Raw genomic sequence first — 57671 nt, forward strand, 5'->3', positions numbered from 1 at the left:
CTGGCAACACAACTGACAATCCAGCTATCCCATATCCACTATTACTTCCTGGACCATTATCCGTTCCCCCACCTTTTAAAAAATCTAATTGATATTTACCTTCAATTTTCTGTGCACTTCTAACAAACTCTTTTAATAAAACTTTATTACCTAAAGCTAATTTATCAGCTATAACGAAACATGGTCCCTCTCCATAATTTCTTCCTAACTCTTTACCTCCTAAAGTATTTTTTGCTGTAGCTACATCCAAATTTATTATAATATCTGGTTGTAATTTATTTATAGATGTTTTTCCTCCTCTAGTTCCTATCTCTTCTTGAACTGTTCCTATAAAATATAAATCACAATTTAATTCAATATTTTTAAATTTTTTTAATAACTCTATTCCTAAAATACACCCTACTCTATCATCCCACGATTTTGCTATTATATTTTTAGAATCTAAATATTGAGTTTGTGTTATAAAAGTTATTGAATCACCTATTTCAATTCCTAATTTTTTTACTTCATCTTCACTCTGGCACCCTATATCTACATATAAATTTCCTATTTTTGTTTCCTTAGAAGATGTATCACTAGATAAAACACCCTTTATTTTAGATCCTAAATACGTTTTTATTTCAACTATATTATTTTGAGCTATTACTGGATCTGTTCCTCCTAGTTGGTAAACTCTAATATGTCCATCTTTTGTTATTCTTTCTACTAAAAAGCCAACCTCATCCATATGAGCTACAACAGCTACTTTTATCTTTTTATTTTTTGATAAATGACAAATTATACTTCCTAAATTATCGTAGTCAAATGAACTACATATATCATTTAATTCCTCTCTTATAATATTTCTAACTTCATCTTCAGAGCCAGCAGGTCCATGAGCTTCAGTGATTTTTTTTATAAATTCAAAGTTCTTTAACATAATCCAATCTCCTTAAATTCTTTTGATATTGTTGTTAATAATTCATAACTATCATTTGTTACTAACACAGTGTCTTCTATTCGAGCTCCTCCTAATTCAGGAATATATATTCCTGGTTCAATTGTCAAAACCATTCCAGCTTTTAAAATATTATTCTCACACTCATTTAAAAGTGGCTTCTCATGTCCTTCTACTCCTATTCCATGCCCTAAACCGTGAACAAAATATTCTCCGAATCCTGCACTTTTTATATATTCTCTTACTACTCTATCAATCTCTTTTGTATTAATCCCAGGCTTTACCATTGAAACACCTAGTTGTTGAGCCTCTTTTACAACATCATAAATTTCTTTTAACTTAAAATTTACTTCTCCAATACTATATGTCCTTGTTATATCTGAATGATACCCATTGTATATACAGCCAAAATCTATTGTTAATAATTCTCCTAATTCTATTTTTTTATCTATTGGCCTTCCATGTGGTAAAGCTCCCCTTTCTCCAGAAACAACAATAATAAAATCAATTTTTTCAGCTCCTAATTTTTTTGCATTTCTCTCTATATTATCAGCTAAATCTTTTTCACTCATGTTAATTTCAAATTCATCTAATGCTCTTTCAATTGATTTTTGTGCAATATCACAAGATTTTTTTATAATTTCTATTTCATCGTATCTTTTTATAGCTCTTTGATTTTCAACTAAATTTTTACTCTCTACTAATTTAAAAGGTAATTTTTGAAGTTCTTTATAAAGTGAGTACACTACTGTATTTTCTTCAAAAATTAACTCTTCTACACCATTATTTTCACAGATTTCTCTTAAACATTGTACAAAATTTTTATCTTTCAAAACTACAATAGAAAACTCTTTACACTGCTCTTGAGCTTGTTTTTTATACTTACCTTCTATTAAAATATATTTTTTTTTAGAAGTTATCAATAGGTATCCACCACTTCCTGTAAAATTTGATAGATAAAATTTATTTTCTTTTTTTACAACTAATAATCCTTGATTTTCTCTTAACATTTTCTCCTCCAAATATAGTTAAAGAAGCTGAATAAAATCAGCTTCTTTAACTTAGAAATCTAGCTCTAAATCTTCTAAAATATCGTTATCCTCTTGTGTAAATATTTCATGAATTTTTTTGCTTTCTGCTTCAGATTTTAACTCCTCTTTTTCTAAAACTTTAAAGAATGGATAATAAACTAAAAATGACAATATTAATTGAACTATTTGGACAAATGGAGCTTTCCAATCAAATCCAGTTAAAAATCCTTCAAAGAATAATGGTAAATATGGTGGATCAAAAAATGGTTTAGCTAAAAATCCGTATTTCATAAGAGCTAATGGCATTAAACTTATTAAAGAACTTCCAAATACAAATGGTATAAATAGTATTGGATTTAATATTACTGGTCCTCCAAATAAAATTGGTTCGTTTATTCCAAATAGACCCGGTATTAATGAAACTTGTGCCACTTTTTTATATCTTTTTGTTTTTCCAAATAACATAGCTAAAACAAGTCCCATTGTAACACCAGAACCTGTAAAGTTTACAAAGGCTGAAAATACTCCCCCTGTTGCAAAATGTGGTAGTGGTAATCCTGCTTCTTTTGCCGCTATGTTTTCTGCTAAATATTGAACAAAAATTGGTGATAAAACTGGGGACAATACTGCTGAGTGAATTCCAAAAAACCAAAACATTAAACGAAGCATTATTACAAACCATACTACAAATAAGTTATCCATACTTCCTATTGCTGGAGCTAAAACTTTCATTATAACTTCTGGTAAAAGCATCCCTCCTGAAAGAGATGATACTAAATATCTTAAGCTTATGAAAAATATCGCTATAAAAGCTGTCGGTGTTATTAATTCAAATGATCTAGATACAAAATCAGGCACACCTTCTGGCATTTTAATAACTAATTTATGATCAGTAAAATATTTATAAATTTCAACAGTTATTAATGCAATAAATATAGCTGTAAATAGCCCCTTTGAATCAAAATATTTTATATCTAAACTACCATCTTTATTTAAATTAGTTACAGTTACCAAAAAAGAAAATAGCGATAGTGTAACTGCTCCAACAGTATATATTTTATACCTTTCACTTAAAAAATATGATATAGCTATAACTGCATAAACACCAACAAAACCTAACGAAAACTTTATTAACAAATCAATTAGATAAACATTATTTGCAAACCAATCTTGAACCATTTGAGAACTAGCAAATATATTTTTTAAAGTTTTCAGTGGATACGCCATCGATCCTAATAATAAAATCGGCGTTAAAACAACCATTCCTTTTTTTACTGCTGTTAAATGTGGTTGCTTATCAATCTTTTCTGCTATTGGAACTAATATTTTTTTTATAATACTTTCAAATTTTTCAAATAATCCCATCATTCTCCCCCTATTTTATCCGTGATATCTTTTATGAGCTACTAAAGCTTGTTTTAAAACTGTTGCTCCATCCATTGCACCATAAATTTCTGCACTTAATAAAACTGATGGTTTATTATTCTCTTTTGCAACCTCTTGAACATAATCAAATTTATGCCCTAACTGAGGTCCTACAAGAACAATATCAAAGTTTCCTATTTTTTCTGGAAGTCTATCCACTGGAATCGCCTCCATTGGTTCAAAGTCTTCATTCTTTAATTTCTCACTTTTAGCTACAACTTTTTTTATAGCCCCCATCATCATCGTAGTTGAAAATCCTCCTGCACAAACTAATAAAATCTTCATATACCCTCCATTTTGTTTTTTTTTTGTTTTATATATACGTTATTCTATCAATTTAATTATTTTTTTCAACAAAAGTTTATTTCAATTTTTTTGGAAATAAACTTTCATATACGAAATAAGATTAATATGTTAAGATTTTAAAAAATTTTGGGAGGTTATTTATATGTCAAATGAAGAAATGTTAGAAGAATTGGAAATGGTAGTTTTTGGAATAGTTGGACATGCTGGAGAAGCTAAAGGATACGCTTATAAAGCTCTATCTTTCTCTGAAGATGGAAATTTCCAAGAAGCCGAAGAGATGCTTAAAAAATGTGATGAAGCAGTTTTAAAAGCACATCATATTCAAACTGATCTTATTCAAAAAGAAGCTGGTGGAAATAGAATGACTATCACAATGCTTTTTGTTCATGCTCAAGATCATCTTATGACTGCTCTTTCAGAAAGAGAATTAATTAAAAAAATGATTAAACAAAATAAAAGAATTCTTGAATTAGAAAATAAAATAAAAAATATATAAAAAGAAAAAGGAGATAATTTTCATTAAAATGAATTTTTTTCTCCTTTTATTATATAATTAGTTTTAATATTATATTTTATAGTGTGTGTAGTTCTTTATCAATTAAGTCACCTACTTGCTAATAACAGCATTTGAAAAAATTATTACTCTAAATAACTTTCAATATATAGCTTTATCTTTTGCTTTGTTCTACAAATTGCGTTATCTATTCTTTTTACTTTTTCATTTAATCTTTTAGATGTTTCCAAATATGTATATCCTTGGCACATATATGGAAACACCTTTTTTTCAAGTGAAGTTAAATTTACATCTAAATATTTTTTTAGCCCTTCTAGAAACTCTTTTCCTAAAATCATCTCCTCAGGAGAGTAGTAAGTAGATGACTTAAAGTAATAATCTATATCAATCTCTTCATCTACTGAACTATTATTTAGTGATAAATTTTTACTTGAATTATAGCTTTTAATAGCTGTGATTATCTGTCTTTTTATACATACACTTGCAAAATGTGAAAAAGATACCTCTCTTTTTTCATCATACCCTTTTATAGCTTTCATTAAACCTATATATCCCTCTTGAAGTAAGTCGTTAGAGTCCCCACCTTTTAAATAAAACATTTTATTGTACTTTAATATGCTTTTTTTATACTCCAAAAAAATTTTCTCTAACTCCTCTTCATCCCCATTTCTTGCTAAAATTACTCTTTCACCATCCATATAGTTTCCCCCTTGTATTAAAAAAAAAGAGTGAAACTTGATGTTCACTCTAAAATTAGCTTATCCTATTGTTACGTCTTTTGCTAGAGATCCTTTATCTGCTACCTCAGCTCTAAAAGATACTTTTTGCCCCTCTTCTAAAACTCTGAACCCCTCAGCGTTTATTGCTGAAAAATGAACGAAATGATCCTCCCCATTCTCACAAGTTATAAATCCAAACCCCTTCTCTTTATTAAACCATTTAACTGTTCCTTTTAACATGTTTCCCTCCTAATTTTGATAATGTTAGTTATATTATATAATGTAATTTTAATTATATCTATTAGAAGCTTTTTTTATTTTTTTTAAAATTTCTTCAAGAGATAAATAAGAAGCTATTGCAACAAAAAAATGAGAACATAATTAAACTCCTTAAGAGTCACTTTTGTAAGAGAGGTTTTTGTAATTCAAAAAAATATACCCTATAAAGACAAATACAATCCCAAAATAAAATATAAGATTTTGAGACTTTTCATATAGTTGCTTTGTATTTTTAACATTAGAAATTCCATTAGCAAGAGCTATCTGTTTAATATTTAGCATAGTTAAAGTTGGAATTCCTAAACTTTCATAATACTTTTCTAACTTAGTAGAAACCAAATTTCCACCAATATTTATAAAATACTTTGGATTTGGATATTTTTCATAGTAAGCTATTCTTTTTCCTATGTTGTCGTTTAAATCTTTAAAATCTAATTTTGGAATATCTATCTCATTTAATCTTTCTACTAAGTGCCCTTTCACATCTTCATCAAAATTTAATCCTTTGTCTGCATCTCCACCTAACGTATAAAGTTCTATACTATTTTTTATCATATTTTTAGATTTTAAAAAATTTATCATTTCTAAAAATGTAAACTCTTCGTTATTAGCTCCATACATTGATGAACCTATGGAGTTTATTATAACTCCCCTTAAATTGAGAGTATCTAAGGCTGATATTAAAGACAGATTAAGACCTGGAAATGAGCTCGACATATTTACATATACAACATCATCTTTTTTCAATCCTTTATTTTTCAATTCTTTCACAAAATAAGCTGCAAACTCTGGATTTGTAGATATTCTCTTACTATCTAAGTCTCCTAATGTTGTAGTTATTCCTGTGAACTCCTCTCCTATCAAACCACTTTCTAAAATATCTAATTTCCTATCAATATTAATTGCTCTGTTTATCTTTTCACTGTATATCTCTCTAGAAAGTTTTACCATTAAATTTTTAGCTTCTAACATCTCATCAAAACCTTCATGCTTATCTCCAAACTCCATATCCCCTAAGATTAGACATATTCCAACTAAAATTGCTAATAAATATAATGAATATTTTTTCATATAAAACTCCCACTTATTATAATAATACTTTTTATAACTCCTGTTAATATAAGAAGTGCTGGCAAAGTCTTTTTTACTCCATTTCTATCTAAATCTTGAGCTAAAATTGCAGGTATAAGAAGCCCTATTACCTCTCCTCCAATTAAAATCTCAAAATCTAACTCCCCTATAAATCTTTTAAATAAAAAAGTTATTATAATATATATTGCAAATCTACGTCTTCCATAGATTATGAGATATTTTTCTAAAAACCTTACAACTATTAATACAAAAAATGCAACTAATATTGTTACAACTATTCTTTTGTAGTCATTTGAAAAAAGTGCAAAATAACCAGGAACTATAAGTCCACCAGGAGATAGTTCACTTACTTCATAAAATAAAATACTTAATAATACCCCAATTACAACTATAGTTTCATTCATCTATACCCCTACTTTCAATCTCTTTTAATAACTCTTTTCCTTTCCCACATATATTCCCCACTGCAAAAATAACTGAATCTTCAGCTAAAATATCGAATTGCTCTATGTTTTTCAAAACTTCAACTTTATTCATATTTTTATTAAGTTTTTTATAAAAAATATTTATGCTCTCACCTGAGATAAATATTTTTTCAAATTTTTTCTCATGCTTTTCAACAAAATTTACAAATTGCTCTAATCGACTTAATCTATCTCTTCTATTATTAACCATAAGGTATTTTTTTCTAGTCCATAACTCTTCACTCTCAAAATTTTTTATAATCTTTTCACTAGAATCAGGATCATTGGCTGCTAAAAGATTTATAAAACTTATTTTTTTACCTTGAGAGTTTAGAAATTTTATCTCTTTTAAAACTCCAGAGTCTTTTTTATATTTTTTCATTCTTTTTAATGCTACTTCTCTATCTACACCTAAACATTCACAGACTTTCAAAGCTACTGCTACATTTTCTATAAAGTCTATCTCTTTATACTCATCTTTTAATTCATCCATAAACAAAACTTTAGTTACTTTTAATTCAGCTTTCTCTTTAATTATACCTAAATTTTTCTCCTCTCCAGTTACTAGAACTCCATTTTTAGGCATCATATTACAAAGTGAGTTCGTAATTTTTTCTAAGCTCTCACCCATCTCATCTAAATGATCATATCTTACATTAGTTATCACACCTATGTCTGCTTTTACAATTTTTTCCTCTGATATCTTTTGCAACTCTGGCTTCACAGCCATACATTCTAAAACTAATATATCCGCTTCACACTTTGCAGCTTTTTTTATAGTTTTTATCTGCTCTCTTATATTTGCTTTTCCAATTCTTTTTATATTTTTTTCTTGATTATCAATATCTATATATTTTGGTTCTGTTCCAGTAACCTTAGTAAATACTCTTTTCTTTCCATCTCTTAATCCTGCATCAATAAGTCTAGAAACTGTTGATTTACCTCTTATTCCATTTACATGAATAACTATCTTTATTTTTTTTCTAGCTTTTTCTAAAGATATCTTCTCATAAATTAATTTTATAAAAAATATTCCTATGAAAGTAAAAACAACAGTTTCCATAACTCACCTCTTAATTATTCGTCACTTTATTCAAGTAGTTTCCTATTCCATTCTCTCTTATATCTAAAATTGTGGGAACGTTTTCTATTATAATCTCTTTTTCAGGTTCATTTTCTCCCATCACTTTTATAAGTTCTACAACACTTCCAACATGTCTTGATACTCTTTCGTCAAGAGGATGCCCTTTCTCATCAAATGGTACAAACAAACGACCTAATTTTTGAGCTTTTACATATGTTGGATCAACACCAGTTACAACTAAAGCTTCATTAGTTTTTCCTCTCAATCTACCTTGAGCGGGGTTAGCTGTTTCCATTAAAATTGCATATGTATCTGTAAAATCTCCTAACTCTCTATGAGTTAATCCTCTTAAACTAACAGGAGATGGCTCCAATCCTATTGCCACATCTTCAAACTCTAGATTCATTACTGTATTTGATGCAATTCCCATCGCTCTATCATGAGCAACTATTGCATTTATAACTGGATACTCTGGTGAGGCTTCATGTAAATCTATTGTCATATCTATCTTTTCATTTTTTATCAGTTGAACTATTGCATAAGCAGCTTTTTCTGTAGACGTTCCATCAGGTCTTCCAGGATAAGCTCTATTTATATTTCTAGTTTCATTTCCTGATAACTGCTGTCCAGAACTTGCGTGTATATACACATCTGGATCTGGCCATTGATCTAGTGGATTAGTTGCACGTGAACCATATCTAAACCATCTATCCCCATCTTTAGTTTTAATTGTAAACCTTTGAGGCGATCCCTCTTGAGGGTCATTATGTGTATATCCACTATTATTAGTTCTTGGAATTACATAAACAGTCCCCTTATCTACTTTAGCATTTTCTATAAACAATACTGCACTTAAAAGTCCTGACGGTTCATTTCCATGTGTTCCACCTAAAATAAGTGTAGATCCCCCCTCCTCTTTACCTCTTAAAACATAGATTTCAGTATCCATATTAGTTCCCTTTATATCTGGAAAATACTCACTTAACATCTTTACTTGTGTAACTCCCTCTCCTTTTACAATAGGCTCAGGCTCTCTCATTTTTTTAAACTCTTTCCCTGCTATAAAAGCTATCAATAAAGAACAAGCTAAAAGTATAGCTCCTGTAGTTTTATTTCCTTTCATACAACAATCTCCTCTTTATTTTATCATTAATAATCTCAATATTAAAGGAATTATAACTAACGCCGCATTTAACTGATTAAAAAATCTTTTCTCTTCAAAAAGATTTAATACAACCATAATTAATATATATAGCGTTATTCCTAAATAAATAAACATCATTTTTATCACTCTCCTCTAATATATTATCGAAGCTATCTCTTTAGAGAAAACTATAAACAGGATAGAGTAAACTATAATTACCAAAGCTGGAACAATTGTTTTTTTTAAAACTAATGAATAGTCTTTTAATCCAACTACCTGAGCAGCAAATATTCCCGCTAGAGCTGTTGGTGGCATTAAATCTCCTAATCCAGCTATAAAAGAGATTGATGATGCTGTTATTATCTGATTTTGTGCTAAAAATACCATTAGGAATGGTACTCCTAAAACTGATGCAGCTCCAAAAGATGATACAGCTCCAAATAATGGAATTGTTATTGCCATAGCCACATAGATCATTGCTGGTGGTAAACTTAAACTGTTTACAACTATAAATCCTCTAACTCCAGTAAGAGTCATTACTTGAATAAACATTCCAACTCCCATCAGAATTCCTAAAACTGGCAATGTTTCTTTTATTGCTTCTTTTGAAACAGCTATAAAGTTAACTTTTTTACCACAAAATAAACCAACTAAAGCACTTATTAAAAATATTAAAGGCATTCCTAAATTAAATATAGTTGGCATAACTTTTCCTAAAACCATTAAAACAACACCTAAGATTATTGGTAAATAAAGTTTCCAACCATATCTCTCAATATCTTCTAGATTTATTTTAGATTTTATCTCATCATAATTTATTTTTTTTACATATTTTAATCCCAAATAAAGCACTGTAAAAATAGCTACTGGAATTGTTAGTAAAAGAAGAGGAATTGTAAATCCAACATAAGGCATATCTATTCCTCCACCAATTATCATTGCTGGTACATTTACAGGAGGTGCAATCATTCCTAGTATTCCACCTATTGCAATAATTGTTGCAGTTTCAACAATTGGTATTCCCACTAACATAAGTATTGGAGCTACTATGCTTCCTGCTGTTAATACTGCTGCCGTTGAAGATCCTGTTATCATTCCTGGAAACATACTAACAATCATTAAAAAAATTAGTAGAACCCACGGTGTTGAATGGAACTTTTTTAATATCGATGCACTTAAAGCATTCAACGTTCCAATCTCTTGAATAGTTTTCATAAAAATCATAGCTGTTGCTATTACAAGAATAGTATCAATATATCCAAACATCCCTTCAACTAAGTGTCTCACAGGGATTCCATTACCACTCATTAAAGTTCCTGTTACAGCTGACAAAACCATAGCTATACTCACAGGTAACTTCAGTTTAAAACATGAAAATGTAAAAACTATTATCATTCCTAAAAATATTATCAATTCTTGCGACACTTTTTCCTCCTTTGAATAAGAGCTGCTAAAAATTTTTAGCAGCTCTTCTATCTACTTATTAAAAAATCTCTTTTAGAGGCTCTACTGCTCCACTTATTTTAGGAACAAGAACTAAAGGTATTTTCTTTTCTTCAGCTACTTTTGTAAATAGTTGATCTTTATTTCCATCTTCAACTACAATTAAATAATCACACTCTCCAACAGTTGCGTTTACAAATTTATCAGATAACTCTCCTCTTCTTTGCTCTCCACCAACATGTAATCCGACTATTTTTATTCCTTTGTCTTTAGCAGCCTTTAGTAGTTGCTCAGTTCTAGCTAACTCATCTTCTACTTTTATTCCAGCTGCTCCAAGTCCTTTTGAGCTTCCTCCAATTGCTATTACAACTGTCTTATCTGCTCCCAACTTATCCCCAGTGATATTTTTATCTAAAGTTGCTTCAACTCCAGCTTTTTTTAATAACACACTTACCATTTGTACATCAGCACTTTGCCCTACTGAAGTTAATAACACAGGTTTTTCAAATTTTTCTCCAAAAGCTAGTACTCCTAAAATAAAAAATAACATTGTTGTAAAAAATTTTTTCATATATATCCTCCTCTTTTAAATACCTACAGCTTTTCCATCTCTTCTTGGATCTGCTCCACCTCTTAAAGTTCCATCTTCATTCATTGTAACTCCTTGAACACAAGGATATTCTAACCAATCTCCTTCGGCTACAACTGTATGACCCATATCTTTTAATTTTTTAACTGTTGCTTCTGGAATTCTTGTTTCATAAACTAATTTTTCATAATCATCATGTATTCTTGGTGCATCAATTGCATCTTGAATATCCATATTATGGTCTACAACTTTACTAATAACTTGAGCTACTCCAGTTATTATTCTTGTTGCTCCAGGAGCTCCTAAACTCATTACAGGTTTACCATCTTTTAGTACAATTGTTGGTGACATTGAACTAAGTGGCTTTTTACCTGGTACAACTGAATTGGCTTTACCTTCTCCAGTCACAAAATCATCCATTTCATTATTTAATAATACTCCTGTTCCTTTTGCAACTACACCAGAAGCAAAAACTTCGTTAACGGTTTTCGTAACTGATACAATATTTCCCTCTTTATCAACTATCGAATAGTGTGTTGTATCATCCGATTCATCGTATTTCCATGCATCTCCTTCAACATACTCTTTTGATTTTTTCATATCTATATTATTAGCTAACTCTTTTGCATATTCTTTTGATAAAACTCCATTCATTGGAACTTTTACAAAATCTGTGTCTCCCATGTACTTAGCTCTATCTGCAAAAGCCATTTTTATAGCTTCTGAAAATAAATGATAATATTCTGGAGAATTAATATCCAATTTACCAATATCATAATTTTCTAATATATTCAATATTTGTATAATATGAGCTCCTCCAGAACTAGGTGGAGCAGATGTTACTATCTCATACCCTCTGTATGTTCCTTTAGCAGGCTCTCTCTCAACTATATTATAATCTTTTAAATCTTCTAATGTTAAAACACCACCAGCATTTTGTGCAGATTCAACAATTGCTTGTGCTATCTCTCCTGTATAAAATGCACTATCTCCTTCTTTAGAAATTTTTTCTAATGTTTTAGCTAACTCTTCATTTTTAATTGTATCACCAACTTCATAAGGCAATCCATCTTTTAAATATATTTTAGCTGTTTCAGAATTATTATCAATCACATCGTATTTTTCTTTAATATCTCTATTCATAACTGCAGAAACTTTATATCCATTTTTAGCCATATCAATTGCTGGTTTCATAACTTCTTCTCTTGACATCGTCCCATACTTTTCTAAAGCATATAAAAGTCCTTTAACTTCTCCAGGCGTTCCTATTGATTTTCCACCAACTTCTTTCTCATTTCCAACCACTTTACCATCTTCGCCAATCACCCACATACTTGGTGTTGCATTTTTCGGTGCAATTTCTCTAAAATCTATAAATTTTGTCTCTCCTGTTTTAGCAAGACGGATCATCATGAATCCTCCTCCACCTATGCCCGATGATTGAGGTTCACATACACCTAATGCAAATCCCACAGCTACTGCAGCATCTATAGCATTACCTCCTTTTTTTATTATCTCTGCTCCAATCTTACTTGTTTCGTATTTTCCTGTAGAAACAACTCCCTCTTTTCCTGTAGCATCTCTACCCGTTCTAATTATCTCCCCATTTTCATCATACGGTTTAAATTCTTGTGCTACTTTTACATTTCCTGAAGTATTTGCTTTAATATTCACTTCATTAAATGAAAAAATTGCTAAAACTAGAGCTCCAAATAAATATCTTTTTTTCATACTCTCCCTCCGATTATCTTTTCGTTACTTATTTAATACTATATATAAAACAAATTGTAAATAAAACACCCATTTTTCTCTTTTTTCTCTTTATTCTCACAAAAAAATAAACCCTCTTTGCTGTCAAATACAACAATTTGGGTTTTAATCTCTATTTTAGTTTATACTCCTTTTTAGGTCTTCCAATCTTTCCATAAATATTATTTAAAATAACCTTCTCCTCATCTAAAAGGTAGTTCATATATCTATTTACTGTTTTTGTAGCAACTCCCGTTAAATTGGATATTTCATCCACATCTATATACTCCTTTTTATTACTTAAGCACCCCAAAACTATATTAAGAGTATTTTTATCTATTCCTTTAGGGAGAACCTCTTCATCTTTTAAACGCTTTTTATTATTCAAATGAACATTCACTCTTGAAAAAAGATCAAGCATTTTTATTGGTTTAATAGCAAAATCGTTCGCACCTGCTTCAAAAAAACTTTCTGCTACAATCTCCTTTCCTTCCACTGTTAAAGCGATTATTGATACGTCTTTATCCAATGCTCTTATCAATTTTACACCAACGGCTCCATTAATATATGGCATATTATAATCTATTAAAATTATATCAAACTTTCTATTTTTTAATATCTCTAAAGATTTTTCCACGCTATTAGCAGTTTCTACACTCCATCCCTTATATATAAAAAATTCAGATATTGCAAAACATATCTCCTCTGAATCATCTATAATTAACATATTATTTCCCATATTCATCCCCCTTTAGAATGATATAAATTTTTGTTCCATTTTTTATTTTTTTTACAAAATATATTTTCCCTTCCATATCTTTTATAGTTTTTACAACAAAAGAAAGCCCTTTACCTGAGGAGTTTTTTGTGGATACTCCCTCTTTTACTAACTCATTTATATTATCAATATCAATTCCATCACCACAATCATCAATTTGGATAATTAATCTCTTTTTATAATCTTTAACCATTATATTTACAACTGATGAATTTGCTTCCCAAGAATTAACAATAAGATTTATTATTACCCTCGATAGTAAAATTCTATTTCCTTTTAGCTTATAATCTTTTTTTAAATAATTTTTATAGGTTATTCCCTCGATATTTTTATGAACTGATAAAAAAGAAAAAATAAATCTCATCATCTCTTCAATTACTATTGGCTTCTCAGATTTTACAGATAATATTTCACTAATCATAACATTAGTTTTTTCTATTGAATCTTCCATCTTTTTTAGGTAAAGTTTTTTTCTCTCATCCTCCTCTTGAAGAGTAAGAGTTTCTAATAGAGCTCCCACTGAAAAAATTGGTGTTTTCAAATCATGAACCAATAGTTGAACCTCTTTTAAGTGTCTATTTTCCATCTCTGATCTAGATCTTGCGATTCTTTCCTCTTGTCCTTTAAAAAAATGCAGTAATAAAATTGAAAACAGAGTGAAAAAACTAAAAAAACTAATACAAATTAACGTTACAATTAAATCTGCTTCCATAAAAATTATAGCTTTATTTAAATCTGATGTAATCTCTCCAACACCTAAAAAATTAAAAAATCTACTTACATCTAACCATTGTAATCCCACAATAAAAGATAAAAAAACTAGATATTTTTCTACATACGTTATATTTTTCAAATCAAATTTTATATAATAACAAAACCATAATACCCCTAAAATACTTGTTTTCCCAACAGGAAGTTGAATATCATAAAAAATTTTAATTAAGCTGTAAGCAATTGGAATTATTGGCAGTATCAATAACACCTTTTCAAAATTCCTTTTTCTACCATTTTTTATTATCTCTATTGAATCAAAAAGTAAAAAAATCGCTATATACATTGGTATTGATCTTAATGTATTCATAATAACTAACTTTAACATCCCAATTAAAAGATGTTCTTTATCCCATAACTCCAATGCTTTAGTTATAGAATCATAAATTTTAAAATTTTGATGTGTTAAAAAAATTGGTAATATCATTCCCAAAAAAAGTATTATTAAAACTAATTTGATTTTTTTCTCTTCTAATTTAATCTCCACATACCCACCCCACTTAGTATGCCTTATTATATCATTTTTTTTATTAATAGAACATTTTAATTTAATTAAGTAAAAAAATAAATTTAAAATTAGCTAAAGAAAGTGATGATAGAAAAAATTCAAGTTGATATCCTCAGAGATAAAGAGGAGCAGTTTGAACCAACAGTTATTCTCAACCACTCTACAGATATTTCTTCTCAAAAAAAACCTCCAAGTTAAATAATTTAATATTACCTCAACTTGAAGGTTTACACGAATATTTAATTAAACCCAAAAACCCATTTAAATGAAAAAATTAGAAAATTCATTTTCCGAAATAGGTTTTCCTATAAAGTAACCTTGAACTAAATCTACATTTATTTTTTTTAAAAATTCTAATTCTTCGGAAGTTTCTACTCCTTCAGCTGTTATAATACTATTATTAGTTTTTAAAAAACTAATAATATTTGTATATGTATTTTTTTCTTTTTTTTGATTTATATTTTTTAATAAATTTTTATCAATTTTAACATCATTAATTTGTGCTTTAATAAAATTTTCTCTATTTGAACTTCCAATCGGAAAGTCATCCATTACCACTTTAATCCCTAATTCATTAAGAAATAAAATTGTAGTATTCAAATCATCGTAATCAAAAGTTCCTCTTTCAACTAATTCAATTATTAAATTTTTAGTTCCTTTTAATAGAGATAATTTACTTAAAAACTCATTTTTTAACATTGTTTTAAAGGATATATTTACCGCTAACTTTACATTGGATTTTTTTAAATATTTTTCTACCTTTTTGAGTACTAAAAAATCCAAAAGATGTATTTTATCCATCATCTCTAGTTGTTCTATAATCTCTATAGTAGAAATATTATTTAAAGCAAATCTAGATAAAACTTCGTAGCTTACTATTTTATTTTTTTCTAATGAATAAACTGGTTGAAAAACTATTGATAATATTTTTTCTAGTTCCTCTTCAGAAATTTCACTAAATACTTTTTCTTCAATATTTTTCATACTTCTCTGTTCCCCCCATTTTTATCTTTTAATTTTGAATAGTTATTGTATATGAATTAATAATTGAAGTGTTTTTTCATATTGTCCCGGAGGTGTATTTTTTATACTTTCACCATCTATTACTCCAATAAGCTTTATATTTCTTTTTCTAGAGTCATTACTGTCAATATTTTCCTCACCGAGTATAAATTCTCTAACTAGTAAATTATTAAAATCATCCAGATAAAGAGAACCGCTCTTTGGAATACCTTTATCTATATCTAAAGAATATGTTGCTCTAATATTTCCGTCGTTATAATATAGCTCTATATCAGCTTCACCTATAACATCTTTAGGATTCCCCATCTTATAAATCTTTCCAAAATTTAAGATTCCACTTGATGCCACAAAAAAGTTTGGTGTTTTTACATTAAATTTATACTTTTCAAGAATCTCATTGTTACTATTTTTATAAATCAGATTGAAACTATCCCTTTGATTATTCTCTCTCCAATAGAAAGGATTTATAAGAATATCTCCATTTTTATATTTTGTTATATCTATTTGTGTTCCATTTGTTAAAATTTTTCGCAATACATCAATTAATTTAAATTCACCTTCATGTGTTTCAAGATAAATATTTTCGACACTTTGAGTTGGCTTATAAGGGAAATCTCCATTAATTAAATTTAAATCTAAAACCTCTTTAGGATACACAATTTCACCCTCTTTTAATAAAATACCCATTCCACCAAAAGAGTTATATCTAGAACTTATGACTAAATCAACCTCTCCCTCTTTAAAAGAATCTTTGTCTTCACTATTAGTTTTCAAAGCTATATTATACTTTCGTCTAGTATCACCAGATGCTTCAATATGCTTAAGAGAGATATTAAAAGTCTCTTGCCCTATAATGTCTTTTAAAGATAATAAAGCATTCAAATTATTGTCGTAACTTATATTTAAAGTAGCTTCAGCTCCATTTTTAGTCATCCTTATCTCAATAGGAGTTGTTATATTTCCAGAAGCATCTGTTTTATACTCAGTTGCATTAAGAAGAACAGTTTCATCTGATGAAACTATTTTAATTGTATTTTCAAAATTAAGTCCATATAAAACCCCAGGTTCATAAATTGTAGTTTCAATACCATTTGGGGTGGTTATAGAATCTTTTTTTAAAACTATTTTTGTATCATTTATATATGTTTTTAAAAAGTTTAAAGCTAAATTCTTTGTAAAACTATCTTTTTCAATAATTATATCTTTATAATTGAAATATCGAACTCTATCATTAGCTGACACTTCTGAATTATTAGTAGGAAGATAAACATTCCCGTTGTTAGCAATAAAGCTACTTTTTTGTGAGTGAATCAAAGCTATTTTATTATCAACATCAGTATTAGCTTTTAAAATAATTCTATTTCCACTTATTTCTCTAGCTTTTTCTAGCATAACTTTAGAAAGAGTTAGTTTAATTTCTGATTCTATTTTTTCTTGTAAATCACCCCATTTGTAAGAACCTACTATTATTATTTTGTTCCCTTTATCACTTTTTTGATAACTGTGAGTATTACTAGAATTTGTATATTCACTTATAAAAGTTCTAAAAGAGATTTCTAAAGTTGGATTCTTTTCAAAAGAATATTTAGTAAAAACGATTTCTCTTTTATTTGTATTACTAACTGATTCTCCTTGAACCTCCCACCCTAAATTCTTTCTTTTTCCTAAAGCTATTGCTGGAAATACATGCATATTACTTCCCTGATTAGGTACACTTCCATTTTGCTGTAAACTAACTTTTCCCATGCTCAAATCTAATCCTATATTCTCTATATTAACATTATCGTTGATTATAATCTCTTTTAAATTTGATTTAGCATTAAAATAAGGAAAATGTAAATCTGCTCCTATATTTGTTCCAATTATTTCTAATTTTTCAATTATATTTTCTGTTAATTTAGGTGTTGTTATTGTAACAAGGGGATTTCTTCCATTATAAGAGTAAGAATATGTTTTACCAGCTTCTATAGTTCCTGAAGTTACATTAAATACTAAACTTCCAATTTCATTGGAATTTTGTAGTGAGAATTTATCTCCAACAAAACTTAAATTTCCCTCAATAGTTGAAGTACTAGAAAATAATGTAATTTTTTGGTTAGGTATAGTTATTTTAACTCCTATATTGTCGTTTGTTGATTTTGTAATCTCTTTATCATAGTTCTTTAATTGAAAATCTATAAGAGGAACTCTTTGAGTTCCAGTTTCTATTGATCTTATTAATTTTTTATCTGCAGATGCAGGATTAGGTTGAGCTAAATAAGCAAATATATTAAATGGTTCTATATTAACATTATATTTATCTCTATGTGTTACTCTTCCAGATGAATTTTTATGCTCTAAAATAAGGGTTTCTTCATATTGAGTTGTTTTATTTAAATCCCAAGTTTCTAGACCAATTGCAACTAAACTATTTTTTCCTTTTTTTAATACATAAGAGTACTTATCGTCATTTGATATTCTAATTTCATCTTTTAAAGTTCCATCACTATCTGTTGTAATCGTTTTAATAAAATTAGTTACTCCATCTCTTAAAACTTTTATATCAATCTTATGATATTCATTTATTTTTGAATAACCTTGCCACTCTTGAGTTACTCCACTTATATTAAGAGACTCAGGGTGTTCTAGCGTATAAGGCATATTATTTGGTAATTTTAAACCATTGCTATTAATATCAAAAGTTCCTTTTAAATTTAAATCACTTTTAGGAACTGGATTTTTAAATGTTACAGTAGTCGCATTCTCTTTTATATCATTATTTTTTAAAACATAAACTTTTGGAAAATCTATCTCTTCAAGAATATTTAAGGAGTTAATTTTAAATCCATTTATGTCTCTTTCTCCTTTTATAGCATATATTTTATTAATTTCATCATCTGTTGAAGAGTATGGAATTAACACTTTGTTTTCAGAGAAACGTTGTGAATAAACCCAAAATTTTTCTAAAATTTCCTGAGAAAAATCTATTTTAAAATCTATTTCAACTTTGTTTTTATCTCCTTCTAGCTCTTTATCGTTGTATCCTCCCACTGCTATGTTTCTATTACTCAATTCTCCCTTATTATAAATAAAGAATTTTTTAATATTTTGATATGGTGTTTCTCTTAAGCTTGTTGAAACCTTTATATTTTCTCCTATGTCAAAGCTAGACCAAGGTCTTTTGTCTATAGGATTAAATGGTAAAGTAGTATTCATTTGCCATTTTTCCTTTGAATTTAATGCAATCACAGGAAATACTGTTGAATCCTTTGTTTGCTGAATTATACTTACCTTATTATTAGGATATTCAACTATAAAACTTTCATTTTCTTTTCTAATTATAATGTCATTAATATCTTTATTTATTTTAAAATTATTATTATCTTCACTTGTAAAATAATTTATCTCTAACTTAAAAGATTTTCTTTTATCTTTTGCAAAACGTGTATTAACATTATTTATACCACCATAATTATAATGATTTATATTTAGAATGTATCTACCTTTTTCTGATCCTGATTTGATTTTTATTCTTGGAAATCTATCTACATATTGAATTTCTAGTAACAATTTATTTCCTGATAATAAATCTACTAATTCTATATCAAATGGAATACTATTTCCTGTATTTTCTAAAGTTCTATATATTGAATCATTTAAAGTAAATGTAGATTTATACCATAACGATTTAAAAAATTTATTACTGTCTGATTTTATAATAAAATCAGAAGAAGATTCCATATTTTCTCTAAATTGGATGCTCTTATTTAACATATTATCATTTAAATCTAATAAAATATTTTCATTTTCTAAAGACGGTTTTTTTATAACTATATTTGGATATTTTTCTCCAACAATAGGTATATCTATTGAATTCATATTAGGAGCCTTATATGTTCCATTTGTTTCTGAACCTATTACAAAACTAACTTGTTCTAAATCTTTTGGACTTAATATTATTTCTGATTCTACTCCTTGCCTAAATTCATTTAGTATCTCTTTAAAATTATTATCAACTATTAATCTTCCTTTTAGATCAGCTAATATACTTTTTTCATTTTCTTTTATTTTTCCAATAAATGTTGGTAATTTTTCACTTTCATCTTGTCTTTGAACGATATTTAAATTCTCATTTTTATTTTCAAAAAACATTTGTACTTTAACTGGTACTTGATATTGAGATTCAAATCTTGCTTCTACTTTTTTTCTAGGTGATAGAGGTATTGATGAATAAAATTCCCATCCATTATCTCCACTCTGGTTTCCCAAAGCTAAACTAGGAAAGCTACTATTATTATTAATTTTCATTTCTAAACTTCCAAAATTAACATTATTTATTGGATTTGTTTCTAGACTCTCACTATCCTCAATTTCATAACTCTTTAAATTTGAAATTCTACTAATTTTTGTACTTGCTGGATAGATATTCAAAATGTGTTCTTTCACTTTATTTCTTTGTGTATGAGTTATATAAATTCTATTCACTTTATCTGAAATTATTTTAGGATAAAAAATCCCAATATTTTTACCATTACAAAAGAAGAATAAACTAAATGCATCATAAATATTATTATTAATTTGAATATCTAATCTTCTATATGCACCGTAAATTGAATCTGAGTCTTGATGACCCATATCATAAATATTGCTTATATTTACTCCATCTATTTTAATAGTACTGTGTATGTTTGAACAATTATCTTGTTTAAAACTTGTTATAAAACCTTCACTAAAATTGTGTTTCTTTACAATTATAGCTGGATTGTCATTAGAATTTAATATAGCTCCATTTTCATCGAAGATAATATTATTATTTGTAGCTCCTGTTAAATATAAACTTACCTCTTTTTCTTCTTTTTCATATAAATCTCCAATATTTAATATATGTTCTTTTATATCTCCTGCATTATTTGTATGAGTTATATAAAATCTATATCTATTTCCAGTTTCTGGGAGCTGGCTCATATACAGATGCAGTACTGCTTCTTCTGGATTTGGATTGCAATAATACCTTAATACTATAATAGCTCCATCGATAGTTTTTATAGTAGCATCTAAATATAAACCATTATCAGTTCTTAAGTCATAATTTACAGTTTCTATACTTGGACTACTTATTTTTAAAATATTTTTATCGTGAGAATGATTACCGTCACAATAATATCTAAAACCTTCTATAAAGCCATCTTGAAAATTATGTTTTTTTACTTCTGCTTCTCCTTCAATTATATTTCCATTTTTATCAAATCCTAACCATGTTTGATATCCATTTATATATGAAATTGTAACTTCTTTTTTTTCAACAATATTTTTCATATCATATTCTTGAATATTCAATATTTGTTCTTTAAATAATTTATTATTTGAATCTTTATGCTCTAATCTTATTTTATATTTTGATTTGGGTATTAATTTTCCTCCTACATTAAACTCAAAATGTCCATCAGGAGAAAAAACTAAGCATATATCCATTTCATTATCAAACTTTAAAACTCCTTTTAGTATTCCTTCTTGATAAGTAAGTTCAACTGATTTACCTGTATTTTCTTCTGTAGCAAGAATCCTTGGGACTTGTAAATTAGACACAAAAGGCATTGTTTTTATAAAATTACCTGTTATCTTTTCAACAGTTAAATTGTTACTATCTCCAAAAGTTATATTTCCATTTAAATCAAACTTATACCAATCATAAATATAATTATTTTTATACTTTAATGTTACTTCAGCTTTTTCAATAAACTCATTATTTATATTTAAAATGTCCTCCATAATAACATTTCCATTTGAACTATTTGAATCTCTATGAATTAATTTATATCTATAGCTTTTTGTATTATCAAGAGTTTTCATATTTAAACGTAATTCTCCTGCATTTCTTAAAAAAGTAATTTTTACATCAGGCATATCCAAAATTGCAAAATCGTCTATTGATGTTCTTCCTGCTGAAACTGCTATTCCTATAGGATTTCCAGCCACATCTATCTGTTGGGCTGTTATATATGTTTCTCCTCCTTTTCCAGTTACAAATTCTCCATTTAAACTTTGGAGTGTAATACCCAGTACAGATCTATTAGGTAATCCTTTAGTGTCAAAATCTGACTGTACATTATCATAGCCTTTTAAATACGTCACTGTTGCTTCTCTTCTTTTTATTGGTTGTAAACTTTGGCTATTAATTATTAGAGTATGTTCTTTTGTTTGGTTTCCAGATGTATGAGTTATTCTAAAAGTATAGCTTCTTGATCCAGTAGAATTTATTTGTTGTAACCTTAACTTAAGAGAGCCATCTGCATTATACATAAATGCAAAACCTTCATGGTTAGGATCATGAAAATAAATTTGCATATCTTTTGGCTGATTTAAAAATTTTTTATCACTAATAGTAGTAAGAGCATTCCCATTAGTATTAATGTAAGATATTGTTATGGTTGTCTCTTCAGAAAAAGAGTTTATAAATCCTCCATTTTTTATAATTTCAACTTCATTTTGAGGAATTTCTGAATTTATTAAGCCTCCTTCTAAATTAAAAGCTAGCGTTTTACCCTCATATGTTTTTATCTCATTTTTTAAATTAATTGTCACAGTTTTAGTTTCTATTACAGCTTTTTCATCTGCTAGAAATGCTCTCTCAATATTAGCATTGTAAACTTTTATAACTTGATTATTTTCTTGAATAGATATATAAAGTTTTTGAGGTTCATTTTCATATGGGATTTTTAAAACTTTCTTTCCTTCATATTCCGTTACCTCATAATTCATAATTTGTGAAGCACTTCTATTTCTACCTTTACTTCTTCCATTTACTTCACTACTACCTTGAACATCTTCACTTACTATTAAATTATACTTTTTTTCTAAATCCTCAGCATTTTTAACTCCTCTAAGAGCTTGCTCTCTTTTTTTGGAGAAATCTACATAGATATTTTTATTTTTTCTATCTATATACACCTCTTCTAAAGGTTCACTATTTATTTTTGTAACCTCTATATTTAATTCTGCTGGCTTTGTTCTCCTAGGAAGTGACTCGATTCTTTCTAATTCTGGTGCTATTTTTTCTGGTAAATCTGGTGTATTTCCCCTTACAATAAGTGAAGAGAATAAAAAAGAAAAAAATACAATAAAAAAGAGCTTGTGAAAGCTCCTTAACTTTTTGTTCATAGATCTCCCCCTATAGTTTCATTTATCATTTCATCTGGAAATATTGGTAAAATTTGTGGTTTATTCTCCCCTTCAGGAATTGGTGTTGGCTCTACTGGTTTTGTATTTATATTTACTAGTGAATAAACTCCCATAATTATGGGTAGTTGCCCAACATACTCTCCCTCTATAACCTCAATACTTTCACCCCTATCTAGCTCACGTCTATCTAAAATAGCATAAAACTTAACTAACTCTCTCTCATTTTCCAGTAGTATTTCATTTTGTTTTCTATCCATTCCCACTCTTTCAACTTTTATCCATTTCTTTCTATTTGTCATATTAACAAAATTTGGAAATTTAAAGGTAATTCTCTTTCCTAAATCTTTTTCTTTGTCAGTTGTATAAATCTCCACATGAGATACAGCTACAACTTGGTTAGGACCAACCTCTGTATGATTTATATCTCGAAACCTAAGAGGTTCAACTATTTTTACTTTTATCTCACTAAAACTTATTGAAAAGATAGTCATAAAAACTATCAGAACTATATTTTTTCTCATGACTACCTCCTCTCATTTAATTCAACAGTTATATAGACCTTTTTCTTATGCACACCCTCTCTAGATATATTTTTACCATCTATAAATAGATAGTTATCAGTAACTAACTTTTTATTTATATATTTTGGAGAGTATATAAATGTGTCTAAAGTACCATCCCCATCTATATCTATCTCTGTTTCACTATAATTTAAAATATAAAAATTTTGCTTATCAGGCTCTTTATTCATCTCTAGTTCAAATGGGATTGTTACCTGCTCATCGTCTATAATAAGTGCTTTTATATCTACATCTGTTATAATCTCTAGAGGTACAACTGCTTTAACTTTCGTATCTAAATGTATTGTATACGAATCTTCTAACTTCCATTTTACTTCTTCTCCAGTTCCGTCTGTTGTAGACTCTTCACTAGGTAAAGCTGGAATAAGAGGTATAGCTGGTAAAAGATTTGGCTGGCTCTCATAATCCTCTGGTAGAAGAGGCAAGGTAGTTGGCATATGAACTAACTCACTTGCTAACATACTACAACTTAGAAGGGCTAGTATTAGAGCTAATAACTTTTTCATACTTTCCTCCCTCACTTAAGAATATCTGCTTAAGTGTTAATCTATCTCTATCTAAGTGGATAATAAACCGATTCTCTCTATCATCATAGTACCCCAACACTACGTTTTCAGCGATTTTTTTTGCTTTATTATCCACACCTATATATTCAATTTGTAACATATACTTTCTAGCATATAATCCACTAACTTCAAATGTTCCGTCATTTTCAGGATTTAAATACTCTATTAATTTTCCTTTCTCATCTAAAACTTTAATAAGTATATTTTCAAATAGCCCTTCTTTTTCTTGATCTTTTAGATTTAAACTTTTATCCACTTGAATCTCACCAACTATAGTAACCATTGGTTTTATAGGAATGTGAGCAGTTACTGTTCCAACTTGTTGACCTAGTATTTTTATCTTTGTATCTCCAATTGTATATGATGGTTTTCTAATAGTTGGTTTCATATCATAAACTATTTTATTTGGAACTCCAAAGAACATAGCCTCTCCATTTTCATCTGTATCTATCTCTTGGTCTCCAATTTTTACAGCTACATAGTCCACTCTTTCTTCATCAGTATCCATAACTCCATTGTCATTTTTATCTAGAAAAGTTACAACTTTAACTCTAGTGCTATCAATACTTTCTAATGGTTTTTTAATATTTTTCAAATCCATAACTCTATTTATACCAGCAGAGTATCTTTGAGCACCAGTTTCATCAAAGTTAACTTCACCTCTAAGCCAGTTATCATAATCTAAAGTAAATCTAAATGTAAACTTCTCTTTATATGAATCTGAATATCCAAACTCAAATGAGTAATCAAGTATGCTAAAGATATTTTTATTTGTTAATCTTAAAGTTGTTTCTAAATCCTTTCCATCCTCTAGCCAGTAGTTTGTAAGTTGTACGTTATATTTTTTTAATCCATTGTAATACATATTAACTTCATAACTATCCTCTTGGTTTAAAGATTTGTTGTAATCTAGAGAAAGTAAAAAATCTTTCCAACCTTTGCTAATATTTAACCCAACACTTTCATCATTACGATTATTTTGCTCAATATTATATTTTGTCTTACTCCATTCATAGTTAATTTGGAAAATTCCTGTTGGATTATATGTTATAGAGTAACTTTCATCTGATTTCTCATCAAAATACTTTCCATAGTGTGCTCTATCAACTATAAATCTAAAATCTTTTATATCAATTTGGAATGTTCCATCATATGAATATCTATCTTTGTTACTAACTCCCTCGTCATTAACTACACTTGTATTTAGTGCTCGCTCTGTTCCAAGTACCAAAGTATAAGGGAATCTATAGATATAGTTACTGTATACAACCTCTCCTCTAATATGTTCTAAATACTCAATTCGATTATCTCCAACATCCTCAGGTTCATGTACATATCCTAATCCTAAAGTTAGGTTTTGAGTGATACCATGATATAGATTAGCATTTATTGAATATCTATCATATTGATCCACTTCACGAAAAGAGATATCATACTCTGTCTCTCCTTTGTTTTGTTGGAAGTAATTTGCAGCAGTATCTATGTCTATTGTGTATATTCTTCCATCTGGTTGATAAACTCTTAAAGTATAACGTCTGTTCTCTTGAATCTCTGAGTTATCAAACTCCACTGTTCCATCAACAGCATCTTTAACTTCAATTGGAAATCCTAAGTATAACAGTTCTACTCTACTTCCAATAGGTACAGTTTCTTGAATTACATAATTTTTACCTTTAATGTAATATCCACGCTCTTTTCTAAAGCTTGCTGCCCACTCTCTAACTCCTCCGCTACCATTATTTTCAAGTTTTAAAGAGTGATTTTTATAGACATCAGGATAGTATAAGCTTGTATTTCCTAAATTATTATTTCTCACATCATAAGCTGTTGTGAACTCTCCGTAAAGCAGTGGTCCTTGATATTCTAAATTTCCTGTCCAATCAGTTTCCGTTTTTCTATCACTAGAATCTTTTCCAGCTTTATTTAAAACTCCTTGAAAATCAAAACGCATATATCCCACATCAAATAGAGTACGCTCACTTGTAAACATAAGCTCTCCAGCATTTTTAGCATCAATTAATCCATCTTTAACATTTGCTAAATATGCCTCTATCTCTGCTGACGTTTCAAAGCTAAGTCTCATTGAAACACTAGATTTCTCTTGATCTATATGGAGTTCTCTTAAAAATAACTCTTTAATTTTTTCACTCTCTACAAAGAAATCACTTTGCTCAACTACAACATAGGAATCACTAGGTTTTAGTTCAACCTCTTTAACATCTGTTCCTAAAGTTGCTTTTAAAATCTCACTTTGTATTGTATAGTCTTTAAATCCTATTGCATTAAATAGACTTATAACAGGAAGGTATATTTTATTGTCTTGAATTATAATGGGATATACATCACTAACTTTTGCACCGTTAACTTTTAAACTGAAAAAGTCTTCTCTTTCTTGAACTCCTTGAAGTTCATTAGAAAAAATTTCATACTCTTCCTCTGTTATCATATTCAAACGTTTTAATTCATTTAGTTCTTCTAAAGTAAATTCTGCTGAATATGTTAGTAACGAAAAACATATAAATGCTAGTAAATATATGTTTAATCTTAATTTCAAGACTACACCCCCCTTTTTTTAGCTATTTTATTTTTTCTTCATACAAGACTTTTTTGCTTAGAGAATCTTTAATTATCAATGTATTATATTTGGAAAAATTTTTTATTAAATCTTTATCATGTTTTACTAATTTTTGATTTAGTTTTAATGCTTTAATTTTTTCATTTTTTAGTAGCCTTAGATTACCAATATAAGCTGGATTTTTCCCCTTATTTTCAGCTAAATAGAAATCTAATGTTCCTCTTCTTTCTCCAACATTAGCAATCAATCCATAAAAATTAAGATTATTTTCTTTTAGAGTAACCGAAAAATCTTTTAAAAATATTTTAGGATTTAAATCTCCAACATATCCTGCTAAATCCATTTTTAGATGTGTTAAAATTTGAACTGTAGAATTTTCTTTTGAATTTAGTTTAGGCAGTGCTATCTCTTTTACACCAACTGTAACTAAGTATTCACCTTTCGGTGCACCTTTTGGTGCTTTTATAAAAATTTTAAATTTTCCACTACGCCCTGGTTTTAAAGTAACTGTTGTAGGAAATATCTCTATCCAGTTTTTCATAGATTTTTCTATTCCTTCATCAGTTAGATAAAGTTGATATTTTAAGGTGTTTTGAGTTGGATTATATAAAGTGTACTCCTGAACCTCTCCTTTACCATCTATTTTTTTATCAAAAGTAACAGGATTTATATTTACATATCCAAAGATATTTACTACTAAAAGGAAAAAAAGAATAAAAATGTTTTTCATAAAACTGCCCCCATGTTTTAATTTAGTGTATAATTCTCTTAAAAAAAGAGAGAATAGAGCTTCTCTCTAAGTTTAAAGGAATTATTATTTTCCTGATCCTGCTGCTTCATAAGTTACTGTTAATGTTGGCATAGCATCTGTAGAAACTTTATTGTCATAAGCTCCTGATCCTGCTGTTGTTGGAACTGAACCTGCTGCTATTGTAGATGTTATTGTTCCTAGATGCTCTCCTCCTGAAAGTGGTGCTTTATATTCGTAAGAATCTACTCCAATATTAGGAGCATTCGTATCTCCAGTCCCATTTACAAGTCTTAAATTAGAAGTTATTTGATTTGCAGGAATTGCTGCTGATCCAACTTTTGTTAAAGTTGTAGTTGTCTTATTTAATGCGATAGTTACATTACCATTATTTTTTGTATCAACTGCTCCATCCGTACCAGTCACTTTAACTTTGAAATTTTTAGCTATTACTGAATCTCCTTTGTCACTTCCTCCAACAATTTTATGATCTAATAAAAGTTCATCTAATATTGTTCCTGCCTCATCTGTTATAACTAGTGCATTAGCTGGCTTTACAACCTCTGCTATTACTCTTACTGGTACTGATGCTCCATTTTCTTTATCTCCTGGGTTTGCTGCAAACGCCGCCATTGATAATGCTATGATTCCGAATAAAACTTTTTTCATTTTGTTTCCTCCCATATGTATTTTTTTTATTTATGTTCCCTAATATATATCAAGTTTTTTGATATTAAAGTTTTTTCTTAGTTATCTCTTCATATGTTGATGAATCTCTAAGTCTAATTCCAGATATATCACTCTTTTTCATTTTTTTCATAGTTAGAACTACATCCTGTGTTGCTTCAACTCCTATTCTTCCTTTTTCCAATGTTTCATATCCATCGTTATTACCAATGATATCTATGTTATACCAAATACCTCTTTTAGAAGTATTATTTTTAACATTAAAAGAGATTACTGTTTCCTTCTCTTTATTTTCACTTATTTTTAAGTTACTTATTTCTAATTTTGGTTTTAAATCCCCCACATAGGCTACAATTTCCAAATTAACATTTAATGCCATACGTGCTGCTGCTGCAACATTTTTTCCATCATCTTTTGCTAATTCTGGTACAGGAACTGATTTAAAGTTTAAAAATGTTGAGTATTCTCCCTCTGAAGTTCCTTTAGGTGCTTTTATATAAACTTTTAAAGTGCTCTCACTTCTTGGTTTAATTGTTATTATTTTAGGACTAAACTCAATCCATTTATCCATATGTCCTTTATACTCACCTGTTCCAGGTAGTGGTACTATTTTAAATCTTTGTGTTTTTGTGCTGTTGTTATACATTGTAAATTCTTGGTAGCCTCCCCCACCATCTATACGTTTTTCAAAAAATGTTGGTGTAATATGAAATGGAAATGTTATAGAAAAAATTAGTAAAAACATTAAAATAATTTGATAAATTTTCCTCATTTGTCCCCCCTAGACTATTTTGTAATTTAAAAAACATTGTATTTTCCCATCCTTTTTTTAGTAAAAAAAGACGATTTTTAGACTAAAATTTATGGAAATAAAAAAGCACTTAGCTTTTGTATTTATAATTACAAAAGTTAAGTGCAACTGGCTGCCATTTTAAAGGCCCTATAGCTTTGCGTCCTTCAGTTTCCTAAAGTTTGCCGTATTGAAATGCTATTATATATTATTTTTTTTATTTTTTCAATTAGAAATTTTTTTATTTTTTTTTAAAAAAACTTCTATAATACCAATAAAGTTTTTTATTTCAAACCATTTCAACTTTTATTAGTACACAATATTGTAGTCAAATTAATATACAAAACCTAACTTATTTTTCCTTTTTTTTGAAAAAAAGAAACAAATAAAAAAATTAATAATATTTTTGAAATTGCTAAATATATTGGACGATATCTCGCGCGTCCTGCAATAGCTGAATATAGGATTACTGATATTACGGACTCCTCTGTTACATTTTGGTATCAAAAACCTGACTCTCCAAAGAAAATATTTCTAACTCTTCCCATGACTCAATTTATTGGAAGATTATTAGCACATATTCCACCTAAAAACTTTAAAATGATTAGAAGATTTGGGCTATATTCTAGAAGATATAAAAATAAAAAACCCAAGAAAATTAAGCTTTTTAAAGGCAAAATTTCTTGGGCTGAACGTATTTTTAAAACCTTTAAGACGAATCCATTAATTTGCCCTAAATGTAACTCTAATCTTGTTCTTTTAGAAATATTCCATATTAAATATGGTGTAATATTTCCTAAAACTGGTTTTTCTTAATACGTTAACTCAAATAACTATTCACCCGCACAACACCTGCGGTATTTTGTGGTATTCACAACTTTGAGCTTTCGCATTATTATACTATTTTTTTTGTCTTATCTCAAATTTTTCAGTATTTTTTTGCCTAAATTTTTTCTATAATTTCCTTATATAATAAAAAAGCATTCTTTTAATTTAATAAAAGAATGCTTTCTATATTCAATTATTTATTTACTCTATTAACTCTCAGAGCATTAAATTTATTTTTGTAACTCTCTTTTTATCATTATTTCTAATAATTTTGAATAATCAAACTCATAAGTTTTGCAAATTTCTTTTCCTAAATATTCGTATAACGAAAGAAGTTCTTTTACATCTGTTCCATCAATTTCAGTTACGATTTCTTCATCGTCCAACATAATACTTAATTTCATTCCCCTTAGCTTATTAAATTAACTATTACAAATAATCTACTAAATTAAATATTAAATTATTTTTTTATTTCTAATAAATTATATATTATTTTTTATTTTTTTTCAATCATAATTGCTAAAGGAACTATTCCCTATTCTAAACTACAATCTATCGTCTCTAACACTAACAAGTTTCTAACTAACTACTAAACAAATAAGAAAATATTATTCTAAAAAGGATATATATAAAAAGAAAGTAAAAATAAATAGAAATACTAAATGAGGTGAATCTTATGATAAGAGCTTTTAAATTAATGTTTTGGTTTTTATTTATCCCTTTGCTTAAAATGATACCAACAGACACCAAAGAATTTTTAAAAAATCCTAAAAATAAAGATATAATTTATCCTGATGAAACTCTTTATTCAGCTTACAATAATTCATTTAATTCTTTTTTAATAACTAACACTAGAATAGTTAGTGTTTTTAAATTAAGAAATAGAATAAATATATTTTCAGTTCCACTTTTCCAACTAGGAACTTTATGTACTTACAGCTTTAAACCTCTTAATTTAAAAATGATATGTATAACCTCTTCTCCTGGGTATAACTTTTACTGGTTTTTCAAATATGGTGTGAATATGGAAAATCTTTCTAATGAAATCTCAAAAGTTGTTGCAGATGTTCAAATTAGTGGCGGGTCTAAATTACAAAAAATATTTTAAATACTGAAAAAATTAAAGGGCATGTTTGTAATAAAAACTACAAACATGCCCTCATTTAATCAAATACTATCTCTTTGAAATTTTATTTTTTACAACCTCATAAATATAGAACAATATAGGAATTAATATCAATGTTAATAGTGTAGAAAATATAAGTCCAAAAATAACTGCTATAGCCATTCCCTTATACATTTCACTACCTTGCCCAATTCCTAAAGATAAAGGAACCATTCCAAATACTGTTGTCATTGTTGTCATAAAAATTGGTCTTAGTCTCGTTCTTCCAGCCTCTAATATAGCTTCTTTTAAAGGTAACTCTCTTTCTAAAAGAATCTTTATATAATCTATTAAAACTATTGCGTTATTTACAACTATTCCTGCTAGCATAATGATTCCAACAAAAACCATTGTATTGGTCTTTTGCCCAGTTAATAAAAGTCCACTATAGACACCTATAACTGAAAGAGGAACTGTTCCCATAACAATAACTGGTAAAATATATGATTCAAATTGTGCTGCAAGTATAAAATAAACTAAGAACATCGCTACTACAAAGGCTGCCTTTAACTGCTCATTTACTTCAGCCATATTTCTTCCACTTCCACCAAAAGAATATGTTATCGTTTTAGGTAAACCTGCTTCGTCTAAAATCTCTTTTATATACTTTTGACCTGTCACTAAATCGAGCCCATTCGTAGTATTAGCATCAATGGTTACCATTGTAATCTTATCCTCTTTATCTATTCCGTAAGCTCCCTCTCCTATTTCAAAAGTAGCTATATCTTTAAGTTTTACAACTCCACCATCTTTTGATTTTATTCTTAGCTCTTGAACCTTTTCAGGTGAGTTTCTAAACTCTTCACCAAGTCTTAAACTTACGTCTACCTCTTCATTTGCTGTTTTTATCTTTATTGGAGCTCCACCTAATATTTGGTAACTTACTGAAAGCGTTAAATCATTAACTTTAACTCCATAGTATTCCATTTTTTTTCTATCTAAAAGTATTCTCACTTCTGGATTTCCATTGACCATAGAGTTATTTATATCTGTAAATCCTGGATTTGCTGCCATTTTTTCTGAAATTACTTTTGAAACATAACCTAATTGATTTAGATCATCAGATTTTAAAATTAAAGTTATATCTCTTCCTGTTCCTCTTCCAAAAGCCATTCTAGGAACTAAGTTTAACTTTACATCTGGAATATGTGATATCTTTTTTCTCGTTTCATTCATAATCTCTTGAACTTTTTTATCTCTATCACTTTTAGGACCAATATCTATCATAACAGAAACAGCTTCTTTACTAACTGAAGATATAAATTTTTTCGTTTGTGGATCTTTCCCAACAATAGCTTCTAACTCTTTTGTAATTCTATTTGATTTTTCAATCTCCATACCACTTGGCATTTCAGCTATAATAGTATAAACTCCATCGTCAGTTGTTGGCATAAATTCTCCACCAATTTTTTTAGACCCATATCCTACAATAACTACAAATAGAACAACCATAGCTCCTAAAACTATACCTTTATATTTTAGTGATAGTATTAAAACTTTAGAGTAATACTTCTTTATAGTTTTTAAAATTTTTCCTTCTTCATGAACTGTAGTTTTAGATTTTAAAATTCTACTACATATCATAGGAACAAATGTTATTGCTATTATTAAAGATGCTAATAAAGAGAACGTTATTGAAAAAGCCATATCTTTATACATCTCTTTTGCTCTTCCCTCTCTTATAACTATGGGAATAAACACAGCGATTGTTGTTGCTGTTGAAGCTATTATTGGAATAATAACTTCTGAAGCTCCATTTTCCGATGCTTCCATCCTATCTTGTCCTAACTCAGTTAAGTGCCTAAAGATGTTATCTAAAACAACTATTGAGTTATCCACTAGCATTCCCACTCCTAAAGATAATCCCATTAAAGATATTATATTTAATGTCATTCCTTTAGCTCCAAAGAATCCAAATGTTGCAATTATTGAAACTGGTATAGCCACTGTTACAACTAGAGTTGCTCTCCAATCTCTTAAGAAAATAAATAGAATTATTCCAGCTAGAACAAGCCCTGTTATAGCGTTACTTTTTACTGTATTTATAGATGTAGTTATATCCACAGCAGAATCTCTATTTATAGTAAACGATGCCCCTTTAGGTAAAAGAGGCTCCATCTTTTTTAACTCCTCTTTTGCTATCTTAGAGATTTCAACTGTGTTTCCAACATCACTCTTTTCTATATTTATTATAATATTATCAATTCCATCAGTTCTACCATAACTATCTCTATCTTTTATACTTAACTCTACCTTAGCAACATCTGTTAGGTATAACGTTTCACCATTGGCATTTTCTAAAACAATCTCTTTTATGTCCTCTAAAGTTTTAGCCTCTCCTGAAACTTTTACTAAATACTCTTTATCTCCCTCTCTTATATATCCAGATGGAAAGTTTAAACTTGAACTTTTTAAAGTACTATATAAATCTGTTACTGAAAAATTATAAGCCTCTAACTTCTCTGGGTCAATTGTTACTTTAATCTCTTTTTCAAGTCCACCAAAGATACTAACACTTCCTACACCCTCAATTCTCTCAAGTCTTGGGATAACAACATTATCTGCAAAACTTTTTAAGTTTATTAAATCCTCTCCCCTTAGTCCAATAAGCATTACCCTATCTCCAGAAGATGAAGTTTTTCTTATAACTGGTTCATCTATATCATCTGGTAGGTTATTTCTTATTCTACTAACAGCTGTCACTAAATCGTTTACTTTATTATCTATAATAACACCATATTCAAACTCAACTGTCAGTGCTGATTTTCCCATAGTTGATTTAGTCGTTATTCTTTTAATTCCTTCTACACTTGTTAAACCTTTTTCCACTTCTTTTGTAACTAGCTTCTCCATATCATCTGGAGAGGCACCTTTCCAACTTACTCTAATTGCAGCCATTGGCATATTATAATTAGGCATAAGTTGTGTTTTTAAATTAACTAACGTCAATATCCCTAGTATAACCATTGATATTATTATCATCATGGTAACAACTGGACGTTTTATTGAAAACTGTACTATATTCATGTGTTCCCCCTAATCTATAATGTTTACCTTATCTCTATCCTCTAATAAAAATTGTCCCTCTGTTACAAGTTTCATATTAGAATAAAGTTCGTCACTTATAACCTCTTGTTTATCTCCATTAGAATATCCTCTTTCAATCTTTATTCTTCTAGCTTCATCATTTTCTACAACAAAAATATACGAATATAGTTCCTTTATAACAATGGCATTTTTAGGAACTAGATATCCATTTTGTTTACCAGTTTCAACTAGCACTTTAGAATACATACCTTTTTTTATTTTTTCCTCTGGATTTTCAATCTCTACTTTTATTTGGTATTTTTTATTATCTTTATTAGCTACGGGATTTATTTCATATACACTACCAAAATAGTTATTTTCAATTCCCTCTAAATCTATCTCTGCTTTATTTCCAACAGATAGTTGACTTATCTCATGAACAGAAACTCCTGTTTTTACAAGAATTTTACTAATATCTACAACTGTTACTAGATCAGTATTTGAAGGTATTTTTTCATAAAGCTTCAGATTTAAATCTGTAATAACTCCATCTAATTTAGATTTCACAACTAAATCTTCAAAATCTTTTTTAGCTGATAAATAAGTTGCTTCTGAACTTTTCAAATCACTTTCAGATTGAAGATATCCTGTTTTTTTAGTTAGATACTCATCCTCTGATATAAGATTTTTGTCATAAAGTTGTTTAAACTTTTCATAGTTTTTTCTTTTTATTTCAAAATCTGCTTTATTAGATACATACGTTGCTTGAGCTTTTAAGTAAGCTGATTGCACTTCTTGGTCCTCTAAAACTAATATAATTTGACCTTTTTTTACTTTATCTCCATTTTTAAAATTTATCCTTTTTACAGTACCACCTGTTTTAGTTACAACTTTAACCTCATTTAAAGGTTCTGTCACTCCACTTGATATATTTAGTCTTGTTATTAACTCTGGTTTTACTTCAGATACTTTAATATTTTTTCCTAGTTTTTCTTTAGAATTTTGTTTTGCATTACCATTACCACATCCAATTAGTATTAATGATATTAATATTCCCAGTAATTTTTTCACTTTTTTCCCTCCAATTGTTCTTTTCTATACTATATAAGCGAAGATCTATATGTTTCAAAGGCTACATAATAATCCAGTAATGCTGAGTTATAATCTACAGCTGCTTGTCTATATTGACTTTCTGATAATAAAAAATCCACAGTTGAAATTAGTCCCTCATTGTATCTCTCTGTATCTATATTAAAGTTTTCTGTTGCAGCTTCTAAAGCTTTACTTCTAGAATCTTTTAGTTGCTGTAAACGTATTAACTCTCTATAATTTTTTGTAACAGATAGTTTTATACTATCTGATGTTAACTCTTTATTTATAGACTCTATACTCTCATTGTTTTTTGCTACATTGTATTCATCAATTCCACTTCCAAATGAAAATACATCCCACTTTACAGAAACTCCCCCTCTCCACTCTGCATTGTCAAAACTATTTTCAAAGTTATGACTCTCTTTTGAAGTTCCGTATGTTGCAAAGGCGTCAACTTGTGGTAACAAACTTGATCTTGCCACTATCTTTTCAGCTTGAGCATAATCAACTTTATTCACTGCCAATTTAGCAGATAAACTATTTGTTAGTGCTTCATCTAAATCTTTTCCAAAATCAATGCCTGATGTTAAATTCTCTGGTACTTGGAAATCCTTTAAAGTAATATCTTCGTTATTTGGAATCATTAACTTCAGTTTCAAATCCTTTTTAGCTATTTCTAAGTTTGTTTTAGTTCCAGTTATTTGTGCTTCTAAATCTAAAATAGAATACTCTGTTTTTAATAGATCAGCTTTTGTAACTAACTTTAAATTTAATTGCTCATTTTGTTTATCATATCTAGCTTGTAACTCTTTTCTAGAGCTTTCTAAAACTGTTAGATTTTTTTCAAAATTTATTATACTTGAATATAAAGAGATAATATCTAATCTCACATCTCTTTTTTCAGCCCAGAAATATAAATCAGCTATATTTTTAGATGCTTTTGCACCTAAAATTCCACCTGTTATAGCTCCACCTCTAAATAGTGGTTGATAAAGTCCAACACTTTGTGAGTATCCACTTTTTTCTCCATTACCTATTGTTCCATCAGAATTTACTATATCTATCATACTACGTGTAGTATGTTCCGCTCTTTGAAATTGACCATTATAAGTAACCTTTGGCAAAGATGTTTTAAAAACTCTTTTCACATTTAACTCTGCGTTCTCTTTAGAAAGTTCAGATGTTTTAATAGTTTTTCCATTTTCTAAAGCCAAGTCAATTGCACTTTCTAATGTTAATTCCCTTGAAAATGCTACTGTTGAAAACAAAACTAGCAACCCTAATAACTTTTTCATTTATTCCTCCTGAATCTATATAAATTTTTTTTACATTATTCTACTTTAACTTTGTGTATTTTTTGTGTATTAAAAAAAAGTTGCAGATTTTTTTCTGCAACTTTTTTATTTACTCTAATTTATAACTCTTCTGTAGTAAATTCACTGTAACCTTCGTAGTAGTAACTGATATCTATTCCTTTCATGAATAGATTACGATCATTAATTTTAGTAGTTAACGCTGCTTTTAAAAGATATTTAATTTCAATATCTTTAATAACACTTCTTTCCATAGCTGATAAATATTCATCCTTATCAACAAGATTCCAATCAATTACTTGCTTGATATTTTGTTTTAATATCAAATCAAGCCATATACGAGTTGCTCTTCCATTTCCTTCACGAAAAGGATGAGCAATATTCATTTCAACATATTTCTCAACAATTTCTTCAAATGTTGTTTCAGGCATAGTGTCTATATATTTTAACGAATGTTCAAGATACATTAAAGGTGCAAAACGAAAATTTCCTTTAGCTATATTAACTGTTCTTAACTTTCCTGCAAAATCATATATATCTTCAAATAAATATTTGTGAATATACTGAAGTCCCTCAAAAGTTCCTATTTGTACTGCTTTAATATCTCCAGAATCAAAAAGTTGTTTAGCTTTTTGTTTACTAATCTTCTCCTCTACTTTTGAAAGTTCTATCTGATTTTTAATATTTAATCTGTTTTCTAAAATCATATTTTATTTCACCTCAATCTTTTATTCCTTTTTCATATCTATTTTTCTTATATTATACCATACCTTTAAAATCCATTTCTATTTTTTCAGATTCTACAGGTGAAGAGTTCCTCACGAAATATTTTCAATAGATCTTTTTTAGTTTTTTCATTTGTTACAATAAACTCTCGGATATTCCAATCTTCATTTTTAGATTTCTTAGTATTAATTGTCAAATAACCTGCTGCTATAAGTAATGTGAAAAATTTTGAAAACCAATGTTTACCATTCTTTTCTATAATTAGAATAACCGACTCTTCCCAACTGATTTTAAACTCTTCACAAAATTCTTTAAAATCTCTAAAACTAAATCCATGTAGATCTAATTCCAACTCTTTTTTTATTAAATTTTTTAAAAGTTTTTCAAGACCAGTGTCATATATATCTCCAACTTGAGGAATTAAACAGTATCTAAATATCTCTAATGGATTATACACTATCTCTCCTGAAATAACATATCCTGAATAATATTTTTTAATCTCTTCTAAATTGTCTATTAAATCATACTCTTTCAAAATTTCGTTCAACTCTTTTTCTGAAATTCCAAAATATTTTAAGTTTTTATCAAAAATTGTAGATGCAGCTAAGTTATTAACTTCATCCATTATAATCCTTGTTGTTCCTGTAATAACTGCAAATGCACACGGGCTATCCTTTAATCCACTTCCATACAAACTCATTAAAAAACTTTTTATATCTCCTAAAGATTCCTTTCCAAATGCATCTAACATTGGAGCATCATATTCATCTATTAAAATAACAGCTTTTTCTCCATAATATTTTTCCAATAAAATTGATAAATCCATTAGAGTCCATTTATAAAAAGCTTTTTCTTCATCTAATAAAATCTCATCAAATTTCCTTCTATTATATTCATTTAAACTTTCTCTTATATAAATATGCTCTTTATATAAATCTCTTATTCTCTTTTTCATCTCTTCTAAAAATTCATCATACATTTCCACGGGCATATTTTTCATAGAAATATATATTACTGGATATTTCCCTTGCTTACTCATATTTCGTGATGTTTCTATATTTAATCCTGTAAATAGTTTTTTATTATACTCAGCATCTTTTTTATCTAAAAAATATCTTAATGTACTTAAATTTAGAGTTTTTCCAAATTTTTTAGGTCTTGCTATTAATTGGACAGCCACTCTTTTTTCTAAAATTTCATGTATGAAGTCTGTCTTATCTACATAATAGTAGTTTCTTTCAATTATTTCTTTAAAATCATCTATATTTATTGGAAGTTTTTTCTTCATTATACTCTCTCCTTTTTATGTTTATAATAACACTTTTGTAGACTATAGTCTATTGGTTTTTTTTTAAAAAAAACATAAAATTAAAAAATGAATATAAAAATAAAATTTGGAAAACGTTTAAAAGAAATTAGAAACAAAAAAAAAATAACCCAAGAAAAACTTTCAGAACTTGCTAATATTGATAGAAGTTATATTAGTGATATTGAAAGAGGAGTAAAAAGTGTATCTCTAGAAAAAATAGATCAACTTGCAAAAGCTTTAGATATTAACATTGTTGAACTATTTAAATTTTAAAAAATTGAAAAAAGTTGTAGATTTTCACTCTACAACTTTTTTATTTACTCAACTTCACTTTCAATAGCTACATCTTTTCCACTAAAAGCCATTCCTATTTTTATAACTTTTGATACTCCATTATTTTTCATAGATGTATCGTATTTCTTTTCATTTATTTGAGCTAAAGCTTCTTTAGCTTTATCTTCAATAGAATTTTTATCTCCTATTTTAAATTCAAATATCAACCCATAATTTCTTTTATCTTTAGGCTCTAAAGCTATATCATATCTTCCATACCCACTTTCTCTATTAGAAGTTATTATATATTTATCTCCTAATGTCTAAAGAAACTTTTGATTTCTTGGTTAGGTATTTTTAAGGAATATGATTTAAGTCCAGTTATCGTAGAAATTCTTATATCTTCATATGTTAAATATCCTGAAAATAACATTAAAGACCAAATAGTATTTATATTATCTAAATCATCAAAAATTATATTCTCCGAAATTGTTTCCCATATTGTTTCACCTTTAAATACTAGCTCTAACTCTTCGAATACCTTTTCATCGTTTTTAGTCAATAATTGTTTTATCAAGGTATTATCACTTGTATTTACCCAATATGGATTTAACTCATTTTTACTAGCAAAATTAATTAATGACCATGGATTATAAACTAGCTTATTTCCAAATTTATATCCATTATACCACTTTTTAACCTCTTCTAATTCATACTCTAACTCATAGTATTTTAACAACTCTTCTACTTCCTCTTCAGTCAACCCAAAATGATTAAAATCTCTATCTAAAATTGTTGATACTGCAAGATTATTTAGTCCTGAAAATATACTTTCTTTAGCTACTCTTAATATCCCTGTAAGCACTGAAAACTCTAAATATGGATTTCCTTTTAATGCTGCACTTAAAAAGTTTCGAAAGAAAAATATTGCCTCATCATAATACCCCTGTGAGTGTGCTGTAACTAATGGCGTATCATATTCATCTATCAATATTATCACTTTCTTCTTATATTTTTCATATAAAAATTTTGATAAATCTAAAATGGCATTTTCTTGATTTTCTCTTTTCTTCTCCAAAGTTAAATTATATTTATCATATTCATTTTGCAATAATAAATGCAACTTATTTAAGCAAAGGTCCCAATTATTAACCTTTATCTCTTTCAAACTTATATATATTACTGGATACTCTCCCATATACTTCATTTTATCCGTATTTGAAATATCTAGTCCTTCAAATAGCTTTTTATTATTATCTTTGTCCTCTATATTAAAAAAATAGTTCAGCATTGACATATTTAAAGTTTTTCCAAATCTTCTTGGTCTTGATAATAGTGTCACTTTTGATTTTTTACTTAATAGTTCATTTATTAATAAAGATTTATCTACAAAATAGCAATTACTTTCTATTATCTCTTTGAAATCATCTATCCCCACTGGCAGACTTTTCTTAATCATGCTTTCACCTCACTATATATTTTCTTATATTATACCATACCTTATATTTTTAAACAAAAAAAGTAGTGCATTCACACTACTTTAATTTATCTAAATTTGTTCTACTTTTTTAAAACTTTCAATAAACTCCTCAATATAATCTATCACATCTACAAGTATTCTATCTCCAAGATCTACTGTTGAATTTTTAGGATCATATGGTCCTATCCAACCATTTGGAACAACACTTTTAAAACTTCTCATTATTTTAACATTTCCATTTTTATAGTTATGAAGTGTTATGTACTTATTCGTTATTTCATTTGATAACTCATTTATTACTAATGGTTCACAGTATTCTAAATTCACAGAGTCTCTATCTATTGCCATAACTGTACTTGTCTCTTGAATATCTCCATGACCACCATCATAATCTGGATTTAAAAGTTTAGCCAAATTCCACCAATCAATAGTTGCTACTAATCCACCTTTTTCAAAAGTATCTAACCCCACTTGATCTAAAGCTGATATATTTCCTCCATGGCCATTAACAAATATGAATTTCTTCAATCCGCTATTTAGTAATGAATCTATTATAGAGTTTAAAATATTTATAAGATTAGTACTTCCTATATTTATAGTTCCTGGAAAATCTTTAATTGATTGACAGTTTCCATAAGGTATTGGTGGAAGAGTTAAAATATCATCTCTATGAGAAAGTTTTGATACTATATAGTCTGGTATTATGTAATCTGTTCCAAGGGGAGCTTGAGCTCCATGATACTCAATACTTCCAATAGCAATTATAGCTATTGGAGATTTCTTCATAAAGTTTACAACATCTTTAGCTGGAGTATTTGATATATTCATAGTTCACCTCTCTTTATTTATTAGAAAATTTTACATTATATAAATCAAAATATCCTGTAGGATGTAGAACAAAATTTTCTACATATTTTTGTGTAGCAACGTTTTGATTATTATAAACCATAGTTACAGATGGCATTTCCTCTTGAATTATTCTTTGAGCCTCTTTATAGTTAGCCATTCTTTTCTCTTGATCTGTTGAGACTCTTGCTTCATCAAGAAGTTTATCCACAGTAGCGTTTGAATAGAAAGATCTATTTCCAGGTCTTCCGTGAGCTGAACTATGAAATACTGGATATAATCCATAGTCCGGATCTCCTGTTACAGTAATCCATCCTAGAATATACATATCATGTTCTCCAGCTGCTGTTCTATCTATATATGCTCCCCATTCAAGAGTTTCAATAGTTGCATCAATCCCAATTGTTTTAAATTGATCTTGTAAAATTGTTGCTATATCTTTTCTAATTGTATTATCATTTATCCAAATAGAAGTTTTAAATCCATTTGGATACCCTGCTTCTGCTAAAAGATTTTTAGCTTTTTCTACATTATACTCATAATTTTTAACATCCTTATTGTATCCTGGAATTTTTGGACTTAATGGTGAATTCCCTGGAACTGCAGTATTTTTATATGCAACCTCTATTATGTCGTCAACATTTATAGCATGAGCAATAGCTTGTCTCACTCTTACATCATCAAAAGGTTTATGTTGAGTATTTAATCCTAAATAAGCATTTCCTAAAGATTGCTCCATTAGAAATTTTAAATTTTCATTACCTTTTATCTTATCTATATCAACTGGTTCAACATCATAAACTATATCCGCTTCACCAGTCTCTAAAGCTATTGTACGGTTTGTCCCCTCTGGAATAGACTTTATTACAATATTTTCAATTGGTGTTTTTCCTAAATAATAGTCAGGATTAGCTTTTAGGAATATTCTATCTCCTGCTAACCATTTATCAAAAATATATGGTCCTGTTCCAATTGGGTTTTGATCATACTTTCCATTAGCATCTACAACTGCTTTTTCATTTAATATAACAGCTCCTGGGTGAGACAAGTGACTAAGAAGTGGTCCAAATCCATCTTTTGTTACTATCTCCACTGTGTAGTCATCAATAACATTCACAGCTTCTATTTCACTTATAAGAAAAGAAACAGTTGGTTGATTTTTCATTCTATCTAATGTAAATTTAACATCTTTAGCTGTTAGTGTCTCTCCATTATGAAACTTCACATTTTTTCTTAAATTAAAAATAGTTTTTCTTTCATCAATTTTTTTCCAACTCTCTGCTAAACCTGGAACAATATTCATATCCTTATCTTTTTTTAACAGTCCATCATAAATTTGATTATAAACTCTTACAGTTGGAGTATCAATAGCTTTTTGTGGATCCATTGTTCTTGCATCTGACCCTTGAACTATAACAAGAGGTTTCTCCTCTTTCTTCTCCTCCTTTTTTTCACATCCTAAAAGAGTAAGCATCCCAATAATTAATAAAAATATTTTTTTAATCATAATCCCCTCCCACTTTTTAAAAAACTTTTTTTATTTTTAAGGACAATGATAACATATTTTTATACAATTGTCTTATATAAGAATATAATAAGGCTTATATATAAGGTAACTAATAAAAAAAAGCTTTCATTATTATGGATATAACCTCAAAATTTATAGATTTCTCTTCATTTCAAAGGAAAAATAAAGTAAAATATAAATGAACATTAAAAAATTAATCCAAAAGAGGTGAAAAATGAAAGTAAAAAATATACATTTTAAAAATCATAAAGTTTTAAAAAATCTAGATATAGATTTTACTAATAATGGTGAAGTTCTTGATACCGTGGTTATTGCAGGTATTAATGGAAGTGGAAAAACAAATCTTTTAAAATATATCTATGATTATTTTTATAAAGAATACTATTATAATAATAATTTAACTAACTCTCTGGAGGTTCTATTTGAAAATGAAGAAATTTTAGTTAAAGAAAAATTAGATTGGGGATTTATAAATTATTTAAGATCTTATGAACATTATAAAAAAAATGATTCTGAAAATTCTAACTATCAGATACTTAAAAGCAATTTAAAAGTTTTACCTAAAATTATATATATTCCAACAGAAATTAATTTTCAAAGTATTCAAACACAAACTAACATGTTAGAACGACACTATAATTTTTTAAATATTGTAGATACAGGCCTAATCTCGAATATAGCTTCATATATAGCCACAAGAGTTACTTATATTAGCAATACAGAGGAAGATTTAACTGGAAAAGAGGTTAGAGAAAAGGTAGCTAAAGAGATCAATGATATCTTTTCAATTTTAGATTTAGATATAAAGTTACAGGGACTTTCTAGGGATGAAAGAAGTATGCCTATTTTTTCAAATTCTACAGGTGAAGAGTTCGATATAAACGAGTTATCATCTGGTGAAAAGCAACTTTTTGTAAGAACTTTAGCGATAAAAATGTTAGAACCTGAAAACTCTATTATTTTAATCGATGAACCAGAGCTATCCTTACACCCAAAATGGCAGCAAAAAATTCTCGAAGTGTATAAAAAAATAGGAAAAAATAACCAGATTATTGTAGCAACTCACTCTCCTCATATATTAGGAAGTGTTCCTAAAGAAAACCTTATAATTCTAACTAGAGATGAGAACGGAGAGATAAAAGCTTTAAAAGATGAAGAACTTTATAGCTCTTTAGGTCAACCTGTAGATAGAATTTTAGAGGATATTATGGGCCTTGAAACAACAAGAGATCCAAATATTTTTAGGTCTTTAAAAAAATTAAGAGAACTAGTTGACAATAACCAGTATAATTCTGAGGAATTTAAAAGTTTAATGAAAGAAATGACTGCTACCCTAGGAGGAACAGATCAAGATTTAATGCTGATTAAAATGGATATTAACATTAAAAAAAAGCAAAATGAGCAAAGGGGGGAATAAACTTGTTCAAAGTTAATAAAACCGCTGAGCCAAAATTTTTTCAAGAGTTTAAAAAGAAACATTCGCTTTCTAACTGGAATCAATACGATTCTTATCGTTATATAAAGCAACAACTTAGAGAATACTCTCTTTTTGAAGAACAAGAGTTATGCTGTCCATATTGTGAAATTGAAATAGATGTAGATACAAGTGAGACAGAACATATTAAGCCAAAAGATATATTTCCTAATGAATTTCAAGATTTTAATAATCTTATAGTTGCTTGTAAAAGTTCTAAAAGGTGTGGAAATAGTAAAGGAAGTCAATGGAGTTCCGATTTTATAAATCCAGTTCTAGAAAATCCACAAGATTTTTTAACATATGATATTAAAACAGGAGAGGTAAGACCTAAAAATTCTATAGGAACTGATTATGAAAAAGCTAAGGTAACAATTGATATACTAAACCTAAATGATAAAAGATTAGCTGAGGCTAGGAAAAATTTCATATTAGGAAATAAATACTCTATTGATTATTTAGAACCTGAGGGTGAGTTTAGAACTCTAAAAGAGTTTATGATTGAGAATAAGGATAGTATTACATCTGTTTAAACGATCTGTAGATTTGGGTCTTAAAGTCTTCAAGTTAAGGTATACTAATCTTAATAAAGATTCTATTGCTAAAACTGAATAAAAAAGTTGCAAATTTTACTTTGCAACTTTCACCCTATTTACAAGACCCAGTCATTCCTTGTACAAAACTTTTTTGCATACTGAAGAATATCACTATCATAGGTATTGTACTTATAACAATAGCTAACATAAGCATTCCATAATCTACAAAATACGCTGACGACATAGAGGATAAAGTTAATGTTAATGTTTTGCTTTCATTTGTTCTTAAAACAATTAAAGGCCACATATAATTATTCCACTGAGTCATAAAGGCATAAATTGCTGCTGCTGCTAAAGTTGGTTTCATAGGTGGCAAAACTATTCTAAAAAATATTGTAAGCTCACTAGCTCCATCTATTCTCGCAGATTCTATTATTTGAGTAGGAAAACTCTTCAAACTCTGTCTAAAGAAAAAGATTAAAAATACAGAGGATAGTCCTGGAAGTATAACTGCTAATAAACTATCTATCAAACTTAACTTAACCATTATTCTAAAAAGTGGTATCATCATTGCTGCAAATGGAACCATCATAGAAAGTAAAAATATTTTATAAATAATCTCTGTTTTTATACTTTTAAACTTATCAAATCCATAAGCTGCTAAAGATGTTATAAGAAGTGTTAAAACTAGGTATATAATAGTTATTTTTAAAGTATTAAAAAAAGCCCTTTCAAAACCACCAAATTTTATCAAATTATTGTAATTTTCAAAAAACATCTTACCTACAGATAGTTTTCCACCTAAAATATCTGTGTTATTATTAGTTGAACCCACAACTAACCAATAAAATGGAAATATCGAAAAAAATGAAGCAACTCCTAAAAATAGATATTGAAACACTGAGCTTACTTTTACTTTTCTCTTCATTATGCATCATCTCCAGCAAGTTTAAATTGTATATAAGATAATAAAGCAATCATCAATACTACAGTGTACGATATTGTTGCTGCATAACCAAAGTTCGGTGCATAAACAAAAGATACATTGTAGATATATTGAGAGATTGTCATAGTGGAATTTGCTGGTCCACCCATAGTTAAGTTCATAGGTTCATCAAAAAGTTGTAATGTCCCTATTGTTGACATAATAGTAGTGAATAATAATATTGGTTTTAACTGGGGTATTGTAATATAAAAAAATTGTTTAATTTTACTTACTCCATCTATATCTGCTGCTTCATACATATCTTTTGGTATACTTTGAAGTGCAGCCAAGAAAAATATCATATTATACCCTGTCCATCTCCAAAGAAGAGCTAAAATTATTGTAACTTTAGCCCAAAATGGATCTGTTAACCAAGGTATTCCTGTTTGAAATACCCCTGTTTTCATTAAAATATTGTTCACTAACCCTTTTTCTGCAAAAATCATTTTAAATAAAACTGAATACGCTACTAAAGATGTCACACATGGTAAAAAAATACATGTTCTAAAAAAACTTTTAAATTTCAATTTAGTTGAATTTAATAAAGTAGCTAAAAAAATAGCTAATACTAACATTATTGGAACTTGTATAATTAGATATATCATTGTATTTTTTAAAGAAGTATAAAACATCTGATCATCAAATAGTCTCTTTATATTTCCAAAACCATTAAATTTATATACAATACCTCTAGATGTATAAAATGAAAGAATTAGCGAATCTATTATTGGATATAATGAAAAAAATAGAAATAATATTAATGCAACAGATATAAATAACCAACCTTCTCTCTTTTCTCTCCATAATTTTTTTAGCATATTACCACCTACTGTATTTGAGATTTTAATTGAGCTTCAGCTTTTTCTAATCCCTCTTCTACACTCATCTGTCCTTCAACTATGTACTTTAAAACGCTAACTACAGCTTGATCAGCTTCTCTAACATAAACTCCATAATTTACAGATGGTATCTCTTTCATCCATTTTGAAAAATCTTGATAAACTTTTTGATTATCAAAAAATACATCTGGGGCTTCGTAAGCTGCAGTAGTTTGAGAAGGTAAAAATGTTCCTATAGCTCCTCTTTCAGTTAAAATCTCATTATAAAACTCTTTATTCTCTGCAAATACTGATTTCATAAACTTTGCTGCAACTTCTTTGTTATCTTTATTTAAAATATACCAACTAGATCCACCTAAATTAGATGCATTTACAGATTTTGTATCTTCTAATCTTGGGATAGGTGCTACTCCCCATTTCCCACTTTGACTATTTTCTGTTTTTATACTTCCTATTATCCAAGCACCTGTAGAAATAGTTGCTACATCTCCAGATGTAAAGTTCGAAACCCATTCTCCCCAACCAGAAGCTTGATTTACAACTCCTGAATTAAAAAGATCTTTTACTGTTAAAATAGCATCTTTTAATGCTTCATTTTTAATAAAATCTACCTCACCTTTTTCGTTAAAATACCAACTTCCTGCTGATTGCATCATAACTCTAATTATTCCAGGATCATGTAATGCCATATCAGCCATTAGCTGTTTTCCTGTTTTAGCTTTTACCTCTTTTCCAATTTCAATAAGTTCTTTCCAAGTTATGTTTTGTAATCTTTCCTCTGGGATTCCAGCTTCTTTTAGATAGTCTCTTCTATAAAAAAGTCCTGTTACTCCGCTATCAAAAGGAACCCCATAAGTTTTGTTTTCTACTGTCATAGGTGGTATTTTATATTTAGCAAATTCATTATAATCAATAACATCATTTAATGGCATAAAAGAATTTGGATATGATGTTAAAAATTTTTGTGCCGCATAATCCTCTATTAAAACAATATCTGGTAGAGTATTTATAGCATTAGCTGATAAACTTGTATGTATTTTTTGTTCAATATCATCTCTTCCATGATCCACCACTTTTATTTCAATATCTGAATTTTTTTCAGAATATATCTTTGCTGCCTTCTCCATTATAGGAACATTAAAATTTTTATCCCAAGCCCATACTGTTAATACTTTTTTAGAATTTTCATCTACTTTTGCTGTTTCATTTTTCTCTTCTTTTGTTCCACATGCAACTAAACCAAGACCCATTAAAAAAAGAACTGATAATTTTTTCTTCATAAAAACCTCCCCAGTATTAATAATAGTCACTTAAAAAATAAAAATGACATTTTTTACAATTATAGAACTGTATTTACAAAAAATCAAATATATATAATAAATCTGAATAAATTAATTTACCTAAGTTAAAAAAGTTATAATTCTTCTCATAATATTTCAATTTTACTCTTGATTTTTTAAAATAAATGTTGTATTAAATATATTGTAAGTTAAAAATATTAGCAACTACCCCATTAATAAAAAACTTACTCAATCAACGTTGAAAAAATATTCATGAAAATAAAATGTTCTAAAACTACTAACAAGCTATTAGTAGATTTTGTGATAGACTTTTATAAAAAATACTTTGATATATTAAAGTATATTGATTTCGTGAGTATGTATGTCGGATTCTCCATCACCGGATCTCCCACTACCGGATTTCCCATCACTGGAAAATCAGACACATACAAAAAAATTAATTATAAATAAAATTATTTAAAAATAAAGATAAACAAAAAAAGACTAATAATAATATCTTTTTATAGAAAACATAAGGGGTATTAGAAAAAAAGCATATTTGTAATACGTTTTACAAACATGCTCTTAATAGGCTTTTTACACCTTTTTATATCATTTTTTAGCCCTATGACTACTAATTAGGCTAATTTCAAACGAACGCCTTAAATCTTATATTAAAGAGTCATTTTTCTGGACTTTTGTACATAAAATAGGAACCAGTCTCTACAGCACTTATTTTTAAGTACTTTTGTTATTGAAATAACACATTTTAATGATAAACACCTATTTTTACTCCCATTATACCACTTATACCTCATCCCTATATCTCTTAAAGTGGCCTCTCTTCCTGGTATAAAACTTTGATGATACTCTGGTGTTAGAATAAGTTTGTAGACATAAAATAACAAATCATGTAAACTAAACCTTGAAGGAAGTGATTTTATGTCTAAACGAAAAACTTATGATGAAGAGTTTAAAAAACTCTTGTTAACTTAATTTTAAATGGTCAGTCTCTTAAAGAGGTATCTCGTGAATATGGTGTATCTTCATCTAATCTTATTCTTTGGAGAAAAAAATATAGTAATATTAATACCCAAAGTGATGAAGTTGTCACTCTTGATGATTTCAAGAAGCTTCAAAAATAACTGGCTGCCGCTAAAGAAGAATGTGCTATTCTAAAAAAGGCTTTGACAATATTCGCGAAAAACTAGATGATACAAAGATAACTGACCTTATAAAACAATTAAAACCTAAATATAGCCAAGAAAAAATGTGTAAAATTTTTAAAATTAGTAAAGCTACTTACTACTCTAATTTCAATAAAACTACTACTAAAACTCAAGATTGATATGAATTATTATCTTCTCAAATCAAAAGAATTTATGAGGAAAATTCTAAAATTTATGGGGCTCCTAAAATACATGTAATACTTAATCGTGAGGGTTATCCCGCGAGCATCAAGCTAGTTCAAAGAATTACGAGAGCGCAGGTCTTTCATCTATTACTAGAAAAAAGTACAAGCCCCAGACAATTAAATCAATGGTTGAGGCTCCTGCAAGTAATATATTAAAACAGGATTTTTCAACTACCTCAACAAACGAGAAAATAGTAGGAGATATCACATATATTTACATAAAAGATTTTTGGTGGACATATTTAGCTTTATTTATGGATTTACATATAAATAAAATCAAAGGTTGGGATTACTCCACAACAATGACAACAGATATCGTTTTAAAAGCTCTTTCTAAACTTAATTTAAACAGTAATCTTACAGGCTGTATTATCCACACAAACCAAGGATCACAGTATACGAGTAATGATTATATAGCTAAGGTTAAAAATTTAGATGCAACTCTTTCTTATTCAAGAAAGGATAATCCTTACGATAATGCTTGTATAGAATCTTTTCATTCAGTTTTGAAGAAAGCACTAATCTATCAAAGTAAACCAAAGACTTTTGAAGAAACTAAAAAGTCTTTATTTAAATATATAGAAGACTGGTATAACAACCATAGAATTCAGAAAAAACTAGGTTATTTATCTCCAGTAGACTATCGAAAACAAGTTGCATAATTTATAAAATTATGTTTAAAAACTTGACTTAATACCATTAGCTTTTAATTTTTATTTAAAATTGAATATCTACAACAAACTTTAATAAAAAAATCAAATAAACCAATACTGATTAATATAGTACAAACTATCAAACTTCCTACACAAATTTCATAAATATTTGATAAAAATACTTTATTTTTTAATAATATTTCTAGTAAAATTCCACAAATTATAAATATATATATTTTTATATTCAATTTTTTAAATTTAGATATTCTTGAAAATAAACCTATAATTAAAATTATTATAGGCAACAATAATTTTTTTTCAGATATTAGATAATAACTACCTAATATCCAGATTTTTTTTTCTATACTCAATTTTAATAAAAATACTAAAAATAAAAAAGCTAATATTTTTTTTATAATTCTTATTTTTAAATTTATTAAAATATATCCTAGATAAAAGAAAAAAATTACATAGAAATAAGTTTCATCTATTTTTAATAATGTAAAATACGATAACCCTAAAAATAAAATAAATTCTTTGTTAATCTTATATTTATTCTTTAACAATAGGTATATAGCCAGTACCTGAAGTATTACAAAATTTAATTTTAATAGACTATTGAAAGTATTTATCAATTCATTATTTAATATATTCAATATAATTTCTATAAAATATAAAATAAAAAAAAATATTTTTAATATAGCATTCGAAACTGTGTATTCAGCTATATTTTTTTTCATATTTATTATCTGATTTAATTCAAATCCTTCCATTTTATCCCCTTCCTAAATTTTAAGTGCCTCCACTATCTCTAGCTCTCCAGCCTTTTTAGCTGGGTATATTCCAAAGAGTAGTCCAACACCCATTGTAAGGATCAACGACCCTATCATCTTAAAAACATTAAAGTATGGTGGTATTTTTAGTATACTTCCAGCTAAGTATGATGATAGTATTCCAAATACAACTCCTGCAACTCCACCTACCATAACTACCATAACCGCTTCTATTAAAAATATCTCCCTCAGACTTTTTCTATCCACTCCCATAGTACGAAGTATCCCAATATAGGAACCTCTTTCACGAACTGATGATGCAATTAGATTTAACACTCCAATCCCTCCAACAGTTAGTGAAATAAAAGAGAGGATAAATAGGCTTTTACTAACAAAACCTCTTATCCTCTCCACTTTTCTATAGACATCTGGCGTTTCTAAAACACGAACCTGGTCGTACCCAAACCGAGACCTATTTAGCTCTCGAAGTATAACTGGTATATATTCCACCCCATCTTCATCTTGTGGAAAGGATACAACTAAAGTATTGTAGTGCTTCCTTCCAAAGATTCTTTCAAAAGTTTCATCACTTACTATGACTCTGTCCCCCATTTTCATGGTTTCAAATGGACTCTCCTCTTGATACAAATCCCTAACTATAAAATTTCTTTTTCCACTGTCAGTTTCTAGTTCGATTTTCTCTCCTACACGTCCATCTAAAAACTGTGTTTTATCTAAAACTACCTCTCCCTCTTTAAGATTTGGTAAGTTCATCGCTCTTAAAGCTTTTTTACTATATCCCCTAAACAGTCTATTATTTACCAGTGTTCTCTCTTCTGGAAAAACTCCATACTCTACAAAAGGTAGCCTCTCTACAATTTGTAGATCCCTTTTGCTAAGAGTTCCCCCTCCAATAAGAATTCTATTACTTCCTATTGCAGAGAGATCACTATCTATTATATTTTTTGCAGCATCCCCTAGTGATATTGTCATCACTAAAGCCGCCGCTGCTACAACTACAGAGATAAAAGGAAAAGCAGCTCTCATTATATTTCCCGTGAGAAATCTGTAGGCCATCCAAAACCTCACCTAACTCACAGCCTTTACTCTTTCACCGTTATTTACCTTAAATGGATTTATTACAACCTTTGTTCCTAGTGGTAAATTTAGTACCTCATACTCTGTCGATGTTTTTGCCCCTACTTTCACCTCAGTTTTACGAACTCTTCCATCATCTACTATGAAAACAAAGGCCTTATCCCCCTCCTCTATAACAGAGAATGATGAAACTGTTGCAACACTTCTTGTAGACTCATTAGTTATCTCTACATCAGTTATAAATCCAGGTTTTAAACTGTTCTCTTCAGATATTTTTACCTCAACCTCTATAACCTTATCTTTTTTTCCACCTAAAGTACTTTCACGAGCTACACTAGAAACTCTAGATACAACTCCCTCATAAGTTAGATCCCCCTCAGATGAAGCTGTTCTCACTATAGCTTTTTGATTAGTAGATACACTATTTGCCCCATACATTGGTACTTCAACTTTTACTGTACTCTCCCCTTTTGGAGATATAGCTAAAAGTCTTTGTCCACTAAAAGCGTTACTTCCCTCTACCACATCTATTGCTGTAATAACTCCAGCTACTGGTGCTTCAAGAGGTTTTTTTAACTGCTCTGCACGACGAACTAAAATCTCATTGTTTAGTTGCAGTTTCTCTAAACTTGATTTCAGTTTAGCTTCCTCTATCTGTAACTCTCTTGTTAAACTTTCAAAACTTACAGCTGATAGTTCAAATTTTTGTCTATTCAGATCTAAATTAGTTTTTAGATCCTCTAACTCAACCATCTTTTTATCAGCTTCATTTATAGCACGGTTGGCTTCTGTACTAGAAACTCCATCAGCAGCTAATAGTTTTTTGTAAGCTTCAGCTTTATCTCTTAAAGTTCTAACCTCTGCTGTTAGAACAGGAAGTCTTCTTTCGTCACCCTTTATTCTTTCCTCTAAGTTTTTCATCTCAAGTTTTCTGTTATCTAACTCTAACTTTAATGATCCACCCTCAAGGTCAGCTATTCTTAAGTTTATATCCTTTATATCTAACTCATTTATACGTAGCTCTTTATCATTTTCAATTATACTCTTAGAACTAAACGTTAATAATCTATCTCCAGGTTCTACCTCTTGACCAACTCTAGCAAGTACAGACTCAACTAGTGATGGTGCCTCAATATATACAGGTACCACCTCCCCTGGTGCAACTATTCCTGCATAAAGTATCGAGCTAGATAGATTCCCCATCTCAATTTTTGAAACTTTAACCTCTTTTCCAGTTACCTTATCAGTTAGAAGATATCCTCCAAGAACTAAGACTGCTATTACAGCACCAATTATTATTCTATTTTTTTTCATATTTATCCCCTACTTATACAAATTCTCATACTCTATTACTGCTAAAACTAGTGATCTTTGAAGTTTAAAGAAATCCTCTTCAGCTTTCTTTAACTGATTTACTGAGTTTAAGTAATCAAAAGTTGTAACTAACTCATTATCATATCTTAAGTTATCAATTTTTAAGTTTTCTCTTAGTAACTCCACTCTTTTCTTTTGAGCTTCACTTTGACCAGCTAAAGACTCTATCTCTCCAAGTTTATTTCTCATATCTAACTCTATTCCCTGAATATTGTTATCATATTTTATCTTAGCTTGTTCAAGAGCAAACTTTTTCTGATCTACAGAATCTAGTGTTCCTCCCCATTCAAATCTATAATGAAATCCAACTTCAATAATTCCTTCGTTTCTATTTACAAGTTTATCTCCAACTCTCTCTTTAAACTTATGTGATGGTTTTACATAAAAAGATGGGTATAGATCAGCTTTTGCTATTTTTACATCATACTCAGCAATGTCTACCATTAAACTTTGAGTTTTTCCAAGTGTTGTATTTTTAGGATTCTCAACTTTTTTAATTGTTCCAACTGACTTTAAATAATCCATAGCGTTAAACTCATCTAATGTTATAGCTCTGTCTAAATCATACCCAAGTAGTTGCATTAATGTCTCTTTAGATGCTCTCTCTTTTTGAGCATTTTGAAGATTTAGTGCTCTATTGTTTTCTATATCCGCTTCAACTTTTAATACTTCAGATTTTGCTATCATCTTATTCTCTTTATATAGTCCATCAAGTCTATTACGCTGCTTTTCTAGAGCATTTAGCGTTGACTCTGTAATCTCAAACTGTTTTTTATAGTTTAAAGCTTTAAAGTACTCATTTACCGAAGCCTCTTGCCAAGTATATACAGATAGCTTTGAATTTTCTTTAGCTAACTCTAACTCACTTTTAGATTTTTTATATCCATACATCATTCTTCCCCCTTGGAAAATTGGGATATATGCCTCTATCTCTTTAAATCCTACCCCTTCATCTTTAACAATTTGCCAATCCTCCTCTGTTGAAAGATTAACTGGAGGTAGTATTAGATTTTTCAAAGCTTTTGTTTTACCTTTTTCTTTTATCTTTATATCAAGCTCTTTAACTCTAACTTCTGGGTTGTTACTTTCAACTCTATTAAGAATCGCTTCTAACCCAAGTCCCTCTGAATACGCTCCTAAGGAAAGAGTCAAAAATCCAACTACTAGATCTCTCTTTTTCACTGTTTTTTCCCTCCTTTTCTAACCCCTTAAGGTTAGTCATTCTCTTTATCCCTTTCTCTCCAACTAGTTTTTTTAGGTGCTCTAACTCATCTAAACTGTAACATCTTCTCTTTACTCTATGAGCATCACTTCCTAAAAAATCTATATATCCCTCTTTAAGTAGCCTTACTATATACTTTGGTTTTTCACCACCTATATTCACCTGAAGTTTACACCCTAATCTTTTCAACTCCAGCAAATCACTCCCTTTAAAGCGATTATATCTTTCCACATGAGCTACTATTGGTACAAATCCCATATCTAGAACTTTTTTCACCATATGCTTTCCTACACTTGGTAGTGTAAGTGGTGAAAATTCAACTAATAGGTATTTTCCCTCTATTGTATTGTATTTTTTTTCTCCTAATGTTTTAGATATATTCTCATCTAAGTATATCTCATTACCCCTATGTAACTTTATATCTAAATTAAGGTTCTGACACTTTTCTTTTAAGATCTCAAAGTTTTTATCATAGTTTTCATTACAAAATCGTCCCTTACCATAGTGAGCTGTTAAATAAAACTCACCAAAGCCTAACTCCATCCCCTTTTTAATCATCTCAACAGATTCATCTAAAGTCTCTGGTCCATCATCTACTCCAAATAGTAAATGACTGTGGATATCTACCATCTTTTCCCCTTTTGGTCCCCACTTAGCTGTCTCTTATAATCTCTTTTTAGTTTTTCAATAAATCCTTTAAATCCCTTTTGAGGTTTATATGCTCTAGCAAGAGCTTCCCCTTCTTCTGTATAATAGTCTTTGTAATAAGAGTAGTTGTTGTTGTAATATCCATAGTTTCCATATGATAATCCATTTTTATCAACTTTATTTACAACAAACCCATACATATTAGCTTTTGCATTGTTTAACATAGTTTTTCCAAACTCCAACTCTCTTTTTGCAACTTGGTCATATGCTACAACATACACAACTCCATCACAGTGTTTTGAAAGTATTGCTGCATCACTTGCAACAATAAGTGGTGGTGTATCTAAAACTATTGTGTTGTACTCTTTTTTCAATCTATCTAAAAGAGTTTTCATCTTATCCCCTAAAAATAGCTCTGTTACATTATGAGCTACGTTTCTTGTAGGAAGAATATCTAAATTCTCCTCAATATTTTTTAAAATTACATCATCAACTTGACACTCTCCAGAAAGAACTGATTCTAATCCGCTATTAAAGCTAACTCCAAAACTTTCATGAGCTCTAGGTCTTCTAATATCACAATCTATAAGCAGTACTTTTTTACCAGTTATTGCTATACTCATTGCATAGTTTGAAGCTATTGTACTCTTTCCCTCTTTTGGTGTTGTACTTGTAACAAGCACAGTTCTTTCACTCTCTTTTTCATTTAAAAAGTGAAGATTTGTTCTTATAACTCTAAGAGCTTCGTTCATCTCGTGATTATCAGCATCCTTAAAGAAAAGTTGTCTTTTAGTTCTATTTTCCATCTTTACCTCCATCAACTAGAGAAAGATTGAAATCTGGAACCATTCCAAGCATAGATGTTCCTAAAATTTTCTCTATATCCTTTGGTTTACGCAGTTTACAGAAGAAGAACTCAACTACAAATGCTGCCATACATCCCATCATAACTGATAATACTGCAGATATTGCAACTATTAACACTCTCTTTTTAGGTAACGCTTCTTTTGGAATCTCAGCTGGCTCAACTACTTTTATATTTTGAAAGTTCATAACCTCACGAACTTTTAACATAAACTCATTTCCAATCTCATTTACTACTGCTGCTGCTAGTGCTGCATCGCCATTTTTATATGTTAGTTTTAAAAATTCTGTATTCCCAACAGGTTCTATTGTTAGGCTTCCTTGTAATTCATTCAAACTCGCCATTAAATCATATTTTTTTATTACGTTACTCAAAATTGTTTTACTTTTTGCTATTTCTGCATAACTTGTTACAAGTTTTTGATTTACTGATAACTCTCCACCTTCTAATGAACTTGCACTAAAGTTTCTACCACTTGATACCATCATAGTCATCTCAGCTTTATATACTGTTGGTCTAGTCATTGCAAAGAAAACTCCCAGTGCAAAAACTGGTGTAGCTATTAATGCTATTAACTTCCATCTTCTTAAAAGTGTGAAGACAAGATCCATCAGATCTAACTCATCCTCATCCTCATAGAAATCATCTTCGTAAAAATCCTCTTTTCTCCTCATCCTTCTCCCCATTCATAAAAAAAAGCTGTCCTTCTGAACAGCTTTTTCTCACTTCTTAATTATTAATAATTATTTTCGTGTTGCTTTCAGTATTTCTTAAATAACTTTTTTATTTCTAAATTTTCTTATTTGTAGCTATATGGTGTATTTTGGCTACTTGTTAAAACTACTGCTCCTGAGTGAGCTACTGTTCCTGCTACTGCTGTTGCAGCTGAAGAAGCCGTACTTCCTCCAGATTCTCCTCCACCAACTATTGGAGACTCTTGCATTCCAAAGGCAACCATAAATGATTCTCCTTTTGAAAGTGTTCCTGCTGTTGCAACTGGTGCTGTACTCTCTGTTACTGATTCACTTGTATTTGTTGTATTTTCCTCTTCAACTGCTAAAGCTAAACTACTTACTAAAAGTAGTGATGTCATAACTAATAAAAATTTTTTCATTGTCCTACCTCCCATTAAAATACATATGCTGCAGCTATTGATCCAATTGCTGCTACTTTATCATTACTTCCCTGCTCAGTTAAGTTAGTTGCTCCTAAGTTAACTGATATTGGGTAATCTGGGAATGGAACCAAACTAATTCCAGTTGTTAATATGTTACTTGTGTAATCTACTACTAAACTTAGTTGCGGGATTAAGTAGAAAGCTATAGCTCCAAATCCATCAACTTTATCTTTTCTGTCGTTCTCTTTGTTTATATCAGCATATGAGTTATTTCCAAATCCAGCTGTAATAGCTACAGGAAGAATATCATTTGCCCAAAGTTTTGTAACAGCTGTGTAAAAACTTGGATCTTGTCTGTCTCCATCTAAGTGACTTGCATGCCAAAGGTCAAGTCCTGTCATACCTACTGACCATCCAAATCCATACTCTTTAAAGTGATGACCAACGTTTAAATTCAGATTACCTCTATTGAAAGATCCTCCATCTCTAGGATCGATACTTCCAATTCCTAAAGATACTGCTCCTCCTATAGTATCAGGATTTCCAAATCCCATTCCAAGAGCCATTGCTCCATCTGTATCATCGCTGTCTCTTCTTCCAGAAAGACCAGCAAATGCTACTCCATAAGATGAAACTAATCCTGAAGGTGCTCCCATAGAGAATCCTGGAAGTGTTGCCATTTCATGAAAGTTTTCAGCTAAGTATACTAATGGTTTATCACCATTTGTTTCCTTTTTAGCAAAAACTGCTGCACTTTCACCTGTAACTGTTGATAAATCTGATGCAAATCCAATTGAGCTTAGGGCTAAAGCTCCTAGTAAAATTTTCTTTACCATTTCCCCCTC

At 28.9% G+C, this 57671-nt stretch carries 54 protein-coding genes, 1 pseudogene and 1 riboswitch (1 of these 56 only partly in view); of the genes and pseudogenes, 9 read left to right on the plus strand and 46 right to left on the minus strand.

Annotated elements, in window-relative coordinates:
* The 4 genes in view from H5J23_RS11945 to H5J23_RS11960 are tightly spaced (at most 51 nt apart) and all read right to left on the minus strand, a layout consistent with a single transcriptional unit that may run on beyond the window.
* Window positions 1-919: the 5' portion of a M42 family metallopeptidase gene (locus H5J23_RS11945; RefSeq protein ID WP_185892445.1), read on the minus strand. Its footprint begins 131 nt before the window's first position; the window shows 919 of its 1050 coding nt (coding positions 1-919); the start codon lies at window positions 917-919; its stop codon lies beyond the left edge, outside the window.
* Window positions 913-1947, minus strand: a complete 1035-nt coding sequence (locus tag H5J23_RS11950) for a Xaa-Pro peptidase family protein (RefSeq protein WP_185892447.1) — start codon at window positions 1945-1947, stop codon at window positions 913-915. The genes H5J23_RS11945 and H5J23_RS11950 overlap by 7 nt, the downstream gene beginning before the upstream one ends.
* A gap of 51 nt (window positions 1948-1998) precedes the next feature.
* Complete coding sequence (locus tag H5J23_RS11955) at window positions 1999-3333, minus strand: PTS sugar transporter subunit IIC (protein ID WP_185892449.1); 1335 nt, start codon at window positions 3331-3333, stop codon at window positions 1999-2001.
* 15 nt (window positions 3334-3348) lie between these two features.
* Window positions 3349-3678 (minus strand): PTS sugar transporter subunit IIB, encoded by a 330-nt coding sequence (locus tag H5J23_RS11960; RefSeq protein ID WP_185892451.1) that lies wholly within the window; start codon window positions 3676-3678, stop codon window positions 3349-3351.
* Window positions 3679-3841: 163 nt separating this feature from the next.
* On the opposite strand from H5J23_RS11960, the gene H5J23_RS11965 reads away from it, so the two are divergent.
* Window positions 3842-4195, plus strand: coding sequence for a PTS lactose/cellobiose transporter subunit IIA (locus tag H5J23_RS11965; RefSeq protein ID WP_185892453.1), 354 nt, complete (start codon window positions 3842-3844; stop codon window positions 4193-4195).
* 143 nt (window positions 4196-4338) lie between these two features.
* Here H5J23_RS11965 and H5J23_RS11970 read toward each other — a convergent pair whose 3' ends face one another.
* The 20 genes from H5J23_RS11970 to H5J23_RS12065 all read right to left on the minus strand — a co-directional run bounded on the left by H5J23_RS11970 (window position 4339) and on the right by H5J23_RS12065 (window position 28943).
* Window positions 4339-4911, minus strand: coding sequence for a sigma-70 family RNA polymerase sigma factor (locus H5J23_RS11970; RefSeq protein WP_185892455.1), 573 nt, complete (start codon window positions 4909-4911; stop codon window positions 4339-4341).
* Window positions 4912-4971: 60 nt separating this feature from the next.
* On the minus strand, window positions 4972-5172 hold the full coding sequence (locus H5J23_RS11975) for a cold-shock protein (RefSeq protein ID WP_185892457.1): 201 nt from the start codon (window positions 5170-5172) through the stop codon (window positions 4972-4974).
* 150 nt (window positions 5173-5322) lie between these two features.
* On the minus strand, window positions 5323-6282 hold the full coding sequence (gene pgsW / locus H5J23_RS11980; protein ID WP_185892459.1) for a poly-gamma-glutamate system protein: 960 nt from the start codon (window positions 6280-6282) through the stop codon (window positions 5323-5325).
* Window positions 6279-6707, minus strand: coding sequence for a poly-gamma-glutamate biosynthesis protein PgsC (gene pgsC / locus H5J23_RS11985; RefSeq protein ID WP_185892461.1), 429 nt, complete (start codon window positions 6705-6707; stop codon window positions 6279-6281). Before pgsC ends, pgsW begins: the two co-directional genes overlap by 4 nt.
* Complete coding sequence (pgsB, locus tag H5J23_RS11990) at window positions 6700-7830, minus strand: poly-gamma-glutamate synthase PgsB (RefSeq protein ID WP_185892463.1); 1131 nt, start codon at window positions 7828-7830, stop codon at window positions 6700-6702. The genes pgsC and pgsB overlap by 8 nt, the downstream gene beginning before the upstream one ends.
* A gap of 10 nt (window positions 7831-7840) precedes the next feature.
* Window positions 7841-8974, minus strand: coding sequence for a succinylglutamate desuccinylase (locus H5J23_RS11995; protein WP_185892464.1), 1134 nt, complete (start codon window positions 8972-8974; stop codon window positions 7841-7843).
* A gap of 15 nt (window positions 8975-8989) precedes the next feature.
* A complete protein-coding gene (locus tag H5J23_RS12000; protein ID WP_023050537.1) occupies window positions 8990-9133 on the minus strand; it encodes a hypothetical protein in 144 nt (47 codons plus the stop codon).
* A 15-nt stretch (window positions 9134-9148) separates the two neighbouring features.
* Window positions 9149-10420, minus strand: coding sequence for a TRAP transporter large permease subunit (locus H5J23_RS12005; RefSeq protein ID WP_185892467.1), 1272 nt, complete (start codon window positions 10418-10420; stop codon window positions 9149-9151).
* 58 nt (window positions 10421-10478) lie between these two features.
* Complete coding sequence (locus tag H5J23_RS12010; protein WP_023050535.1) at window positions 10479-11009, minus strand: DUF6305 family protein; 531 nt, start codon at window positions 11007-11009, stop codon at window positions 10479-10481.
* Window positions 11010-11024: 15 nt separating this feature from the next.
* Window positions 11025-12758, minus strand: coding sequence for a gamma-glutamyltransferase (gene ggt, locus H5J23_RS12015; RefSeq protein WP_185892469.1), 1734 nt, complete (start codon window positions 12756-12758; stop codon window positions 11025-11027).
* A 151-nt stretch (window positions 12759-12909) separates the two neighbouring features.
* On the minus strand, window positions 12910-13515 hold the full coding sequence (locus tag H5J23_RS12020; RefSeq protein WP_185892471.1) for a response regulator: 606 nt from the start codon (window positions 13513-13515) through the stop codon (window positions 12910-12912).
* Complete coding sequence (locus H5J23_RS14345; protein WP_185892473.1) at window positions 13505-14812, minus strand: ATP-binding protein; 1308 nt, start codon at window positions 14810-14812, stop codon at window positions 13505-13507. Before H5J23_RS14345 ends, H5J23_RS12020 begins: the two co-directional genes overlap by 11 nt.
* 282 nt (window positions 14813-15094) lie before the next feature.
* Complete coding sequence (locus H5J23_RS12030; RefSeq protein WP_185892475.1) at window positions 15095-15817, minus strand: EAL domain-containing protein; 723 nt, start codon at window positions 15815-15817, stop codon at window positions 15095-15097.
* A gap of 42 nt (window positions 15818-15859) precedes the next feature.
* The gene (locus H5J23_RS12035) at window positions 15860-22993 is read right to left on the minus strand and encodes a hypothetical protein (protein ID WP_185892477.1); all 7134 of its coding nucleotides are present in this window, start codon (window positions 22991-22993) and stop codon (window positions 15860-15862) included.
* Window positions 22990-23535, minus strand: a complete 546-nt coding sequence (locus H5J23_RS12040; protein ID WP_185892479.1) for a hypothetical protein — start codon at window positions 23533-23535, stop codon at window positions 22990-22992. The genes H5J23_RS12035 and H5J23_RS12040 overlap by 4 nt, the downstream gene beginning before the upstream one ends.
* Before the next feature lie 2 nt (window positions 23536-23537).
* A complete protein-coding gene (locus H5J23_RS12045; RefSeq protein ID WP_185892480.1) occupies window positions 23538-24101 on the minus strand; it encodes a hypothetical protein in 564 nt (187 codons plus the stop codon).
* Window positions 24058-26715, minus strand: a complete 2658-nt coding sequence (locus H5J23_RS12050) for a hypothetical protein (protein ID WP_185892482.1) — start codon at window positions 26713-26715, stop codon at window positions 24058-24060. The genes H5J23_RS12045 and H5J23_RS12050 overlap by 44 nt, the downstream gene beginning before the upstream one ends.
* A 22-nt stretch (window positions 26716-26737) precedes the next feature.
* Window positions 26738-27466, minus strand: coding sequence for a hypothetical protein (locus H5J23_RS12055; RefSeq protein WP_185892484.1), 729 nt, complete (start codon window positions 27464-27466; stop codon window positions 26738-26740).
* Between the two features lie 84 nt (window positions 27467-27550).
* Window positions 27551-28153, minus strand: a complete 603-nt coding sequence (locus H5J23_RS12060; RefSeq protein WP_185892486.1) for a hypothetical protein — start codon at window positions 28151-28153, stop codon at window positions 27551-27553.
* Between the two features lie 64 nt (window positions 28154-28217).
* A complete protein-coding gene (locus tag H5J23_RS12065) occupies window positions 28218-28943 on the minus strand; it encodes a hypothetical protein (protein WP_185892488.1) in 726 nt (241 codons plus the stop codon).
* Window positions 28944-29082: 139 nt separating this feature from the next.
* A riboswitch (cyclic di-GMP riboswitch) is annotated at window positions 29083-29158 on the minus strand.
* A gap of 196 nt (window positions 29159-29354) precedes the next feature.
* Between H5J23_RS12065 and H5J23_RS14350 the strand changes: the two genes are divergently transcribed.
* Window positions 29355-29777, plus strand: a complete 423-nt coding sequence (locus H5J23_RS14350) for a transposase (RefSeq protein WP_185892835.1) — start codon at window positions 29355-29357, stop codon at window positions 29775-29777.
* 242 nt (window positions 29778-30019) lie between these two features.
* Here the strand turns inward: H5J23_RS14350 and H5J23_RS12075 are convergent, their stop codons facing one another.
* Entirely contained in the window at window positions 30020-30193 is a 174-nt protein-coding gene (locus tag H5J23_RS12075) for a hypothetical protein (protein WP_185892490.1), read from the minus strand.
* 272 nt (window positions 30194-30465) lie between these two features.
* On the opposite strand from H5J23_RS12075, the gene H5J23_RS12080 reads away from it, so the two are divergent.
* Window positions 30466-30897 carry a hypothetical protein gene (locus tag H5J23_RS12080; protein ID WP_185892492.1) on the plus strand — a complete coding sequence of 144 codons (432 nt, stop codon included), beginning with the start codon at window positions 30466-30468 and terminating at the stop codon, window positions 30895-30897.
* A 66-nt stretch (window positions 30898-30963) separates the two neighbouring features.
* On the opposite strand, the gene H5J23_RS12085 is transcribed toward H5J23_RS12080, so the two are convergent.
* From H5J23_RS12085 to H5J23_RS12105, 5 genes are all read right to left on the minus strand, one after another.
* Entirely contained in the window at window positions 30964-33981 is a 3018-nt protein-coding gene (locus H5J23_RS12085; protein WP_185892494.1) for an efflux RND transporter permease subunit, read from the minus strand.
* 9 nt (window positions 33982-33990) lie between these two features.
* A complete protein-coding gene (locus tag H5J23_RS12090; protein ID WP_185892496.1) occupies window positions 33991-35052 on the minus strand; it encodes an efflux RND transporter periplasmic adaptor subunit in 1062 nt (353 codons plus the stop codon).
* A 29-nt stretch (window positions 35053-35081) separates the two neighbouring features.
* Window positions 35082-36368 carry a TolC family protein gene (locus tag H5J23_RS12095; RefSeq protein ID WP_185892498.1) on the minus strand — a complete coding sequence of 429 codons (1287 nt, stop codon included), beginning with the start codon at window positions 36366-36368 and terminating at the stop codon, window positions 35082-35084.
* A gap of 119 nt (window positions 36369-36487) precedes the next feature.
* On the minus strand, window positions 36488-37093 hold the full coding sequence (gene fic, locus H5J23_RS12100) for a protein adenylyltransferase Fic (RefSeq protein ID WP_185892501.1): 606 nt from the start codon (window positions 37091-37093) through the stop codon (window positions 36488-36490).
* Between the two features lie 86 nt (window positions 37094-37179).
* Window positions 37180-38400 (minus strand): AAA family ATPase, encoded by a 1221-nt coding sequence (locus H5J23_RS12105; protein ID WP_185892503.1) that lies wholly within the window; start codon window positions 38398-38400, stop codon window positions 37180-37182.
* Between the two features lie 87 nt (window positions 38401-38487).
* Here H5J23_RS12105 and H5J23_RS12110 point away from each other — a divergent pair, with 87 nt between their 5' ends.
* Window positions 38488-38694, plus strand: a complete 207-nt coding sequence (locus H5J23_RS12110; protein ID WP_185892505.1) for a helix-turn-helix domain-containing protein — start codon at window positions 38488-38490, stop codon at window positions 38692-38694.
* Window positions 38695-38738: 44 nt separating this feature from the next.
* Here the strand turns inward: H5J23_RS12110 and H5J23_RS14355 are convergent, their stop codons facing one another.
* The 4 genes from H5J23_RS14355 to H5J23_RS12125 form a co-directional block, all read right to left on the minus strand.
* Complete coding sequence (locus H5J23_RS14355; protein ID WP_370523863.1) at window positions 38739-38999, minus strand: PD-(D/E)XK nuclease domain-containing protein; 261 nt, start codon at window positions 38997-38999, stop codon at window positions 38739-38741.
* An 11-nt stretch (window positions 39000-39010) separates the two neighbouring features.
* Window positions 39011-40153 (minus strand): AAA family ATPase, encoded by a 1143-nt coding sequence (locus tag H5J23_RS12115; protein WP_370523853.1) that lies wholly within the window; start codon window positions 40151-40153, stop codon window positions 39011-39013.
* A gap of 90 nt (window positions 40154-40243) precedes the next feature.
* Entirely contained in the window at window positions 40244-41002 is a 759-nt protein-coding gene (locus tag H5J23_RS12120) for a creatininase family protein (RefSeq protein WP_185892507.1), read from the minus strand.
* A 13-nt stretch (window positions 41003-41015) separates the two neighbouring features.
* Entirely contained in the window at window positions 41016-42527 is a 1512-nt protein-coding gene (locus tag H5J23_RS12125) for a glutathione ABC transporter substrate-binding protein (RefSeq protein WP_185892509.1), read from the minus strand.
* A 235-nt stretch (window positions 42528-42762) separates the two neighbouring features.
* Here H5J23_RS12125 and H5J23_RS12130 point away from each other — a divergent pair, with 235 nt between their 5' ends.
* Both H5J23_RS12130 and H5J23_RS12135 read left to right on the plus strand, forming a co-directional pair.
* Window positions 42763-43965, plus strand: coding sequence for an AAA family ATPase (locus tag H5J23_RS12130; RefSeq protein ID WP_185892511.1), 1203 nt, complete (start codon window positions 42763-42765; stop codon window positions 43963-43965).
* A gap of 2 nt (window positions 43966-43967) precedes the next feature.
* A complete protein-coding gene (locus H5J23_RS12135; protein WP_185892513.1) occupies window positions 43968-44555 on the plus strand; it encodes a retron system putative HNH endonuclease in 588 nt (195 codons plus the stop codon).
* 115 nt (window positions 44556-44670) lie between these two features.
* On the opposite strand, the gene H5J23_RS12140 is transcribed toward H5J23_RS12135, so the two are convergent.
* From H5J23_RS12140 to H5J23_RS12150, 3 genes are read right to left on the minus strand one after another with little or no spacing between them, the layout of a single operon-like run.
* Window positions 44671-45486 carry a carbohydrate ABC transporter permease gene (locus H5J23_RS12140; RefSeq protein WP_185892514.1) on the minus strand — a complete coding sequence of 272 codons (816 nt, stop codon included), beginning with the start codon at window positions 45484-45486 and terminating at the stop codon, window positions 44671-44673.
* Window positions 45486-46361, minus strand: a complete 876-nt coding sequence (locus H5J23_RS12145; RefSeq protein WP_185892516.1) for a carbohydrate ABC transporter permease — start codon at window positions 46359-46361, stop codon at window positions 45486-45488. The genes H5J23_RS12140 and H5J23_RS12145 overlap by 1 nt, the downstream gene beginning before the upstream one ends.
* Before the next feature lie 8 nt (window positions 46362-46369).
* Window positions 46370-47662 carry an ABC transporter substrate-binding protein gene (locus tag H5J23_RS12150; protein ID WP_185892518.1) on the minus strand — a complete coding sequence of 431 codons (1293 nt, stop codon included), beginning with the start codon at window positions 47660-47662 and terminating at the stop codon, window positions 46370-46372.
* Between the two features lie 995 nt (window positions 47663-48657).
* On the opposite strand from H5J23_RS12150, the gene H5J23_RS14360 reads away from it, so the two are divergent.
* The 3 genes and pseudogenes from H5J23_RS14360 to H5J23_RS12165 all read left to right on the plus strand — a co-directional run.
* Window positions 48658-48807: a transposase gene (locus tag H5J23_RS14360; protein WP_185892837.1), complete on the plus strand. Its 150-nt coding sequence runs from the start codon at window positions 48658-48660 to the stop codon at window positions 48805-48807.
* 224 nt (window positions 48808-49031) lie between these two features.
* Window positions 49032-49232 (plus strand): IS3 family transposase, encoded by a 201-nt coding sequence (locus H5J23_RS14365; protein WP_185892841.1) that lies wholly within the window; start codon window positions 49032-49034, stop codon window positions 49230-49232.
* Window positions 49151-49738, plus strand: a pseudogene (locus tag H5J23_RS12165) (IS3 family transposase); the annotation flags it as partial. The gene H5J23_RS14365 and the pseudogene H5J23_RS12165, both read left to right, overlap by 82 nt.
* A 44-nt stretch (window positions 49739-49782) precedes the next feature.
* Here H5J23_RS12165 and H5J23_RS12170 read toward each other — a convergent pair.
* The 9 genes from H5J23_RS12170 to H5J23_RS12210 all read right to left on the minus strand — a co-directional run bounded on the left by H5J23_RS12170 (window position 49783) and on the right by H5J23_RS12210 (window position 57662).
* A complete protein-coding gene (locus H5J23_RS12170) occupies window positions 49783-50502 on the minus strand; it encodes a hypothetical protein (RefSeq protein ID WP_185892520.1) in 720 nt (239 codons plus the stop codon).
* Window positions 50503-50514: 12 nt separating this feature from the next.
* Window positions 50515-51549, minus strand: coding sequence for an ABC transporter permease (locus tag H5J23_RS12175; RefSeq protein ID WP_185892521.1), 1035 nt, complete (start codon window positions 51547-51549; stop codon window positions 50515-50517).
* A 42-nt stretch (window positions 51550-51591) separates the two neighbouring features.
* Window positions 51592-52914, minus strand: coding sequence for an efflux RND transporter periplasmic adaptor subunit (locus H5J23_RS12180; protein WP_185892522.1), 1323 nt, complete (start codon window positions 52912-52914; stop codon window positions 51592-51594).
* Window positions 52915-52923: 9 nt separating this feature from the next.
* Window positions 52924-54156, minus strand: coding sequence for a TolC family protein (locus H5J23_RS12185; protein WP_185892523.1), 1233 nt, complete (start codon window positions 54154-54156; stop codon window positions 52924-52926).
* Window positions 54071-54826, minus strand: a complete 756-nt coding sequence (locus H5J23_RS12190; protein ID WP_185892524.1) for a tyrosine-protein phosphatase — start codon at window positions 54824-54826, stop codon at window positions 54071-54073. Before H5J23_RS12190 ends, H5J23_RS12185 begins: the two co-directional genes overlap by 86 nt.
* On the minus strand, window positions 54820-55650 hold the full coding sequence (locus H5J23_RS12195) for a CpsD/CapB family tyrosine-protein kinase (protein ID WP_185892525.1): 831 nt from the start codon (window positions 55648-55650) through the stop codon (window positions 54820-54822). The genes H5J23_RS12190 and H5J23_RS12195 overlap by 7 nt, the downstream gene beginning before the upstream one ends.
* The gene (locus H5J23_RS12200) at window positions 55640-56383 is read right to left on the minus strand and encodes a YveK family protein (protein WP_185892526.1); all 744 of its coding nucleotides are present in this window, start codon (window positions 56381-56383) and stop codon (window positions 55640-55642) included. Before H5J23_RS12200 ends, H5J23_RS12195 begins: the two co-directional genes overlap by 11 nt.
* A 125-nt stretch (window positions 56384-56508) precedes the next feature.
* Window positions 56509-56823, minus strand: a complete 315-nt coding sequence (locus tag H5J23_RS12205; RefSeq protein WP_185892527.1) for a hypothetical protein — start codon at window positions 56821-56823, stop codon at window positions 56509-56511.
* A gap of 14 nt (window positions 56824-56837) precedes the next feature.
* Window positions 56838-57662, minus strand: a complete 825-nt coding sequence (locus tag H5J23_RS12210) for a hypothetical protein (protein ID WP_185892528.1) — start codon at window positions 57660-57662, stop codon at window positions 56838-56840.
* Window positions 57663-57671: the final 9 nt, after the last annotated feature.

The organism is Cetobacterium sp. 2G large (genome assembly GCF_014250655.1).
GTDB lineage: Bacteria > Fusobacteriota > Fusobacteriia > Fusobacteriales > Fusobacteriaceae > Cetobacterium_A > Cetobacterium_A somerae.

Excerpts from the sequence above, each read along its gene's own strand:
- pgsC (WP_185892461.1), bottom strand. The coding sequence starts at position 6,707 with ATGAATGAAACTATAGTTGTAATTGGGGTATTATTAAGTATTTTATTT.
- H5J23_RS12095 (WP_185892498.1), bottom strand. The coding sequence starts at position 36,368 with ATGAAAAAGTTATTAGGGTTGCTAGTTTTGTTTTCAACAGTAGCATTT.
- H5J23_RS12030 (WP_185892475.1), bottom strand. The coding sequence starts at position 15,817 with ATGAAAAATATTGAAGAAAAAGTATTTAGTGAAATTTCTGAAGAGGAA.
- H5J23_RS12195 (WP_185892525.1), bottom strand. The coding sequence starts at position 55,650 with ATGGAAAATAGAACTAAAAGACAACTTTTCTTTAAGGATGCTGATAAT.
- H5J23_RS12150 (WP_185892518.1), bottom strand. The coding sequence starts at position 47,662 with ATGAAGAAAAAATTATCAGTTCTTTTTTTAATGGGTCTTGGTTTAGTT.
- H5J23_RS12180 (WP_185892522.1), bottom strand. The coding sequence starts at position 52,914 with ATGAAAAAAAATAGAATAATAATTGGTGCTGTAATAGCAGTCTTAGTT.
- H5J23_RS12130 (WP_185892511.1), top strand. The coding sequence starts at position 42,763 with ATGAAAGTAAAAAATATACATTTTAAAAATCATAAAGTTTTAAAAAAT.
- H5J23_RS12145 (WP_185892516.1), bottom strand. The coding sequence starts at position 46,361 with ATGCTAAAAAAATTATGGAGAGAAAAGAGAGAAGGTTGGTTATTTATA.
- H5J23_RS12190 (WP_185892524.1), bottom strand. The coding sequence starts at position 54,826 with ATGGTAGATATCCACAGTCATTTACTATTTGGAGTAGATGATGGACCA.
- H5J23_RS12000 (WP_023050537.1), bottom strand. The coding sequence starts at position 9,133 with ATGATGTTTATTTATTTAGGAATAACGCTATATATATTAATTATGGTT.
- H5J23_RS12020 (WP_185892471.1), bottom strand. The coding sequence starts at position 13,515 with ATGGGAAATAATATGTTAATTATAGATGATTCAGAGGAGATATGTTTT.
- H5J23_RS11955 (WP_185892449.1), bottom strand. The coding sequence starts at position 3,333 with ATGGGATTATTTGAAAAATTTGAAAGTATTATAAAAAAAATATTAGTT.
- H5J23_RS12105 (WP_185892503.1), bottom strand. The coding sequence starts at position 38,400 with ATGAAGAAAAAACTTCCAATAAATATAGATGATTTTAAAGAAATAATT.
- H5J23_RS12200 (WP_185892526.1), bottom strand. The coding sequence starts at position 56,383 with ATGAGGAGAAAAGAGGATTTTTACGAAGATGATTTCTATGAGGATGAG.
- H5J23_RS12035 (WP_185892477.1), bottom strand. The coding sequence starts at position 22,993 with ATGAACAAAAAGTTAAGGAGCTTTCACAAGCTCTTTTTTATTGTATTT.
- H5J23_RS11965 (WP_185892453.1), top strand. The coding sequence starts at position 3,842 with ATGTCAAATGAAGAAATGTTAGAAGAATTGGAAATGGTAGTTTTTGGA.
- H5J23_RS12080 (WP_185892492.1), top strand. The coding sequence starts at position 30,466 with ATGATAAGAGCTTTTAAATTAATGTTTTGGTTTTTATTTATCCCTTTG.
- H5J23_RS11970 (WP_185892455.1), bottom strand. The coding sequence starts at position 4,911 with ATGGATGGTGAAAGAGTAATTTTAGCAAGAAATGGGGATGAAGAGGAG.
- H5J23_RS12170 (WP_185892520.1), bottom strand. The coding sequence starts at position 50,502 with ATGGAAGGATTTGAATTAAATCAGATAATAAATATGAAAAAAAATATA.
- H5J23_RS12075 (WP_185892490.1), bottom strand. The coding sequence starts at position 30,193 with ATGAAATTAAGTATTATGTTGGACGATGAAGAAATCGTAACTGAAATT.
- pgsB (WP_185892463.1), bottom strand. The coding sequence starts at position 7,830 with ATGGAAACTGTTGTTTTTACTTTCATAGGAATATTTTTTATAAAATTA.
- H5J23_RS11995 (WP_185892464.1), bottom strand. The coding sequence starts at position 8,974 with ATGAAAGGAAATAAAACTACAGGAGCTATACTTTTAGCTTGTTCTTTA.
- H5J23_RS11960 (WP_185892451.1), bottom strand. The coding sequence starts at position 3,678 with ATGAAGATTTTATTAGTTTGTGCAGGAGGATTTTCAACTACGATGATG.
- H5J23_RS12210 (WP_185892528.1), bottom strand. The coding sequence starts at position 57,662 with ATGGTAAAGAAAATTTTACTAGGAGCTTTAGCCCTAAGCTCAATTGGA.
- H5J23_RS12065 (WP_185892488.1), bottom strand. The coding sequence starts at position 28,943 with ATGAGGAAAATTTATCAAATTATTTTAATGTTTTTACTAATTTTTTCT.
- H5J23_RS12055 (WP_185892484.1), bottom strand. The coding sequence starts at position 27,466 with ATGAAAAACATTTTTATTCTTTTTTTCCTTTTAGTAGTAAATATCTTT.
- H5J23_RS12175 (WP_185892521.1), bottom strand. The coding sequence starts at position 51,549 with ATGAGAGCTGCTTTTCCTTTTATCTCTGTAGTTGTAGCAGCGGCGGCT.
- H5J23_RS12110 (WP_185892505.1), top strand. The coding sequence starts at position 38,488 with ATGAATATAAAAATAAAATTTGGAAAACGTTTAAAAGAAATTAGAAAC.
- fic (WP_185892501.1), bottom strand. The coding sequence starts at position 37,093 with ATGATTTTAGAAAACAGATTAAATATTAAAAATCAGATAGAACTTTCA.
- H5J23_RS12140 (WP_185892514.1), bottom strand. The coding sequence starts at position 45,486 with ATGAAGAGAAAAGTAAAAGTAAGCTCAGTGTTTCAATATCTATTTTTA.
- H5J23_RS11950 (WP_185892447.1), bottom strand. The coding sequence starts at position 1,947 with ATGTTAAGAGAAAATCAAGGATTATTAGTTGTAAAAAAAGAAAATAAA.
- pgsW (WP_185892459.1), bottom strand. The coding sequence starts at position 6,282 with ATGAAAAAATATTCATTATATTTATTAGCAATTTTAGTTGGAATATGT.
- H5J23_RS12010 (WP_023050535.1), bottom strand. The coding sequence starts at position 11,009 with ATGAAAAAATTTTTTACAACAATGTTATTTTTTATTTTAGGAGTACTA.
- H5J23_RS12045 (WP_185892480.1), bottom strand. The coding sequence starts at position 24,101 with ATGAAAAAGTTATTAGCTCTAATACTAGCCCTTCTAAGTTGTAGTATG.
- ggt (WP_185892469.1), bottom strand. The coding sequence starts at position 12,758 with ATGAAAAAAAGATATTTATTTGGAGCTCTAGTTTTAGCAATTTTTTCA.
- H5J23_RS11975 (WP_185892457.1), bottom strand. The coding sequence starts at position 5,172 with ATGTTAAAAGGAACAGTTAAATGGTTTAATAAAGAGAAGGGGTTTGGA.
- H5J23_RS12205 (WP_185892527.1), bottom strand. The coding sequence starts at position 56,823 with ATGAAAAAATTTTTATTAGTTATGACATCACTACTTTTAGTAAGTAGT.
- H5J23_RS12115 (WP_370523853.1), bottom strand. The coding sequence starts at position 40,153 with ATGATTAAGAAAAGTCTGCCAGTGGGGATAGATGATTTCAAAGAGATA.
- H5J23_RS12060 (WP_185892486.1), bottom strand. The coding sequence starts at position 28,153 with ATGAAAAAAGTTTTATTCGGAATCATAGCATTATCAATGGCGGCGTTT.
- H5J23_RS12120 (WP_185892507.1), bottom strand. The coding sequence starts at position 41,002 with ATGAATATATCAAATACTCCAGCTAAAGATGTTGTAAACTTTATGAAG.
- H5J23_RS12125 (WP_185892509.1), bottom strand. The coding sequence starts at position 42,527 with ATGATTAAAAAAATATTTTTATTAATTATTGGGATGCTTACTCTTTTA.
- H5J23_RS12040 (WP_185892479.1), bottom strand. The coding sequence starts at position 23,535 with ATGAGAAAAAATATAGTTCTGATAGTTTTTATGACTATCTTTTCAATA.
- H5J23_RS12085 (WP_185892494.1), bottom strand. The coding sequence starts at position 33,981 with ATGAATATAGTACAGTTTTCAATAAAACGTCCAGTTGTTACCATGATG.